The organism is Victivallis lenta (assembly GCF_009695545.1).
Lineage (GTDB): Bacteria > Verrucomicrobiota > Lentisphaeria > Victivallales > Victivallaceae > Victivallis > Victivallis lenta.
In genome coordinates, this window is the sequence record NZ_VUNS01000014.1 from 1 (window position 1) to 57671 (window position 57671).

Genomic DNA, 57671 nt, shown 5'->3' on the forward strand with positions numbered 1-57671 from the left:
GTAAATTTGACTATGGGAGAGTAGCACGGTGCCGGGAATTTTTTTACCCGCCTTGACGTTTCGCACACGTTAAGGCGGGTCTTTTTTTGGCGCGGAACAGGACGCTCGTCCCACTGGCGCACCATGGCTTCGGAAAGGGAAGGCGCGCCCCCCCTTCCGGGGCGCCGTCTTTCTGCGCATTCGCGCAGCAGACCCGGCGGGCTCACCAGCCGAATCTTCGAGTCGGTTTATGAGCCCGCCGGTACGCACGCTGCCTTGACGCGCGGACAGGCGGACTTCGCTGCTATTCGATGATGCGTTCGAGTTTGATTGTGCCGATGCCGCCGCGATTGTCTTCTCCGGTTATCAGATCGATCGGGGCGTGGATGTTGAACATGAAGCCGTCCGGACCGTATTTGTCATCGAGTCCGTGTGCAAATTTCTCCTCCGCCGCGGCATGGAGAACACGGCCGATCACAAGTGCGGTCTTCCCTGCTCCGGACAGGTCGAGCACCTTCTCCTTCCGGCACTCAAGCGTGAGAAATGCCTCCGCAATGCGCGGTGCGTTGACGGCGGCGGCCTTTTCTTCCGTGAAACCGCCGGTTCGGAATTCATCCGAATCGCATTCGTTGTGTCTGATGGTTCGTTCGAGCGCATCGTAATGGCGGGCCGCAAGGAAATTAACGCAGAACTCCCCCGAGCGCAGGATGTCGGCAAATGCGTGTGTATGCTGGTATAATCCGGCCAGAATTGCGAAGAAACCGTCGCCGTCTCCCTGAAAGCTGCTCCAGGAGTGAAAGTTCACATTCGGCAGGCCGTTCTCCTTGAAAGTGGTCACGGCAAACAGCACATGCGGAATGCCTGTCACATACTCGAAGTGGGAAAAGATTTCGTATTGGCCGGGCCAGTATTCGTTGAAATTTGCCGGGCGCTCTGTTCCGATTTCGATCTTCATAAGTTACCTCCTGCTGGTTGTGCCGGAGGTAAAATACTGGATGCTTCGGCGTTTGTCCAGCCTGCGCCGCGATCATTGCGCGATTTTGAGATCGGCAACCAGCGGCAGATGGTCTGAGTAGAGGACAGGGATCACTTCGAAGTGTTCGACTTCGATTTGCGGGGAGACCAGGATGTAGTCGAGCTGCTTCAGCGGCTTCCAGGCCGGATAGGTCGCCTGATGCGCGGTGTTGGCGTTGACGAGCCCCGTGTCGCGCATGAATTCCGCGAGCTCGGCGTTTTCGCCGCGGAAGGTGTTGAAGTCTCCGGCCAGCACGATCGGGCGTCCCTTCGGCAGCAGTTCGCGCAGATAGTCCAGCTGCCGCACCCGGACCCGGCGCGACAGCCCGAGGTGGACCAGAAAGACCGTGATTCCGTCGCTCTCGCGTTCGAGAATCAGTTTCTTGGTTCCGCATGGAAAATAGTGTTTCTTCTCCTCCGAATCGCTTCGGGCCAGCAGGGCGTTGGTCTGGCTTTTGAGGTACGGCATCCGGCTCAGAAATGAAGTCGGGCCGTATTTCGAATCCGGTTTCGGCACGGTCAGGACCTCTTCGCTCAGCAATTGCGCCAGCTTTTCCGGATGACTGAGCCCGGAGGTCCGCCAGCTTCCGGAATCCGCTTCGACCAGCCCGATCACATCCGGCTGCAGATCGTAGACCAGCCCGACGATCTGGCTGAAGTGAAAGGCGCTGGTGCGCAGATAGCGGTGGACGGTTAGCAGCCGTTTGGCCTCTCCCCCCGGACAGCCGGTGCCGTAGGCGATGTTGTAGACGAGCAGCCGCATGATTTCGACCCGGCCTCCTTATTTGAGGACGCGCAGTGCGAGGTCGACGTTTCCGAACGGTGCGCTGACCTGAATTCCCTGCACACGATCGCGGATTGCGGCGATGCTTTCGCGCGCGATTTCAAGCCCCGCTTCGCGCTGCTCCTCCTTCGTGCCGGCGGCGGCCATGCGCTTCATGACCGCATCCGGGACCACGACGCCGGGGACTTCGGTCTTCATGAACTCCGCATTGCGGTAACTCACGAGCGGCCAGATTCCGGCGATGAGCGGTGTTTTCAAATGGGCGATCCGGTCGAGGAACGCAAAAAGCGTTTCTATCGCGAAAACCGGCTGGGTGATGATGAATTCGGCTCCGGCTTCGACTTTTTCGCAGGTCCGGCGGTATTCGCGTTCAAGGTCGATTGCGCTCGGATCGGCGCCGACGCCGATGACTGCGCGGGTCGGTGCGCTGATCGATTTTCCGCCGAGGTCGATGCCGCGGTTCATGCGCGACTGGATCTTGACCAGCCCGATCGAATCGACGTCGAAAACGCCGGAACTGAACGGATAGTCGCCGAGTTTCGGCGGGTCGCCCGTGATGAACAGAATGTTGTTGATCCCCATGCCGGCGCAGCCGAGCAGGTCGGCCTGAAGCCCGATCACGCTCTTGTCGCGGCAGCAGCAGTGCAGTACGGTTTCGATGCCGACCTGCTGCTGAATCGCGACGGCGGCGGCGAACGGACTGATGCGGGCGCTGGCGCGCGGACCGTCCGGCAGATTGACCGCGTCGATTCCCGCCTCTTTGCATTTGCGGGCGCCGGCGACGGTGGAGGCAAGGTCGAAGCCGCGCGGCGGTGTGATTTCGACCGACGTGACGAATTTTCCGGCGGCGAGCTTTGCACCGAGGCTGGATTTCTCCGCGAGCGGGACGGGTTCCTTGAGGTCGCATTCCACGATTTCGACCTTCGGCAGTTCCTGTTTTTCTGCCCGCATGAGCGGTTTGATCGTGCGGGCCAGTTCGCGGATATGGGCCGGAGTGATGCCGCAGCAGCCGCCGATGGCGGCCGCGCCGAGCATGGCGTAGCGCTTGGCGTAGGTGCTGAAATATTCGGCGCTGGTCATATAGATCATACGGCCGTCGACGCCGCGCGGCTGCCCCGCGTTCGGCTGGACGATGACCGGCAGTTTAGTCCGTTTGACGAGAATCTCGAGTTCCCCGAGCGTCGACTCGGGGCCTCCGCCGCAGTTCAGGCCGATCGCGGTCGGACGCTGCCCGGGGAAGGTGGAGATGAGACGGCCGAATTCGGAAATCCCGTCGCCGCTGTGATTTTCGGCGTGGCGGTCGACCGCGAAACTCAGGACGTAGACGAGCTCCGGAAACGCTTTTACGGCTTCGAGCGCGGCGGCGAGATCAATCGTCGTGCGCAGCGACTCGAAAATGATGAAGTCCACGACGGGGGCGAGCGCTTCGAGCTGTTCGACGAGAATCGAATCCCGGCTGCGGGTGTCGGCCGCCGACTCCGGCTCCCCGATCGGACCGACCGAACCGGCCACGAGCACACTGCCTTCGAGCCCGGCCTCCCGGACCGCCTGTCGGGCGAGTTCGGCTGAGGCGCGGTTGATCGTTGCGGTCTGGTCGGCCAGGCCGAATTTGCCGAGGCGGCGCGCATTCGCGTTGAAGGTGTTCGTGGTCAGCACCTCGGCCCCCGCGTCAAGGTACTGGCGGTGAATATCGAGAATCACATCCGGATTCGTGACCGAGAGCTGTTCGAACGAGGCGTTGACGAAAAAATTGCGGCGGTATATCTCGGTTCCGATCGCGCCGTCGAAAATCACCAGCGACTCCGCCAGCTTGCGTTGCAGACAATTCATGGTATCGTTCCAATTGGGTTGCTTTTTAGTAATCAGGTATATAAAATACAGCATCCGCTCCGGTTATTCAATGAAAAAGCCGCTTTTTTTACGGAAATGGCTTGACTTTGACAATGAAAATGGGTATAATATATTCAAATCAGAAAATAATAAATTCATATTTGAACAACTTGGCTTCTGAATGGCGGAAAACACAATACCTGCGGTGGAAAAGGCTGTGGCGGTCCTGACCCGGCTCGGGGAGTCGGAGGGGGGGCTGACTCAGGCGGAGCTGGCTGCAGCGCTCGACATTGCGCCGAGCAGCTGTTACCGGATTTTGCAGACTCTGCTCGAAGCGGACTGGGTCTGCAAGATCGGAGGAACACGGTACGACCTTTCTTTCGGAATACTCGGCGCGGTCCGGAAGCTGACCGACCGGAATGCGCGTTACGAGGCGATGCTGCCGGTTCTCGAAGAGCTGGCGGCGCAAACCGGGCTTTGCTGCAAGCTCTCCGTGCGGCGCGGAGAGTTCCAGCTGCCGATTCTGCGGGCCGAGTCGCCGCGCCCGATGGCGGTATCAGGACGGGTCGGCGTACGGTTTCCTGTGGCCGAAGGGTCGGTCGGCGCCGCGCTGCTGGCGGCGGCTCCTGCTGCCGAGGTCGAGCGCCTCGGGCAGAGCTGCGCGGAGTCAACCGGAGTGGCGGAAGCGCCGGAGCTGGTGCGGGACGGGATCGCGGCCATCCGCCGCCGGGGGTTCTGCTTCAACCGCGGCCGCAACCGCTGGCGGGTCGATGCGATGTCGTCCCCTGTGCTCGATGCGGAGGGGGGCGTCATTGCCGCCTTGACGCTGCTCGGCTGCGATGAGGATTTCCGCGACGACAAGCTGCCGGAACTTGCCGGAAAGCTGCTCGACGGGGTGAAGAAGTGCGAACGCATTTACAATAAGGAACAGGAGCTGCGGTAATATGGCAAAGATCGATCCATCCACCCTCAAAATCACCGATATGCGCTTTGCGGACATCGACGGGGCGCCGAAGCGCTGCACGCTGATCAAGCTTTATACGAACCAGGGGCTGATCGGCTACGGCGAAGTCCGCGATGCGTCGAGCCGCACCTATGCGGCGATGTTGAAAAGCCGCATTCTCGGGGAAAATCCGTGCAATGTCGACAAAATCTTCCGCCGCATCAAGCAGTTCGGCGGCCACTCGCGGCAGGCCGGCGGCGTCTGCGGCATCGAAGTCGCGCTCTGGGACCTCGCCGGAAAAGCCTGGGGCGTCCCGGTCTGGCAGCTGCTCGGCGGGAAATTCCGCGACCGGGTCCGCATCTATTGCGATACCGATTCGGAGGGCGGCGGCCGCGACATGGGCAAGGCGCTGCGGGAGCGCATGGCGCAGGGATACACCTTTTTGAAAATGGATCTCGGCATCGAGCTCCTGATGGGGAAGGAGGGGTGTCTCTCCGCGCCGCTCGGATTCCTTGAAAAGATGCGCGAATACAGGAAAACCGTCTTTACGACGCCGCACGGCTCGATCGATCCGCGTGCGATGCGCGGAGAGGCGTACGACCTCTTCAATACCGCACACGGTTTTACCGGCATTCATCTGACCGAAAAGGGGTTGGACTGTCTCGAGCAGTATATGGCCGATGTCCGCGCCGAAGTCGGTTACGAGATCCCGATCGCGATCGACCACCTCGGCCACATTCCGCTTGAGGACTGCATCAAGCTTGCGAAGCGGCTTGAGAAGTACAACCTCGCCTGGATGGAGGACCCGGTGCCCTGGCAGTTGACCGACCAGTACCGGCGGCTCGCCGAAGCGACGACGGTTCCGATCGGAACGGGTGAGGACATTTATCTGAAGGAAAACTTTCTGCCGCTCCTGAAATCGGGCGGTCTTGCGGTGGTTCACCCCGACGTGCTGACTGCCGGCGGCATCCTCGAGACGCACAAGATCGGCGACATGGCCGAAGATTACGGCGTCCAGATGTCGATCCACATGGCCGAGAGTCCCGTCGCCTGCATGGCGGCGGTTCACGTTGCGGCGGCGACGCGGAACTTCATGTCGCTTGAGGTTCATTCGGTCGATGTCCCGTGGTGGGAGGATCTGGCGGCCGGTCTGCCGAAGCCGCTGATCCGCAACGGATATATCGATGTGCCGGATGCGCCGGGGCTCGGCATCGAGGCGTTGAACGAGGAGCTGATCCGGAAAAAGCTCCATGCGGATTTTCCGGAGGCCTGGGCGCCAACGGATGAGTGGGATAAAGAGTGGGCCAACGACCGGCAGTGGAGCTGAAAGGAGCATCGTCATGTTTGTCAAGGGAATCAGTTTCGGGTTTATGGCCCGCAACGGCTATTACCGCAGCCCGGAAGGACGGCGGGAGATCGAAAATATCTGCGCGCTCGGCGTGAACTGGGTCGCCCTGATCGCGACCGTCATGCAGGACACCTGGTATTCGACGAAGATGTACCACGACTTCGCGTTCTCTCCCTCCGACGAGGAGCTCGCCGAGACCGTGAAAACCTTCAAGGCACATGGCATCAAGGTGATGCTGAAGCCGATGATCGAGTGCCACGACAGCATCTGGCGCGGAAACATCAGTTTCCCCGAAAAGCAGATGATGATTCAGGGCATCGAAACCGACTACTGGGGCGAATGGTTCCGCAACTATTCGGACTGCATGGCGCACTACGCCCGCTTTGCCGAAGATCACGGCATCGAGCTCTTCTGCGCCGGATGCGAGCTTATGGGCTGCGAGCCGCGCGAGGAACACTGGCCCGGCGTCATCGAGCGGATCCGTTCGATCTATCACGGCCCGGTGACTTACAATGCGAACCAGTATTTCCCCGGCAGCCCGTTCGTGCGCAAGTGGTTCAGCCTGCTCGATCTGCTCGGCGTGAGCTTCTACACCGGCACGCCGCGGCCGAATCCGACGCCGGACGAGATTGCCGCCGACCTCCGGCCGAACGTCGACGCACTCGCGGAAGTGGCCCGGGAGACCGGTGTGCCGCTCTTCTTCGCCGAATGCGGAGCGCGCTCGGTCGAAAAGGGGACCGAGCAGCCGTGGATGTACTCGAATTCCGGCGCTTACGACGGGATGGCCCAGGCGAACTATCTCGAGGGCGTGGTCAAAGCTTTTACGCCGCGCCCCTGGTGGCACGGACTCATGTGGTGGAAGTGGGACGAGCAGCAGAAGCGCCCACACTACGTGCAGCCGGGCGGCGACACCGGTTTCACGATCCACGGCAAGCCTGCCGCCGAAGTCATGCGCCGCTGGTGCGCGGAGGGAGGCGACCGGTGAAGCTCGGGATGATGCTGCCGGTCAAACCGGATATCAAATGGACGCTCGCCCGTCAGATCGGCATCGAATATGCGGTCACCAAAGCCGCGCCGGAACTCTCCGGGCAGCTGCCGCCGTGGGATTTCGACTCCCTGCGGCAGACCGTCCGGCGTTTCGAAGAGCATGGTTTCCGGCTCTATGCGCTCGAGGGTGACGAGTTCGATATGGGCCGGATCAAGCTCGGACTGCCCGGGCGCGACGAGGATATCGAGCATTATCGCATGATGTTGAAGAATATGGGGCGTCTCGGGCTCCGGCTGCTGTGCTACAATTTCATGGCCGGAGTCGGCTGGTTCCGCACCCGTTTCGACCGTCCGGAGCGGGGAGGGGCGCTGACCAGCGAGTTCAACCGGGCCGACCTGCCGCCGGAACCGGAAGCGGTCATCACGCAGGAAGAGCTCTGGCGGAACTATGAATATTTCATCCGCGCCGTCGTTCCGGCCGCCGAGGAAGCGGGCGTGCTGCTCGGGCTGCATCCGGACGATCCGCCGATTCCGCAACTGCGCGGATACGGCCGCATTTTCATCTCGGCCGACGCTTACCGCCGCGCTCTGTCGATCGTCGACAGCCCGAATCACGGCGTGACCTTCTGCCAGGCGACATTCCGCGCGATGGGGGAGGACGTCTTTGCGCTTGCCGCCGAATTCTGCCGGAAAAAGAAGCTCTTCTTCTTCCATTTCCGTGACATCGAGGGGAATGCGGAGTGCTTCCGCGAAACCTTCCACGATAACGGGCCGACCGATATGGCATCTCTTCTGAAACTGCTGAAGGACAACGGATTTGATGGACTTCTCCGCCCGGATCACACGCCGACCCTCGCGGGCGAGAGCAACGACAATCCCGGTTACGAAATGCAGGGCAATTTGTTTGCCGCCGGTTATATCCGCGGCATTCTCGACGCATTGAACCTCTCATAACGATAAGGAGATGGTATGTCAATACCATACGAAATATTAACACTGCCTTTCTCGGAGGTGTGAGTACGGCGGAGCCGCACGGAATACCGGAGACGAGCACGACACTGCGTGTCGGGCATGGTCTTTTGAGACGAGCACGACACTGCGTGTCGGGCATGGTCTTTTGAGACGAGCACGACACTGCGTGTCGGGCATGGTCTTTTGAGACGAGCACGACACTGCGTGTCGGGCATGGTCTCTTCAGAGAGCGGGGCCCTCGAAAAGTATCATCCGTCGCGCAAGCGCTGTGGATGACAAGCCCGACTTGTCCTCCGCAGCCTCGGCGAAGGAGGAAGGGTGGCAACTTTTTGGAAAAATATCAACAATGCCTTTCTCGAAGGTGTGAGTACGGCGGGGCCGCACGGAACACCGGAGAGCGGGGCCCCCGAAAAGTACCCGAAGCTTTTGGGCTGTAAGCCCAAAAGACCCGAGGCCCGTGGCCGAAGGGTGGCAACTTTTTGGGGAACAATAGGAGGATACAGGATGACGGAATACAAGGCTCCGCAGCTTTCGCAGGCGGAAATCGACGAGGCGTTCTCCGACGCCTACCGGGCGTTGTGGAACGACGACGAGCAGCGGCGGATCGACGCCGACATCGAAAAGCATCGCAAGGCCGACGGGCTGTTTCAGTTGCCCGCTTCCGCCGCCGGACGCGAAGTCAGGGTCGAGCAGTTGTCGCACGATTTCGTTTTCGGCGCACACATTTTCAACTTCGACCAGCTCGGCTCCGACGAGCGCAACGCGCGCTATAAAGAGCTTTACGGCACGCTCTTCAACTCCGCGACGATCGCGTTCTACTGGAAGCAGCTTGAACTGGAGGAGGGGCGTCCGCGCTTCCGCGCGGAATACCGCGATACGGCGGAGTTCTGGAATCGCTGCGGCGACCCGCAGCGCCAGCCGCACTGGCGCCGCCCCGCGGTCGATCCGGTCGTGGAGTTCTGCCTGTCGAAGGGAATCCGGCTGCACGGGCACACGCTCGTGTGGGGCAGCAACCGCTGGCAGATTCCGGACTGGCTCATCAACAAAATCCCGTTCGATTACCTGAAAAAAGCGAACCTCGAGCACAATCCGAAGGATAATACGCTGCTCAGCGAAGCGACCGGGTGCGCATTCGAAGGGATGAGCGCGAAGGAGATGGAGAAGGCGCTTCCCGAATACACGACGCTCATCAACACGCTGACGGCGAAACGCATCATCGAAATCGCGATGCGGTACGGCGATAAAATCGACAGCTGGGACGTCGTCAATGAGAGCGCCGGGGACTTCGGCAGAGGCGGCATGGTTCCCGGCTCGAAGCTCTGCAAAAGCTGGTACGGCCCGATGCCGGGCGACTACACCTTCCGCGGCTTCAAGATCGCCGAAGGGGTCTTCCCGCCGGAGGCGAAGCTCAACATCAACGATTACAACCTCGGCGAGGATTATGTGCGGCAGGTGCGCAGCTTGCGTGCCCGCGGCTGTAAAATCGATATCATGGGGGCTCAGATGCACCTGTTCGATCCGCAGATCTGCCGGGATATCGCCGACGGGAAAAGCCTGGTGCAGTCGCCGCGCGAGGTCCGCGAGACGATCGGGCGCATCGGCCGGGCCGGGCTGCCGATTCATCTTTCGGAGATCACGATCACTTCCCCCGGCGGCGACCGGCGCGGCCAGGTCGTGCAGGCGGAGATCGCCCGCAACCTCTACCGGCTCTGGTTCAGCCTCGAGCCGATGATGGGAATCACGTGGTGGAATGTCGTGGACGGCTGCGGCGCGCCGGGCGAACCGGCGGTTTCCGGCCTCTTCACGCGCGACATGGAGCCGAAGCTTTCGTATTTCGCGCTCGACGGCCTCATCAACCGGGAATGGCGCACGAACACGGTCTGCACGGCCGATGCAGATGCGCTTGCGGCCTTCCGGGGATTCCGGGGCCGTTACCGCCTGAGCTGGGCCGGTGCGGACGGCTGTGAGGAGTCGCTGATCTGCCATCTCAAATGAGGACTGTCTTCAACGGATTCCATAACCATAACGAAGGAGAAATGAAAATGCCGTCACTGCAGGACATGAGACAGAAAGCGAAAGAGGCCGGGCTGATGAAGCTCGACCGGCTGATCGCGACCCGCCAGCACATCCCGGCCAATGAATTCCCGGTGCCGCTTACGGAACTCTGCGAGCGTTACGAAAAGCTTTATACCGGCTGCATCAACGACGTCATGCGCGAACTGTGCCTGCTGAATCAGAATCTGCCGTCGGAGATCATGCCGCTGCGCGACGAGATGACCGTCTGCGGCGAGGCGTTCACCGTGAAGAGCGCCCCGAACGTGATGATCGAGGGCGAGATGACCTTCCGCGCCCAGATGCTCGACGAAATGAAGCCGGGCGGTCTGGTCGTCTGGGACACTTCCGAGGACACCGAGGCTTCGCTGTGGGGAGGCGTGATGACCGCTACCGCCATTTCGAAAGGCATCCGCGGCGCGGTCATCTCCGGCGGAATCCGCGACACGAAGCAGATTCTCGAGCAGAAGTTTCCGATTTTTTACAAGTACCGCACCAGCAACGGTTCGCTCGGACGCTGCATGATCACGCACTATCAGGTTCCGGTGCGGATCGGCAAGGTGACCGTCCGTCCCGGCGACATCATCTTCGGCGACATCGACGGCGTCTTGTGCATCCCGCGCGAAATCGCCTATGACGTGCTGCTGCGCGCTGAAGGGATCGAACGCAACGAAATCGATATTTTCTCCTGGGTCCATCAGGGGGATTCCATCGCCGAGATCATTGAAAAGGGCGGCTACTTCTGAGGCGGGCAACGGCATGAACAACTTTATCTCATCGATGTTCGACCTCTCCGGCCGGACCGCGCTGGTGACCGGTTCGAGCCGCGGCATCGGCCGTGCGATTGCGGAAACGTTTTCGCGGGCCGGCGCGAGGGTGCTGGTGCACGGCTGCCGGGAGAGCGATGTGCTGCGCGAGGCCGCCTGCGCATGCGGCGGCATTCCGGTCACCGGCGACCTGACGGACTCGGCCGGCGTCGAAGCCCTGATCGAACAGGTCCGCAACGCCGTTCCGGCGCTCGACATCCTCGTGCTGAATGCTTCCGTGCAGCGCTATGTGACGCTCGACGAATTCGACGAAGCCGAGTTTCTGCGCGAGTTTCAGGCCAATGTCGGCGCCGCTTTCCGGCTCGTCCAGGCTTTCGCGCCCGCGATGTGCGAACGGAAGCACGGGCGGATCATCATCGTCGGCAGCGTGAATCAGTTCCGTCCGTCGCCGCGGCTGACCGTCTATTCGGCGACCAAGGCCGCGCTGGTCAGCCTGACCGTCAACGCCGCAAAAAGCTATGCGCCGCACGGGGTAACGGTGAACAACCTCGTGCCGGGAGTCATCCTGACCGACCGCAACGCGGAGGCGCTGAAGAGCGACTCCTACCGCGGCATGATCCTCGGGCAGATTCCGGCCGGCGTGTTCGGGGAGCCCGGCGACTGCGCCGGAGCCGCGCTTCTGCTGGCGTCGGAGGCCGGGCGCTACATCACCGGCATCGAGCTGCCTGTGACCGGAGGCATGCATTTGTAGGCATGCCCGATTTCGGCGGAAAAACTGAAATCTGTCCGGTCGGCGGGCAGATTTTGCGGTTTCGGGTTTGATTCCTGACGGTTTCGTGCTACATTGTATACCATGGTATTCAACTACATGTAATGTTCAGGAATCAACATGAAACCGCATGCCGTATTTTTTTGCCGGAACGAAGAAAGTGTCAAGTATGTCTATACGCCGGAACAAATTGCGGAGATCGGCCGTCTGACCGATCTCCGTCCCGGCGTCTTCCATGAAGAGGCGCTGGAGAAAGGGGAGCTCGGGGATGTCGAGCTCTTTTTCTCGACCTGGGGAATGCCCGCCCTCACGCCGGAGCAGCTGGCCCGTCTGCCGAAGCTGAAGGCCGTTTTTTATGCGGCCGGGGCGACCGACGGTTTCGCCCGTCCGCTTTTCGCACGCAACATCAAGGTATTGAGCGCCTGGCAGGCCAACGCGATTCCGGTCGCGGAGTTCTGCACGGCGCAGATCATGCTCGGACTCAAGGGATATTTCCGCAACACGCGCAGCATCAAATGCCGGGACGACTGGGCGAAGGCGCATGCGATGGCCGGCCCCGGCTGTTACGGGGAGACCGTCGCGCTGATCGGCGCCGGGGCGATCGCCACGCTGACGAAGAAGATGCTCGAACAGAACAACGTCAACGTCATCATCATCCCGTCCCGCGCCGAGCGGCGCACCGTTTCGCTCGAGGAGGCGTTTTCGAAGGCGTTCGTAGTCAGCAACCACCTGCCGAACCGCAGCGACAACATCGGCGTCCTGAACGGAAAGCTTTTTGCGTCGATGCGCGAGGGGGCCGTTTTCATCAATACCGGGCGCGGCGCGCAGGTCAACGAAGCGGAGCTGATCGAGGTGCTTGAGAAGCGGCCGGACCTGACGGCGCTGCTTGACGTCATGCACCCGGAACCCCCCGAGGACGGCTCGAAGCTTTATACGCTGCCGAACGTCAGGCTCTCGACCCATATCGCCGGTTCGATCAATGACGAGGTTCACCGCATGGCCGACTATATGATCGAAGAGCTCAGGCGCTATCTGGCCGGTGAACCGCTGGTTTACGAAGTCAGCGAGTCGATGCTGCTGACGAGCTAGAAGAGATTGCAAGGTTCCGGGAGGGAAGGAATCCGGTCATGAAGAAATTTCTGGTTTTTCTGTTTGCCGTTTTTGCGATGCTGGCCGCATATGCGGCCGAGCTGGACGGGCTGATCGATGCGCGCGCCGAGCTCTGGAAGATGTCCGGCCAGACCGTGATGAAGAATTATCCGGATTTGTTCGTCTGGATGGATCAGGGCAGGACGCGTCTGCGTTATAACGTGAGGGAAAATCGGGCGCCGCTGACGCTGTTCGGGCGACGTGTGCTGGAAGTCATTATCGACGTGAAGGATGAGAAGATCTGCGAACTGAACGTCTCCGTCTACAATCGGGGAGATGCCGGGGAGATTCCGAAGAAAACGTTCGATGCGCTGCTGGACGCTGCCGAAAATCGGCTGGCCGGTCTCGCCGGCCGGGAAAATGTTCCTCAGACGCAGAACGTTTCGGTCGAAGGCTCGCGGATTCGTTCCAAGGTGTGGCGCACGGATGCGTATGATGTGGTCATGCGCTGGAGTTATACCCGGAGCGTACCGGAGTTTCTGGCCATCGACTTCTTTCCGGCCGGCGGCGCGCCGAAATCGCTCCGTGAGGGGCTGAAGACCACGGTCGCAACTTCGGAGCTCGACAAGAGACTGATCAACGATGAGGACGGTTCGCGCTACATGACCGTTCCGATGGTGGACCAGGGGGCGAAGGGGTATTGCGTCGCGGCGACGGTCGAACGGATTCTGCGCTATTACGGTTCGAACATCGACCAGCACATGATCGCCAAGCTGGCCGAATCCGACGCGCAGCGCGGCACGAACATCAACAAGATCGTCGAGGTGCTCGAGGGCAACCAGGTCAAGCTCGGAATCCGTTACAGGAAACTCTATCAGTACAGCGATCTCGACACCTACAGCGATTTCAAGGGCATGATCAACAGCTACAATACGATCGCCCGCCGGATGAAGCTTAAGAAGATCGATTTCAACGACTATGTCTATATCGTCGACCGGACGAAATACCTGTCTTACGGCGCTTTGATGAAGTCGCTCGATTTCAAGGTGTTCCGGGAGCTCCGCAAAAAAGACAAAGGCGACAACAGGGATTTCCTCGAGGCGGTGAAGGAGAACATCGACGAGGGGATTCCGCTCTGCTGGTCGACCTTCATCTTTCCGGGCGTCGGCGGCAGCGGCGGTTCGGAGTTCGGCATGCATATGCGGATCATCACCGGCTACAACACGAAAACCGGGGAGATCATCTACTCCGACAGCTGGGGCGCCGAGCATGAGAAGAAGGTCATGAAGCCCGAAGACGCCTGGGGCATCACAGTCAACCTGATCGCACTTGAGCCGCGCCGCCGGAACGCGAAATAGAGGGGGAATTCCATGAAGCGCGTCTTCCTGCTGTTGCTTCTGGCATTGGGTTTTTCCGCGGCGGGGGCGGAACCGCTCGAACGCAATGGCCGCTGGCCGAGCCCGACGCTGATGAAACGTCACGGCGCGCAGGAGGACCCTTTCGTTTATCTTCAAAAAATCGGAGTCAGAAAGCGTCCGGCCAAACTGGTCTATGCCGGAAGCATGCTGCATTATTGGGACACTGCGGAAAATGTCGATAAGATTCAGAAAAAGATCGAAGATCGGCTGAGATCCCTTTCCAAATCTTTGGCTGACAGTGATTTCTCCGGTTTCAAGAAGGAACTGGAGGCCGGATCGCCGTCGACGGGCCTTTATTACGGTCCCGGGCGGCGCGGCCGGAACGGGCGGAGCTGAGACGATGGAGGCCCGCGGCCGGGGGCCGGTAAAAGGAGATGGTATGTCAATACCATCGAAATATTAACAATGCCTTTCTCGAAGGCGTGAGTACGGCGGAGCCGCACGGAGCACCGTAGAGCGGGGCCCCCGAAAAGTATCATCCGCAGCCTCGGCGAAGGAGGAAGGGTGGCAGCTTTTCGGGGAACATGGGAGAATCTATGCTTGATTTTATCAAGGCGGTTGCGCGTGAGGCGGGCCGCACGGCGATGCAGTACTTCGACGGCGTCCGTCCGAACGACGTTCACGCCAAGGCGTCGCCGAAGGATATGGTTTCGGCGGCGGATGTCGCGGTCGAAGAACTGATCGTCAGCCGTATCCGGGAACGGTTTCCGGGGCACGGCGTTTTCGGCGAGGAGTCCGGCCGAAGCGGAATGCATGCGGAACACACCTGGGTGATCGACCCGATCGACGGTACGCAGTCCTTCATCAAACATCATCCGTATTTCTCGATTTCGATCGCGTATTGCGAAGGCGGCCGCACGACGGCGGGCGTGGTTTACGCTCCGGCGCTCGGGTTGTTGTTTGCGGCGGAGCGCGGCGGCGGAGCGCGGCTGAATGACGAGCCGATCCATACCGCACGCTGTTCGGCGCTCGATGAGGCGGCCTGCGTGACCGGCTTCGGCTGCGTCCGGCTCGGACGCAGGGTGAACAACATCGAATATTTCGCCCGGATCGTTCCGCATCTGCGCGACATCAAGCGCTGCGGTTCGGCCGCGCTCGATCTGGCCATGACCGGCGCGGGCGTCTATGACGCCTATTGGGAAATGGCGCTTCAGCCCTACGATGTGGCGGCGGGCGCGCTGATCGCCGAAGAAGCGGGCGCGCTGGTCCGCGACCTGCACGGCGGTTTCCGCTACCCGGAGGAGGGAGTGATCGCGGCCAATCCGGCGCTGCTGGCGAAACTCCTGCCGTTTTTTCACGACCTGCCGGAGAACCCATGCTGACGCGCGAGCTTCTGCGGTTTCAGCGGCGGAGCGGTTTCCGCCCCGCCTTCGTCGATCCGGCCGAGCCGAAGCTCGTCGAGTTCGCCTCCGAGCTTCTGGCCGCCTACGAGGGCGCGGTCGGGTCGCGGATGCGCCGGGCCGAGCAGGAAGAGCTGGTCGATGTTCTGCTGAAGGGCGCGCGCGACCCGAAACTGGCAGCCGGACTCAACAAGCTGATTCTCGACCGCTGTTCGTTCGACCCTGTGCGTTCCGTCGATTATCCGGCTGAGCGCCGGAGACTGTTCGAAGCGGCCGCCGCGGCGCTTCCGGGCGCCGGCGGCAGCATCGAAGCCTACCGCGAAGCGCTGCTGGCCCGGGAAGGGGCCGGAGAGTTCATGGCCTCCGACATCTACGGGGATTTGCCGGACAACGAGCGGCTGACCGGCTGGCGGCCGCTCTATCCGGCCGAACTTCTGCACCGCTACAATATCGCCCTGGTGCAGGGGCTGCTTGTCTATGCGGACGATCTCGAGGTGACGGCGGCGGATTCGAATCCGGCCGAACTGCGGCGGCTCTTCAAATATCTGCGCTTTTTCCGGCTGCTGGCCGAGATCCGCCGTCTGAAGCCGAAAGGGAAGGGGAAGGTTGCGGTCGGCATGAAGATATCGGGGCCGTTTTCGATCTTTGCGAACACCCGCAAATATGCGCTTCAGCTCGCCGCGTTTTTTCCGGCCCTGGTCAATCTGGAGAGCTGGAGCCTTTCGGCGGAGATCAGGCTCGACGGGCGCGCCGGGGCGCTGAAGCTCGACCAGGGCTGCGGCCTCGTTTCGCACTACCGGAACTTCTCAAGCTATGTGCCGGAGGAGATCCGGATGTTTCACAAGCTCTTCAGAGAGCAGGTGTCCGACTGGAAGATCGTCGGCGAATCGCCGTTCCTCGACGGCGGCGGGCAGGAGATCGTCTTTCCGGATCTGTCGTTCCGGCGCGAGGCCGACGGGCGCACGATTCACCTGGAGCTGTTCCACCGCTGGCACCGCGGCCAGCTCGACCGGCGGCTTGCGCTTCTGGAGCAGAAGCCCGACATGCAGCTGCTGGTCGGCGTCGACCGCGCTCTGGCCGACGATGCGGCGTGGAAGGTTCTGGAAACGGACCATCCGGCACTGGCCGGACGGCTGTTCCGCTTCCGGGACTTTCCCGGCGTCGACCGGGTCCGGCGCGTGCTCGACGCGTTTGCAGAAACCAATTCCGGGGAGAAAAAGAGATGCAGAAAAAGTATGCGAACCTGACGGAACTCCACAAGGATCGGGATCATGTGATCCTGACCGCGCACCGCGGCGCTTCGGCCGATTGCCCGGATAACACGCTGCCGGCCTTCGAACGGGCGGTTGCGGCCGGGTGCGACCTCATCGAATTCGACCTGCGCGCGAGCAGCGAGGGGATTCCGATCGTTCTGCACGATGCGACGCTCGACCGCACTACGAACGGGAAGGGCGAACCAGAGAAGCTGACGCTGGCCGAAATCAAGCGCCTCAATGCTTCTTATGCGGTCGGGGCGGAGCGCTTCGACGAGCCGCGGATGGAAGGCGTAACCGTTCCGACTTTCGAGGAGGTGCTGGCGGCATTTTCACGCCGGACGCTGATGAATATCCAGATCTATGCGAAATCCGACGATGTCCTGCGCGAGATCTGCCGGCTCTATCGCGCTTACGGGATGTACGACCGCGGCTATCTGTCAATCAACAACCGCGAGCAGTTCGACCGGGTGCGCGAACTCGATGCCGGAATCGAAATCTGTTTCCTGCCGGGCTGGGAGAACCGTTCGACCCCCGAGGCGCTGCGGCTCTGCCGCGAACTCGGCTGCCGCTTCGTGCAGCCGGTCAGGGAGACGGTGACCGCCGGAACGGTCGCGCTCTGCCGCGAGCTCGGACTGCGTGAGAACCTGTTTTTCTGCGACGATCCGGCCGAAGCGGTCCGGCTCGCCCGGGAAGGCGTGCGCGGATTTCTGACCAACCGGATCACGGCGATGGCGCCGATTCGATATTAAATGATCGAAGTGAGCTTGCAAAAGGTGCAATTCCGTGATATTTTAATAAGAACACGCTCTAAACAATTTCAGGAGGGTTCATCAACATGAAGATCTATAACTTTGCGGCCGGTCCGGCGATGCTGCCGAAGGCGGTCATGGAAAAGGCCCAGGCCGAATTCACCAACTATCAGAACAGCGGCAGCGGACTTATGGAACTCTCCCACCGCGGCAAGCTTTTCGAGCCGGTTCTGGCCCGTGCCGAGGCGAATGTCCGCGAACTTCTGAACGTCTCCGACGATTATGCTGTGCTGTTCATTCAGGGCGGCGCGAGCATGCAGTTCGCGATGCTGGCGATGAACTTCCTGAACGGCGGCGTCGCCGATTACGTCGACACCGGCGTCTGGAGCTCGAAGGCGCTGAAGGAAGCGAAGATGTTCGGTTCGGTCAACGTCGTCGCGTCGAGCAAGGAGACGAAGTACGATCATATTCCGGCCGAGTCCGAGTGGAAGCGCACGGCCGACGCGGCTTATCTGCACATCACGAGCAACAATACGATCGCCGGCACCCGCTTCACGAAGCTGCCGAAGCCGACGCCGGGTGTGCCGATGCTTTCGGACATGTCGAGCGACATCATGTCCCGTCCGTTCGATATCAATGACTTCGGCATGGTTTACGCCGGCGCCCAGAAGAACCTCGGGCCCTCCGGCATGGCGCTGGTGATTCTCCGCAAGGATCTTGCGGCCCGCACCGACGACAGCAAGGTTCCGACCATGCTGCGTTACAGCACCTACATCGAGAACGATTCGATGTTCAATACGCCGCCGACCTTCGCAATCTACATGCTCGCGCTGGTGACTGACTGGGTCAGGGAGCAGGGCGGCCTCGCGGCGATGGAGAAGATCAACGAGGAGAAGGCGGCCTATCTGTACGATTTCCTCGACAACTCCTCCTTCTACAAGAGCCCGGTGGCGAAGGCGGATCGTTCGATCATGAACGTCGTTTTCCGCACGCCGAGCGAAGAGCTCGACGCCGCTTTCGTGAAGGAAGCGAAGGAGAACGGTCTGACCGAGCTGAAAGGCCACCGTCTCGTCGGCGGCTGCCGCGCGAGCATCTACAATGCGATGCCGATCGAAGGCGTCAAGGCGCTGGTCGAATTCATGAAGAAGTTCGAGCTGGCCAACAAGTAATCTTCGGCATGGCTGCAAAAGCCCGGCTGTTTCAGGCAGCCGGGCTTTTGTGTGTCGCCTTGCGGGATTGCCCCGGCGGACGGGGCAAGTGTGAAAGACGTTGCGATCACCAGGTTTCGGCATGAAGCCGGGCAGAGAATGGAATATCCTGCTGTTGAATGATTCTGGCGTCCGGGGCCGAGTACCCTGCGGCAAGGTAGCACGGCATCCGGTAGCCCTCCGGCGCATGGATCGTTTTCAAGACGTAAGCCTCCTCATTCATGATCGGAATGCGCAATGCACAGCTCAGGCCTTCGGCGGTCGCGGCCAGCAGGATATTCTGAATCAGGCACCAGATCGATGCGAATGAATTCAGGGAACTGATGTCTCGCGGCGCCATCAGATCGGTTCCGCCCCGAAAGAGCGGCAGAATCAGGCACCGGCTTTGCGAAAGCATCTTCACCTGCTTCGGAAGTGCATCGTAATACATGGACTTCTGGCATTCCGTCGCCGTCTCCCAGTGATTGATGATGTCTGTCTGGACTTCCGCGCCGCTGTTGACGTGTTTCAGCACTTCGGCGATGCGCTTCGGGTCGCGGAGGACAACGAAGTGCCAGTCGCGCGCATGATCATGCGATGGAGCTTTCACTCCGGCTTCCAGAATGCGGTTCAGTACATCATCCGGTACGCGTTTGGTCGAGAAGTCGCGAACGGTACGGCGTTTCTGAATGGCTTCATAGAGTTCCACGGTGAAATCCTTTCCTGGTTTATGATTGTGTCCGGTTCAGCTTGTTTCCGCAACTCTCCGGTACGCGGTGCTGCTGATATCTGTTTCGATATGGTTTGTTTCTGTATAATAAATTACTATATAGAAGTATATTTGTCAAGTGTTTTCGGAAAGATTTGTTGAAACAGCCGCGATCGGAACGGCCGGTTGAAAAAATCCTGCCGCAATGCTAAATTACCTTCGGGCCGAAACTTGCGGCGGTGCGGGGAAAGTGCCTCCTGGGCAACATTCAGAGGAGCTGTGCAAATATGAAACTGGGAGCGATCGTGATGGACTGCGGGAATGCCGAGGCGCTGGCCGATTTTTATGCGGAATTTCTCGGATGGGATAAGAGTGTTCAGGAGACCGCCGAAGACCGCTGGGTGATCGTCAATGATCCGGCCATGAAGAATACGCCGCTGGTGTTTCAGGAGGTTTCCGGATATCAATCTCCGGTATGGCCGGCGGAGACCGGACGACAGCAGCAGATGACCCATCTGGATTTTTATGTGGGCTCGCCGGAGGAATTGGAGGAAAAAAGCCGTCTCGCCGAGCGTTGCGGTGCGAAGTTGGCTCCGGTGCAATTTTCCGGGGACTGGCGGGTGTTCCTCGATCCGGCCGGTCATCCATTCTGCCTGATTCCGATTCCGGCGGAAATGATGAAACTGTGATTGGGCGAAGGGCTCGCTTCGCATTGCGGTACCGTTCCTTCCGGAAAGCGTATCATTGCTTCTGATTGTTTTTCCGTTCCGGTCTGTCGGTATTCTTCGCATTTCTTCTGCATTTCCTTCTCTGTGTCTATCGTGTGAAATGCTTTTCAGGCATGTCATGTTATTGAAAATAAGTATTTGCTATTTTCGTATCCTGTTGTAAATTGAATCTCAGGGAAAGCGAAAGGAGGTGGTACGCTTGAAAGGAGTTCCGGCAGAGGAGCTTCCGCATCACCTCCGAAGCTTTTGGACGACGGGTCCTGAATACCGGGGCCGAAGAAACGGCAAGTTTGGAACATAGGAATCTGGATATGCAAAAGAAAACGATTGCTCTTCTGGCCGGCATGCTGCTGTCTGCCGCTGTTCTTCACGCAGAAAATCAAAGGACGAAAATCATGAACAATGCCATTACTCCCCGAAAACTCGAACTCACGCAGGAGTGGGACAAAACCTTTCCGAAAAGCGATCGGGTGAACCATCGCAAGGTCACGTTCGTCAACCGTTACGGCATCACGCTGGCGGCGGATCTGTATGAGCCGAAAAACGCGGACGGCAAATTCGCCGCCGTCGCCGTGAGCGGTCCGTTCGGAGCGGTCAAGGAACAGTGCAGCGGACTCTATGCCCAGACTCTGGCGGAACGCGGTTTCCTTACGATCGCCTTCGATCCGTCGTTCACGGGCGAGAGCGGCGGCATCCCGCGCCGGATGGCTTCGCCGGATATCAATACCGAGGATTTTCAGGCTGCGGTTGATTTTCTCTCCACCCGGCCGAACGTCGATCCCGAACGGATCGGCATTCTCGGCATCTGCGGCTGGGGCGGTCTCGCGTTGAATGCGGCGGCGCTGGATACACGGATCAAGGCCGTGGTCGCCTCCACGATGTACGACATGAGCCGTGTGAGCGCAAACGGGTATTTCGACGCCGCCGATAACGAAAAATCCCGCCATGAAATGCGGCGGAAACTGAATGCGCAGCGCACAAAGGAATATGCGCAGGGATTTTACGAACAGGGCGGCGGAGTGGTCGAACCGCTCCCCGCGGATGCGCCGGAATTCGTGAAGGATTATTACGACTATTACAAGACGCCGCGCGGTTACCACGAGCGGTCGGGAAATTCCAATGACGGCTGGACGGTGACGGGCACGATGTCGTTCCTGAATCAGCCGATTCTCGCGTACTCCAGGGAGATCCGGGCGGCGGTGCTGCTGATTCACGGCGAGAAGGCGCATTCGCGCTATTTCAGCGAGGACGCCTACCGGGACATGTCCTCCTACACGGACTATCGCGACAACAAGGAGCTGCTGATCGTCCCCGGAGCGTCCCATACCGATCTTTATGACGGCGGCGGCAGAAACGCGATTCCGTTCGACAGGCTCGAACGGTTTTTCGGCGAGCACCTGAAAAAGTAAACCGGCCTGAGAGCTTATTCAGGGATAGGCTCTAAGACCGGGGAGTTTCCCCGGCCAGGTAACGCGCGACGGTGCGGCGGTCGAGCCCGAGCTGCCCGGCGGCTTTGAGACGGCTGCCGGAGCGGCGGACCGCGACTTTCACATAGAGGCGCATGAGCTCCTCGGCCGTCAGGCCGCAGCGTCCGAGAGCGTTTTCCAGCTCGGTGCCGCCGCTCTGCTGTGCATCTCCCGGCGTGTAGCAGCCCCGGATTACGAGATTGCGGACGCACTGCTCGAGTTCGCGTACATTGCCGGGCCACGGGTAAGCGCTGCCGAGATTGCGGACGATCCACTCCATCGCTTCAGGCACGAAGCGTTTCGCTTCCTCCTCGCCGAGCAGCCGTGCCGCGGTGATGTCGACGAATTTTTCGAGTTCGCCCGGTTCCCCGCCGGTCAGGTCGCGCAACGGAACCGTGCGGATCACGTCGCTGCACAGCCGGTAATAAAGGTCGTGACGGAACACGCCCTCGCGGCACGCCCCGGCGAGGTCGCGGTTGGTCGCGGCGATGATTTTGCCGGCGAATTCGCGCTCGGCATTGTCTCCGAGCCGCTGGAAACGGCGGGTCTGGAGCACGCGCAGCAGCTTGACCTGCACTTCGGCGTTGATTTCGCCGATTTCATCGAGCAGGACCGCGTCGGAGGGATCGCACGCTTCGAGGTAGCCGATCCGGTCCGCCAGCGCTCCGGTGTAGGCTCCTTTGCGATGGCCGAAGAGTTCCGACTCCAGCATGGTCTGCGGCAGGGCGGAAAGGTGGACCGGCCGGAAGCAGTCCGGGTAGGCGGTACGGAATTTCCGGCTTTTCGCATCGAACGGAATATACTGCGAAAGCGCGATCGCCCGGGCGACCAGCTCCTTGCCGGTGCCGGATTCGCCGGTGATCAGCGTGTTGATCTCCTGCATGCGGTCGTAGAGCGCGCGGTGGTAGCGGTAGATATCCACTGTGAAGAGCGACTGCCAGATTCCGGCGCGCAGCTTGCCGGCTTCGAGCGTGCCGCCGATGATGAAATCGAAGATGTGGTGGAAGGCGCGGTGGATCTGGAAGTAGATCGCAAATGTCCGCTCCGGGTCGTAGCTGCACCGGAGTCTCCGGCCGGGCCGGGAGAGGAAATGGTCGAAGTCGGCAGCGAACTTTTCGTAGCAGTCGAAACGGGTCTCCTCCGGATTCCGCAGCATCTGCCCGGTCATCTCCGCGCGGTATTTTTCGAACAGGTGGTAGATGACCACCGGTTCGGCGATGTCCCGGGCGCGGGCGTCGAGTTCGACACCGGGCGCATCGGCGCGCCGGCGCAGCTCAAGCGCCCAGTGTTCGACGAGCCGGCCGAGCTCGGCGACGTCTTCGCGGGTGCCGCGCAATCCGTCGTGCATGTTCCAGACCCGGCGTTCCGGGGCAGGGGGACGGCCGAGGATGATCTCCTCGAGCTCGAGTCGTTCCGGGGTGAACGGATTCGTATAATTGAGCTTCCCGATCGCCCGCAGCAGCGGCGCTTCGGCTTCGGTGTACAGTTTCATATTCCTCTCCGTGTTTCCGGAATACGATAGCATCTGTACATGAAATGTCAAGCGTTGTGCATAAAATGTTTTTCTCCGGATCGATGGCAGGAGAGACGATTCTTTGCCGATTCTTTTGGATTCCAGATGGTTATGTGCTTGTCACCATATTTGGCACGCCGTTTGCTGTTCTGTTGACAAGTTCCCGAAAAACAACAGAAAGGGTTGAACGATGAAACAGAAATGCAGATGCTTCGGAATGCTCTCGGCGCTGGTCATGACCTGCTCGTCCGCAATGGCGGCAGGAACGCTGACTCCGGCCGGGTCGGGACAGAAGCCCGCCGAGATCCTGAGCCACGACGTCCGGGTCGTGATCAACAACGGTTTTGCGATGACCGAGGTGACCCAGCGTTTCCGGAATCCGAACGCGGAGACGGTAGAGGCGGTTTACGCGTTCCCGGTGCCGAGCTCCGCCAGCCTCTCCGAGGTTTCCGTGCAGATCGGCGAGCGCACCATCAATGGTGAAGTTCTGGCGAAGGAGGAGGCGAAGCAAGTCTACGACGAAGAGAAGGAGAGGGGAAACAGCGCGGCGCTGGCCGGGAAGCAGGCGTTTTACGACTTCCGCTTTTCGGTTGCGAACCTGAAGCCGCAGGAAGAGGCGCTGGTCCGCTTCGTCTACTATCAGCCGCTTGCGGCCGATACCGGCGTGGTCCGCTATGTCTATCCGCTCGAGGAGGGGAACACGCGGGATGCGGCGGCGGCTGATTTCTGGAGCGGCAGCAGCCGGGTCGAAACGAAGGCCACGCTCCGGATGACCGTCAAATCGGCCTGGCCGCTGACTTCGGTACGGACGCCGAACCTGCGCCCGCTCTCCGAGAAACTCGCGCTTGCGGACGGCGCCGCCGAGCTCGAATATGAACTCGGCAGCGAACTCGGCCGGGACTTCGTTTTTTATTATCAGCTCGCCGAGCTGCCGGGGCGGCTTGAAGTCGTGCCGTACCGCGCTGCCGGAAAACCCGGCACTTTCATGATGGTCCTGACTCCCGGAACCGACCTGCGGCGGCTCGATTGCGGCGCCGACTACATTTTCGTGCTCGACGTGTCGGGCAGCATGCACGGCGACAAGCTCCGGACGCTCTGCGACGGCGTGGCGCAGAGCATCGGCTCGATGCGCGGGAACGACCGGTTCCGCATCGTGACCTTCAACCAGCAGTCGCGGGAAGTGACCCGCGGCTGGGTCGCCGCTTCGCCGGACGGCATCCGGGAGTGGACGCGCCGCGTCTCCGAGCTCAAGGCGAACGGTTCGACCAATCTCGAGGCCGGTATCCGCACCGCCCTCGGCGGCATCGACGCGGACCGCGTGACCAGCCTCATACTCGTGACCGACGCAGTGACCAATACCGGCGAAGTCCGGCCGGAAGAATTCGCGAAGCTGATGCGGCAAAAGGACATCCGCGTCTTCGGGTTCCTGATGGGCAACAGCGCGAACTGGCCGCTGATGCGGACCATCTGCGATGCCTCCGGCGGTTTCTATGCGGGCGTGTCGAACTCCGACGACATCATCGGGCAGATTGCGCTGGCGAAGGAGAAGGTCATCTACGAGGCGCTGCACGATGTGAAGCTTTCGCTTTCCGGCGTCAAGACCTTCGACGTGAACCATGCCGGGGCGAAAAAGCTCTATCGCGGCCGGCAGCTTGTGGCGTTCGGGCGCTATGCGGCGGGCGGCGAGGCGGAGTTCACCATGACCGCGAAGATTTCGGGCCGCGAGGAGACCTACCGCTGCCGGGTCCGGCTGCCGGACGTTGATGAGGACAATCCCGAGCTTGAACGGCTCTGGGCGCTCGATCGCATCGAACTCTTCGAGGATCTGAAGAATTCCGGCGTGCTTCCGGCCGACGAGGCGAAGCCGGTCATCCGCCAGCTCGGGATCGATTATCAGCTGGTGACCGGCGAAACCTCGATGGCGGTCCTCTCCGACGAGGCGTTCCGGGCGTACGGCATCGAGCGCCGCAACGCCGTGCGCACTGCCGCCGAACACCGGGCGCAGAGCCGCCGCTCTCAGGAGCCGGTGAAGAATTACCGCGTCGATATTCCGGCCGCGGGGAACCCGCCGCTCGACTGCCGGTCGAACGGCGGGGAAAACAACCTCTTCAAGCTCTCCGCGCCGAGACTCGGCGGCGGGGCGATCGCGCCGGTTCCTGCCCTGTTCGTCATCGTGCTCGGGGTTGCCGGCTGTATCGCTCTTTGCAGCAGGCGGTAAGCGGGTGGAAGGAAACGGAGGATTCTTATGAAAAAGTCGATTGTCGAGCTCTTCACTTACGCCGCTGCGGCTTCGTTTTTCGCCTTGCCGCCTTACGGACTGGCGGCACACTGGTACGGGGTCGTACTGCTGGCGGTCTCCGTGCTCCCCGCGGTCGGCATGTCGCTGCTGCTGACGAAGTTCTGCCGCTCCGGAATCCCGGCGGCAGTGCGTTTTGCCCCGGTCGCGGCCGGCTGGTTCGCGCTCGCTTTCGCAAACCGGCATCTGGCCGGCAGCGGAACCGCCTCCGGAGCGTTCGGGCTGACGGTTGCGCCGCTTGCCGTGGCGGTCACCGTCATGCCGGCGGCCTGCTATGCGCTCTACTGGCTGGAACGGAACGAGGCGCTGGCGAACCGGATCGTCAATGCGGCGCGCCTGCCGCTCGCGGCGGTTGCGCTGATGGCGCTCGTCATGGCGTTTCCGTCGATCGGCACGGCCATGATGTTCCGTCCGGGGGCCGCGCTGTTCCCCGGGGGATGGCGGATGCTCGGCTGTCACTTCGTTCACTTCGGCTGGGACCATTTCGCCTGGGACGGCGCGGTGGTGCTGGCGGTCGGGACGATGCTCGCCGTCCGGCGCGGCGAACTTTTCTTCTGCCGGCTTTTTCTCGCTTCGCTGCTCTGGTGCGGCGCCGGAGTCGCCGTCTTCGGGCGCGGCTACGACCTCTATTGCGGCTCCTCCGGAATCGGCTGCGCGCTGGCGGCCGCACTCGCGGCTGACTTCATCCGCTCCGGCGGAGGAACGCTGCGTCGGGCATCGGCCGCTGTCCTGGCCGGAATCGCCGGGAAGGCGGTTTTCGAGCTGGCGTCCGGCGAGACGCTGTTTGTTCCGGGGACGGAATTCGAGCCGGCCGCCGCCGCTCACCTGGCCGGTATGCTCGCCGGAGTCTGGCATGCGCTGCCGCGCCGCAAACTGCGGATCGTCCGCAGATATCTGGCCGCGCGCCTCCGGGGCTTGAAAAAGGGGGATTCCGGTGATATACTTCATGAATTGAACAAGATATGGAGTTTGTGATCATGCTGAAACGTTCCGAAATCAACCGAAGCATCGAAATCGCCCGCCGGGTATTCGCCGCCAACGGGCTGCACTTGCCGGAGTTCGCCTTCCGCAGCGTGGCGGAGTGGGACCGCGCCGGGCACGAGTGCGACGAGATCCGCGACTGCATGCTGGGGTGGGATGTGACCGACTTCGGCTCCGGCGATTTCCGGAAGACCGGCCGCACGCTTTTCACGCTGCGGAACGGCCGCCGCAACGATCCGCGTTACCCGAAAAGCTATGCCGAGAAGTTCATTCTCGACCCCGATTTTCAGTGCGCGCCGGCCCACTTCCACCGCAGCAAGCGCGAGGATATCATCAATCGCGGGAAAGGGTTCATCGTCCTTGAGCTGACCGCCTCCGATCCGGACGGCAATCCGGCGGGCGGCAGCCTGACGGTCGCAGTGGACGGTATTTCGCGCACGATCCCGTCCGGTTCGCGCGTCCGGCTCAAGCCCGGCGAGAGCATCTGCCTCGTGCCCGGCACGATCCACCAGTTCTGGGGGGAGGGGCCGGACGGAATCCTGATCGACGGTGAGCGCTACGGCGTCTCCGGCGAGGTCTCCAGCGTCTGCGACGATATTTCGGACAATGTCTTCATCCACGGCGGCAACCGCTTCCCCGGCATCGACGAGGACGAAGAGAAAATCTGCTATCTCTGCAACGAATATCCGGCCGCCTCCGCGGATTGAAATATCCCGGAAAAGTCCGGCCGGGCAATTGAAAACTCCGGAATTCATGATATATTAAATCCGATAACCATTATCGTTTTTTTTGAGAGAGGCGGATTTCTTCATGGATTTCAAGAACGGCGCATGGACTGCCGAAGTCAATGTCAGAGATTTTATTCAGAACAACTACACTCCGTACGACGGCGACCGGGATTTCCTTGCGCCGCCGACGGAGCGGACGCTCGAACTGTGGCGTATTCTGTCGGAGCGCATGAAGCTGGAACGCGAGCGCAACGGCGTTTACGACATCGACGAGAAGACCATTTCGACCATCACCTCGCACGAGGCCGGCTACATCGACCGGGAGCTTGAGACGATCGTCGGGCTTCAGACCGATGCTCCGCTGAAGCGGGCGATCATGCCGTTCGGCGGCTTCCGGCTCATCCACACCGAGCTCGAAGCTTACGGGCGGAAGATGGATCCGGCCGTCGAACATGTTTTCGAATACCGCAAGACCCACAACGACGGCGTGTTCGACGTCTACACCGACGAGATGAAGAAGGTGCGCCACGCCGGCGTCATCACCGGGCTGCCGGACAACTACGGGCGCGGCCGGATCATCGGCGACTACCGCCGCGTGCCGCTCTACGGCGTCGATTTCCTGATCGAAGCGAAGAAGCAGGCGAAGCGCGAGGCGGTCGCCGACGTGATGGATTCGGATATGATCCGCAAGCGCGAGGAGATCGCCGAGCAGATCAAGGCGCTCGGCGAGCTCAAGGCGATGGCCGCCAAATACGGCTTCGATATCTCGCGCCCGGCGCAGGATACGAAAGAGGCGATCCAGTGGCTCTACTTCGGCTATCTGGCCGCGGTCAAGGAGCAGAACGGCGCGGCGATGTCGATCGGCCGCATCTCGACTTTTCTCGACTGTTACGCCGAGCGCGACCTGGCGGGCGGGAAATATACGGAAGAGGAGATTCAGGAGTTCGTCGACCACTTCATCATGAAGCTGCGGATCGTCCGTTTCCTGCGGACTCCGGCTTATGACGAGCTGTTCAGCGGCGACCCGACCTGGGTGACCGAGTCGGTCGGCGGCATGTCGCTCGACGGGCGGCACATGGTCACGAAGATGAGCTACCGCTTCCTGCACACGCTCGTGAACCTCGGTCCCGCGCCGGAACCGAACCTGACCGTGCTGTGGAGCGTGAAACTGCCGGAGAATTTCAAGAAGTTCTGCGCCGACATTTCGATCGGGACTTCGTCGATCCAGTACGAGAACGACGACCTGATGCGGGTCAAGTTCGGCGACGACTACGGCATCGCCTGCTGCGTCTCGGCCATGCGGATCGGCAAGCAGATGCAGTTCTTCGGCGCGCGCTGCAACCTTGCGAAGGCGCTGCTTTACGCGATCAACGGCGGCCGTGACGTGAAGTGTAACAACGAGCAGATCGGCCCGGCGATTCCGTTCCTCGGCGGCGGCGAGTATATCGACTACGACGAGGTCATGCGGAATTTCGAGGAGATCACCGACTGGCTTGCAAAGCTCTATATCGATACGCTGAACATCATCCACTACATGCACGACAAGTACTGCTATGAGCGGATTGAAATGGCGCTGCACGACGAAGATATCGTCCGTACGATGGCCGGCGGCATCGCCGGGCTCTCGGTGCTGGCGGACAGCTTTTCGGCGATCCGGTACGCGAAGGTCAGGCCGGTGCTGAACGATGCCGGCCTGGTCTGCGACTTCATCACCGAGGGGGATTTCCCGAAGTTCGGCAACGACGACGAGCGGGTCGACCGGATCGCGGTGGATATCGTCAAGTCGTTCGAACAGAAGCTGGCGCGGCACAAGGCGTACCGCAATGCGAAGCCGACCATGTCGATCCTGACCATCACCAGCAACGTCATGTACGGCAAGAAGACCGCTTCGACGCCGGACGGGCGCAAAGCCGGCGAGCCGTTCGCGCCGGGCGCGAATCCGATGCACGGCCGCGACGTGAACGGCGCGGTCGCCTCCCTGAAGTCGGTCGCCAAGCTGCCGTACGACTATGCGGAGGACGGAATCAGCTACACTTTCTCGATCGTGCCGGATTCGCTCGGCCGGACGCCGGAGGAGAAGCGGTCGAACCTGATCTCTCTGCTCGACGGCTACTTCTCGGAGCATGGCCATCACCTGAACGTGAACGTGCTGCAGCGCGAGATGCTGCTTGATGCGATGGAGCACCCCGAAAAGTATCCGCAGCTTACGATCCGGGTTTCCGGCTACGCCGTGAACTTCATCCGCCTGACCCGCGAGCAGCAGCTCGACGTGGTCAACCGGACGTTCCACAGCCGGTTCTGAGCGATGGCGGAGGTCTCCGGCAGGATTCACTCGGTGGAGAGTTTCGGGACGCTGGACGGCCCCGGCGTCCGCTACGTCGTTTTCCTGCAGGGGTGTCCGCTGCGCTGCCTCTACTGCCACAACCCGGATACCTGGGCGACCGGCGGCGGAACGGAGACGACGGTGCCGGAGCTGATGCGCCGGATCGAATCGTGCCGGAATTTCATCCGTTCGGGGGGCGTGACGCTTTCGGGCGGCGAACCTCTGATGCAGCCGGATTTTTCCCGCGCGCTTCTGGAGAGCTGCCGCGAGGCGGGGTTCCACACGGCGCTCGATACGGCGGGCTCCTTTCCGCTTGCCCGCTCCCGCGCGGTGATCGATGCGGCGGATCTGGTGCTGCTCGACATCAAGGCGCTCGACCCGGAGCTCTGCGTGAGGCTGACCGGCAGAGACGGCGGCAATACGCTTGCGACGCTGGATTGGTGCGAGGAGAGCGGCAAGCCGGTCTGGATTCGGCATGTGCTGGTGCCGGGCCTGACGCTGGACCGTGCGAGACTCGAAGCGCTCGCCGCTTATCTGGAGCCGTACCGCTGCATCGGGAAGGTGGAGCTTCTGCCGTTTCACAAGATGGCGGATTTCAAGTGGAAGGCGCTCGGCCTGGAAAACCGCCTGGCCGACACGCCGGAGCCGGAGGCGGCGGCGCTGCGGGAAGCCGAATCCCTGTTTTCCGGCAGAAGCCGGGACTGCCGACAGCCGTAAGCGGTGCCCCATTGCTGTTCCGGCAACCGCCGGTTGACCGGTCATAACGGATCACTCGCTCAGGCCGTCACACTTCGGAAGGAATCCGCCGTTTCCGCTCCGCCTCGTGCCGGTACGGTACGGAAGATCCGGGAGGAGTGCGGGACGAGATGGACCTCGCCGCAGAGCTCCCGGATTTCGCCGTTGCGGAGGTCGCGGCCGTACCGGCAGTCGTCGAGACGGCAGGTGCGGTGCTCGCAGCTCCGGTTGAAAACGCCGACCGCTTCCGAACCGTCCGCCAGCGGCTTGCGGTAGACGAGAATGCCGTTGCCCCGGTTTTCGACGGAGGGCGGAGCCGCCAGCGGGTCCTGATTGATTGCGATCAGGCCGTCGTTGGTCAGCAGCCGGAAAGTCGCTTCGTCCATTCCGGCGATGTCGCAGCTCAGCAGCAGCGGCGCGGAGAGGAGACACCAGAGAGCGAATTGCGTGCTCTGCTCCTCGCGGGTCAGCCGGGAAGGCGTATAGGACGGATTCGGGCTGTTCGGAATCCCGATCGATCCGATCTGCAGCATGTCGGGGTCCGGGAAACGGCCGGGACCCGTCGCCCGGCGCCATGCGGCGGGGTGGTCGAAACCGATGGCGGCAACGCTCTCCCACTCGTCCCGGATGTCGCCCGTGACGCGGCAGAGCTGGGCGCAGCCGAGCAGCTCCGCCGCGTCGGCCGCCGGAGCGTTGTTCGAGAGACTCAGCACGATGTCCCGTCCGCAGCGGCGCAGCTCATCGGCCATGCGGCGCGCGGTCGGGAGGTCGTTCGGGTGCCAGTCGACCTTCACGAAGTCGACCCCCCATTCGGCCCACTGGCGCACATCGTCGCCGAACCGCCATTCCGGGCCGGGCCGGTCGGCGCCGAGGCTGTGGAGTCCCGGGTAGCGGCCGAATACCTGATTCGGCTGAAGCCGTTCCGGCTCCGGCAGGAACAGCCGTTCTTCGCGTCCCCGGTCGGTGCTGCCGCCGCGGAATCCGGCATAGGTGCCGATCCACGGCGTCGAATAGAGGCCGAACCGCAGCCCGAGGCTGTGGATGTAGTCGGCCAGCGCTTTCATGTCGGGGAAGCGTTCGTTTCCCTGGAGCGCGCCGTATTTTCCGCCGCGCACGCCCTGCCAGCAGTCGTCGATGTTCACGAAATTCCAGCCGTGGGCGGCGAGTCCGCGTTCGACGAGTGCGCGTGCCGTTTTCCGGATTCCTGCATCGCTGACGCCCTCCGAGAAGCAGTACCAGCTGTTCCACCCCATCGGCGGGGTCAGCTGGATTCCTTCCCCGGCGATCAGCCTGATCGTGCAGCGGGAACGCCCGGCGGGATTTTCGGCCTCGAATTCGACCGGATAAATTCCGGGGCGCCCGATCCGGCCGGAGAGTACGCCGGCCGCGGCGTCGAACCCGGTTCCCGGCGGCGGATTCGTGCAGTCCAAACTCAGTCGTTCCCCTTCGACGGGGAGGGCCAGAAAGAAATCGCTGCCGGGCCGTACGCCGAAAACGGCCGGAGCATGAAAGCGGGGCGGATGAAACATTCTGCTCATACTGTCACTTTGCCATCAGGGTGACCTGCGGGCTGTTCTTCCGTTCGCCGCCGATTCCGGTTTTGGCGAAATGGTACATCCAGCCCTTGCGGGTCGGTTCCCCGTCGTTATCGTTGATGCAGAAGGAGAAGGAAAAATTCATTCCGGCCCGGAACACTTCGCCCGGTTCCGGGAAAATTTCGAGATCGTAAACGGTCCGGGCACCGTTTCTGGCGATATCCAGCTTCATCTGCTTTCGGCCGGTCTCCCCGTCATGGCAGTAGAGAATACTCTTTCCGCCGATCAGCGCGAGGTCGTAAAGCCGGCCGTCGAACCAGAACTGAACGGAGTCTCCGCTCCAGGCGAATGCGGGCTCGCTGTTGCTGACATGCCGGTCGTCGGCGACGTCCCAGCGCATTTGGATCGCTTCCGGCGACCAGCCCCAGGAGAAGCGGCAGCTCAGGTCATCCGGACCCAGCCAGGTTTCCAGAATGTTATGATCCGGCACGTAATTTCCGCGTTCCTTCAGCTCGGCTTCCAGCGGCAGTCCCTCCCGGGCGCTGCCGGGGGCGATTTCCGGAATCCCGATCCAGTTCAAACGGTATTCGGTATGCGACGATGCTCCGAGTGCGGAAACGGCGACATCGATGAAATAGAATTGGTTTTTCCGAACTTTCACTTTATCGTTGAACAGAACCGTGAAACTTTCCGTGCTTTCCGGGGCGAGCGTGACGTTTCGCCGGCTGTCGCTGTTCCAGCTTGCCGGAAGCCGGAGCACTGTTTCTGTTGCCAGCGGAACCTTCAGCAGGTTCCGCAAATCGACGCGGATTCCCGGCCGACCGCCCTGAAAGAATGCCCGGACCGAACTTGCGACCGGGGACCTGACTGTTCCGGAGCAGCTTTGGAATGCAACCGTTTTTCCCTCCGCCTCCAGCACCGCATCGCAGCGGAACGGCGTCTCTGAAGAGAGCAGGTCCGGCCGGAGTTCCAATTCCAGTTGCCGCCGCTCCTTCGGGCGCAATATAAGCTCCTGCCGCGCCTCCGGGATTTCCCACTGGCGCGAACCCGTAAGCTTCAGCACCGCACGCAGTTCCCGCCTTCCCGGGTTGCAGACCGTCAGGGCAATCCGGTTCGATGTACCCGCAACCGGAGAAACTTCCCCGGCGAACTCCAGCATGGCGGGGAGAAGTTCGAATTTCTTCGGGAGCGTCAAGTAGGAGACGCCGCCGGAGGGAACGCCGACACACCCGTCAACCGGAGTCAGGACGGTCTCCCGGCCGAATCCGTCCGTATGGGTCAGCTGTTTCGAGTCCGTCCGGAAAGTGACGCCTTTTTCACTCCGGTAGATCACCCGGTTCGGGGCGATCCGGTACATTTCGCCGGGTTCGAACGGCAGCGCCCTGACCGGTTCGTTCCCATCCAGCAGCCTCGAAAGCGTGAGGAACATCGGCATGACGGGATTCGGCTGAAACGCGGAAGTCATCATGCCGGTCTCCGCGAATTGCGGAACTTTGGACTGAAATTCGAAATAGAAGCTCTTTTCCACTCCGGCGGCAAAATCCCGGACGGTCTGCAGAATCCGTTCGTCGGCGCTTCCCCAGCCGGATTCCGTATTCCAGAGCGGCTTGCTTCCGAGTCCCGCCTCTTCCAGAATCCGGCGGTGAAGCGGTGCGCTCTTCCCTTGTCCGTAGTGGAAGCTGTAAATATCGAACCAGCTGCCGACGCCGTATCTCATCAACTCTTCTGAGAAGGGGCGCCAGAGCTTCTCTTCTCCGGTCAACCCGGCATGGGAAATTTTTGCCTGCGGCGCATAGCGGCGGATCACCTTGGCGGTGCGCTCCATGTGCGCCGCATAAGCCTGGGCGCCGCCTGACCAGTGGTAAGGAGTATCCGGCTCGTTCCAGATTTCATAGACCGCAATCTGTCTGCCGTGACGTTCGATCAGCTGCCGGTAAAAGCGTTCCCATTCGGCCGGTTCCGGGTTGCCCCCGTATTGATGATAAGGCTGTCGGGCAGCCCATTTGGGAATGTATTGCGTGGTGACGAGCAGCGACATTCCGTTTTGTTCCGCAGCGCGGAACGAACGGTCGGTTCCCTCCCATTTGAACTCTCCCTGCTTCGGTTCGATCCACGACCAGCCCGCATCGGTTCTCAGCCAGCGGATTCCCATTTTGCGCAGCGTGGAGTAGGCCCGCTCCGGATTGTCGTTCCAGAATCCCATCCCGAGACGGGCCTGTTCCGGCGGAGGCTGCGGAACCGGGACGAAATGTCCGCCGGCCGCTTCCGATTCGAAGAGGATTCCACCATCGCGGAGCAGCCGGTAGCGGATTCGGTAAAAGCCCTTTACTTCTCCGGGCAGCGGTATGGAGCGCTCGAACGCGGTGTCGCAGTCGACCTGCCGGAGCAGCCGGGCAAGCAGGTTGCCGTCAGGATCGAGGAACGCGATCTCCTCCCCGCAGGTTCCGAATTTCCTGCTTCCGGGCTGGAAGCGGAATCGGAGCAGCTGTCTCTCGCTGGCCCAGGAAAGTGTGCCGGAACCGGAGCCGGAGATTGTCAGCACCGGTTTGCGGTTCGTTCCAGCCTCCGGTTTGCGGAAAGGCGGCGGTACGTTCCGGGTTGCCACTTCCGCACCGTCGACGCTGAGTCCGGCCAGAAACAACTCTCCCTGCGGACGGGTCCGGTTGACGGGATCGAGCCAGAAGGCAACCAGCCTGACCGGGAATTCCAGAGAAGGGTTCTCTTTTGAGTTGCCGCCCCAGATATCGCAGCGATCGACGGCGGGAGAGAAGCCGTACTCCTTCCAGCCGTTGTGCCGCAGCGACCGGAAGTCATTCTCCGTATAGCAGAAGAGTGCGGTTTTCCCTCCGGCGTCGCGGCACATGAAATAAAAACGGTGGGCGGAGGCGGTGTCGTAAATCCAGAGCGACAGGCGCGAATCCCTGTTCAGCACGATCGGCTCTTTCGGCTTGATGATCAGGCTGAGGTCGCGTCCTTCCCGGATTTTGAAATCATAAAGGAGACGCAGGGAGTTTCTGCCGTGCGCGGCGGCATTTTCAAGCCGGGAGTAGTCGCTCGATTTTCCCTCAAGCGTCCACTGTGAGGCATCCTCGCAGAGATTGGCCGCCGCAAGGCGGCAGCCGAAGCAGATTAACGTAAACAGAAAGATTGGATATTTCGTGATTTTCATTATGTTCGTTGCCTTTTTCGGTGTTTCGTTCCGGCCGGTCAGAGAATCCACGGCCACGGAATGACGACGCCGGAATTCGTGACCGCTCCATCGGAGATCAGGACATCAAACTTCCATTCGTTAATCAGTTTCGTTGCATTCACCTCTTCCGCGTGTCCGTCGGCGAAGGCGAGCCGTCCGGAACCGTGGCTGATGGAGAGGCCGCCGTCTTCGATCGCTTTGCGCGGATGATACGTCCAGATGCCCTGTGCCGGCAGGTCCGCAGTGTCGCCGGCTCGCCGGGTCTCGCCGAAGAGGTGGATCCGGGCCGGACGCTTCATTCGTTGAAAGACGACTACCGCCTGTCCGCCGGTTCCTTTCTGGTAAAAGTTCCCCAGTGTTGGAACAGCTGAATTGATGTTGTTCTGATAATACCACGCCGAATCCACGACGTTCATCATGCCGTACGAGGAGAACCAGTGCCAGGCTTCCTCCGGCTTCAACAGCGGAGCGTCGGAGCAGAACAGAACCGATTGCGACAGGTATTTCCCCCGGGTCAGGTTATAGACCCAGAATTCGCTGTCCCACAGGTACATCAGCATTCCCTTGTTGTCGTTGGAATACAGGATGCCGGAAAGCATGACCTGCCGCAGATTGGAGCTGCAGCGGCTCGCTTTTCCTCTGTCCCGGGCCCGTGAGAGCGCCGGCAGCAGCATCGAGGCGAGGATTGCGATGATCGCAATCACCACGAGCAATTCAATGAGCGTGAAACGGAAGCGGCTGCGGAGCGGACGGTGACGATGGGAACGGATTGAGGAAAACATGGTCGGTTACTCCCTTGCTGTTGTCGATTTGTTTGTTCCTGTCTGGCTATATTATACTTGATTTTTATGTTTTCAGGAATATATTGATATGGTAATATCATATATAATTTCTGAACAGGAAGTCCCGGTGAAAAATATTCTCTGTGCGTTTGCGGAGCCGGAACCCGGCATTCTGGAAGAGCTTTTCGTCTACGGCCGGGAGCATGGCTGGCAGCTTGAACTGTGCGGCAGGCGGCTGCCGCCGGGCTGGACCGGGGATGGCGTATTGACCGATTATCTGAGCAGCGGAGAGCTGCGCGGAATCCGGAATTTCGACCGGACGCCGGTCGTCTCCCGCGAGCTGCATCCGGAGAATAATGTCAGGACGGTCGCCGGGGATACCGGAGCGATCGCCTCCATGATCGCGGAATATTTTATCGGCAAAGGATTTACCCGGTTTGCTGCGGTCGATGCGCGGGAATGGCCGGGCGGCAGCAGCGGATTCCTGCCGGATCCGGTCAAAGCGCTCGGCATTGTCCTCGCCGGGCATGGCCTGTCGTTCGATGTCTGCTACTGGAAGCCGGATCTCGAGTCGGATGAACTGGCCGATTACGGCATGGTGATGCGGAAACTGCGCGCATTTTTCCGGCGGCTGCCGAAGCCGATCGCGCTTCTGGTTCCGAACAGCCGTTATCTCGCCGTCACCTACCGCGTGCTCGCTTCGCTGCGCATCAAGGTGCCGGAAGAGGTGGCGATTCTCTGCAATACGGATAACTCCTTCATCACGGAGAATGCGTCGGTTCCCACCACACGGATCAACGGAGAACTGCATGAAGTCGGCCGGAAAATGGCCGAGCTGCTCGACCGGATGCTGCGCGGGGAGGCCGTGCCGCCGGAACCGGTATACGTTGCTCCGGCCGCAATCGTGCCGCGGCGCAGCACCGACGTACTGGCGGTCCCGGATGTGAAACTGGCGACCGCCGTGAGCTTCCTGCTGAGCAGCTACATGAATTTCATCAGCGTTGCGGACGCCGCCCGCGCCGCCGGGATTTCCGGCAGCATGCTGAACCGGAAATTCCGGCAGCATCTCGGCAGGCCGCCGCTGCGTTTCCTGCTGGAACTCAGGATGAACCGCATCCGCGACCTGCTTGACGGAACGGATCTTCCGCTTCCGGAGATCGCCATGCAGACCGGATACGGTTCTGGCATGGCGTTGTCGCTCGCTTTCAAGCGCGAAACCGGCATGACCCCCGGCGCCTACCGCCTTTCCCGCCGCATGAACCGGCCCGATGCCGGAACATAGTTCCCGCACTGACGCTCCGCCGGGCGGCAGTGAGAACGCTTCACTCCCCCGGATAAAGCTCGGGGGCGATGTAAATCCGGCGGCTTGCACTGCCCGGACAGGTGATCCGCCGCAAGCACTCCTCCGCCGCCGCGACTCCGGCCAGCCGCAGGTTGATCGCCAGGGTCGGCAAATTCCGGTGCGGACGGTCGACGAACAGCGGATGCCCGTCGAAACAGAGCACCGGATAATCCCTCCCGAGCTCTCGGCCGGTTTCGGCGTGATAAGCTTCGGCCGCGGCGAGGGCGGCGGCGCCGCAGGTGAAGTAGATTCCGCGCTCCGGACGGTATTCGCCGGGCGTGTCGTCCGGCGGAAAAAGAAGGGTCCCGACGCTTTGCCACGCGTCACGGAACAGCTGCTCTCGCAGCCTGTGGGCCGGCCGGGCATGTCCAGCGACCGCGACTTCGCGGACTCCTCTTTCCCGGAAGAAGCCGACGGCCAGCTCCGTCGCCCGGAACGGGTCGAGCTCGATCAGCGAGAAAAGTCCGCCGCAGGAGTCGTGCATCGAAAGTCCGACTGCCGCGCAGACCGGGCGCGGTGACGACAGAATCCCGTCGTAACCGCCGAGCAGGATGACGCCGTCGAAGCCGCCCGACAGCGCTTCGAGCCGCGCATCGCTCATCTCTTCGAAGCGCATCGGAATCGTCGTCAGTTCGATGCCGAGCTCGTCCGCCGCATCGAGAATGCCGTTGACCGCGATTCCTGTGCAGGTGTTCATGGCGTTGACGCCGAAAGTGGCGGCGACGGCGGCGATCCGGAAGCGCCGGTCGGCCGGGCTGCGTTTCTCGGCCACAAAGGTGCCGGAACCATGCAGGAAAGTCAGCATTCCCTTGTCGGCCAGCGCCTTGACGCTGCGGCGCGCCGTGCTCACCGAGACGCCGTAACGTTCGGAAAGTTTCCGCAGCGACGGAATTTTCCGTCCCGGACCGTAAGTGCCGCAGGCGATCTTCGAGGCGAGATCGCGGATTACCGGTGCCGCTTTTTCTTTTCTGCCGGGCGGTTGTTCCGTCATCGTGAGGCCTCCCTCAGAAGCGCAGCTCCTGCCACGCCGGTTCGAGTTTTTTCAGCGGGCCGCGCACGGCCGGAGTCACTTCCGGCGCGAAAACCGCGAGACGGCACTCCTCGGTCAGCAGCCAGAATGCTTCAAGTTCGGGCTTTTCCGTGATTTCGCTCACGCTCTCCGCCGCGATGTAGAAGCGGTCGAGGTATGCTTCGATCGTTTCGAGTTTCGCCTCGTCCCGGGCCGGACCGGAGGAGATCCGTTCCGCCCGCAGCTTTGCGCCGCGCAGGTAGCGGCTGTAGGAATCGAACACGGCCGGACTCCGGAGAAAATGGCTGCGGAACAGGAATCCAAGCTGCCGTTTCAAGTCGGCGCAGCTGATTCCGGCGCGCGGCTTGACCTTGTTCATCAGCTCTTTGACTTGCCGGTAGGCCGGGTAGAGCGCTTCGAGCTGCTTCTGCAGCTTGTCGAGTTCCTCGCCCGCATATTGCCGGGCGTGCTCGGCCGCGATGCCGAAGGCGAGCTCGTCGCGGATGTTCCACGGTTCGTCGTTGAAGGCGGCGAGCACCGCCCGGTCGAGCAGGTCGTCGGCATAGTCACGGTAATTCAGAAACCACGACAGCTCGACCTCGCGTGAAACCCGGATGGTCCGCTTCAGGAATTTCAGCTGGCCGGCCTGTTCGAATTTGAAGAGCCGCAGCAGCCCGCGGGCATGGTGGAGCCGCGCTTCGGATTCCTTCAGATAGAGTGCCTGACCGACTTTGTCCCCTTCGTCGCAGAGCGCCGGGAACGCGGTTTTTCCGCTTGCGTTCGGAAGGGCGACTTCGGGCGGCATGCGTTCGATGCCGGGCCAGGTCGTTCCGCCGGAGACCGTGAACTGCTTTGCTCCGGCGACGGCACGGCTCAGCCGCGAACCCTGCCGGAAGCTCTCCGGAATCTCGCTGTGCAGCCTGACCGTCCTGCCGCCGGCGTCGACTTCGGCGAGCTTCATCTTCAGGTGACCGGGCAGCCGGGAGTCGTCGAAGTCGCCGGGGGCGACGTTTTCGCCGGTCGTTTCGCACAGGAATTCGGCCAGCGCGTCGGTGAGCGGCTGTTCGCGGAAGATCCTTCCCGTCTCGAGCGCTTCGCGGAAGCGTTCGACCGTCTCCGCGACCGGGCTCGCCTTCTGGCGGACGGCCTTCGGCAGCGAACGGATCAGCAGTTCGACCTTGTCGCCGAGCCAGCCCGGAACGAGGTAGTCGAGCGCCCAGCCCGGCAGCAGGTTCATGCGGTCGGAGGGGACGATCAATGTCATGCCGTCATCCGGCTCGCCGGGGTCGAACTTGTAGTCGAGCCTGAACTTCTGCCCGGAGAAAGTCAGGCTGTCCGGGTAGTCGCCGGCGTTCCACTTCACGAACTGCTCCTGCATCGCATCGGCGCGCGGAATCGAATAATCCTGCGGATCGCGTTTTACCGCCTCTTTCAGGCTCCGCGTCGAATTGATGTCGGCCGGGAGCAGCAGCAGATAGTGCTCCGCCACCGCGCCGGGATCGAGCACCGTCCCGGGACGGCGCAGCTTCTCCTCCAGCTTCGCAAGAGAGCGGAGCACCTCGACATGTTTTTCAACCCAGGTTCCGGGGAGGTTCAGTTCGCCGGTCGCCAGCGCTTCGCGGATGAAGATTTCGCGCGCCTCGACCGGATGGCTCTTCGCATAGTGAACGCGCCGCCCGTTGTGGATCAGCAGCCCGCCGAACGTCAGCCGTTCGCGGGCGTAGACGAAACCCGATTCCGGGTCCCACTTCGGCAGGTCGTAGATTTTCGAGCAGAGATGCGGCGCGGCGATTTCGAGGTATTCCGGCTTGATCTCGGCGTTCTGCCGCGCGAAGAGGCGGCTGGTTTCGACCAGCGCGAACGACAGCAGCCAGGCCGGAACCGGCTTCTTCTTCGCCAGCCCGGACCCCGGGAAGATCAGGAATTTCTTCCCGCCGGTGCCGAGAAAGTACTGCTCCTCCGGCACATAGTGCGCGATATGGCGCGGAATTCCGGCCAGAATCGACTGATGAAGCTGATCATAGGGCGTGTTTTCGATGACCTTCGGAACTGCGGCATTGCTCCACTTGAGTTCCGCCGCATTGCCGGCGAGGTCTTCGACGAGGTTACGCCATTCAAGCATCCGGTTGAAATGATAGAAGTTCTTTTTGCAGAACTGCCGGAGCAGGCGGTTGCTGGTGCATTCGGCGGCGGCCGCGTTCCAGAGATTCAGGATCGACAGGAAATCCGACTTCGGGTCGCGGAATCTCCGGTGCGCTTCGTCGGCCGCCTGCTGCTTTTCGAGCGGCCGCTCCTGCGGGTCCTGAATCGACAGATAAGCCGTGATGACCAGGAGCTCGGGCAGCACGCGCCGCGTTTCCGCGAACGACAGCATCCGGCCGAGGTGCGGGTCGATCGGCAGCGCGGCGAGTTTCCACCCCTCCCGCGTCAGGTGTCCGGCCGGGTCGAGGGCGCGCAGGTCCTCGAGCGTCCGCAGCCCCTCGCGCACGGCGGCCGGGGGAGGCGGGTTGATGAACGGAAAACGGTCGATGCGCGGCAGCCGCAGAGACGCCATCTGCAGAATCACTCCGGCAAGTCCGGTCCGCTTGATCTCCGGGTCGGTGTAGGCGCTCGCCCGCGCGAGGTCGTCCTCGCTGTAAAGGTGGACACAGACGCCGTCGGCGATTCGTCCGCAGCGGCCGCGCCGCTGGCGCGCGCTGGCCTGGCTGATCGTTTCGATCTGAAGCTCTTCGATCTGGCTGCGCGGATTGAACCGCTTGATCCGCGCCAGCCCCGAATCGATCACAAAGCGGATGCGCGGAATCGTCACGCTGGTCTCGGCCACGTTCGTGGCGAGAATGATGCGCCGCTCGCGTCCGGGGCTGAACACCTTCTGCTGGTCGGCGGCCGAAAGCCGTCCGTAGAGCGGCAGCACTTCGGTGTTGCGGTAGCCGCGGCCGGTCAGCAGATCGGTCGCGTCGCGGATTTCGCGTTCGCCCGGCAGGAATACGAGGATGTCGCCGCGCGGATCGAGCTCGGTCACGAACTCCGCCGCGCGGCCGATCGCGCTCGAAAGGTCCTCGTCGGCTTCGGGCGGCATATAGACGTCCTCGACCGGGTAGGTGCGCCCTTCGATCGACAGCACCGGGGCGTGGAAGAATTCCGCGAAGCTCTCCATGTCGAGCGTCGCCGACGAGATGGCCACCTTCAGGTCAGGCCGGTGCGGCAGCAGGTTTTTCAGGTAGCCGAGGATGAAGTCGATGTTCAGCGACCGTTCGTGCGCCTCGTCGATGATCAGCGCCTCGTACCGGCGCAGGCTCCGGTCGTTGCGGGTCTCGGCCAGCAGGATGCCGTCGGTCATGAACTTCAGCACGGTCGAACTTTTCGTGCGGTCGTCGAAACGGACCTGATAGCCGACTTCGTTCCCCAGGTCGCAGCCGAGCTCCTGTGCCGCGCGCCTCGCCATGGCAGATGCCGCGAGCCGGCGCGGCTGGGTGCAGCCGATGCGCCCGGTCCGGCCGTACCCGAGCGCGAGCGCGATCTTCGGCAGCTGGGTGGTTTTGCCGCTGCCGGTATCGCCGGCGACGATGATGACCTGATTGTTCCGCCACGCCTCTTTGATCTCATCGATGTGGCGGGTGATCGGCAGCTCTTCCGGGAACGCGATCCGGAGCTTTTCGCAGCTCGAGACGAGTTCGGGGCGCGGTACGGGGTTCTTCATGCCGACGGGAGCCTCTTCGAACGGTGCAGCCACGCGTCGAGCAGAAGCAGGAGCCCGAGCCCGCCGTAGCAGAACGGAACGAGATAGAACGAGTCGCGCAGCCCCCAGCTGTCCCCGACAACGCCCATCATGCATGCAAAGAATCCGCATCCCGGCACGCCGGCGCAGGAGAGCAGAATGTAGATCATCGTCGAATCCGAGTCCTTCAGCCGGTCGACGCAGTAGCTCTGGATGCTCGGCCAGAACGGCCCGGTCACGATCCCGAGGAAGAAGAGCAGCACGAAGAGAATCCAGACGCTCGACAGGAACGGCGGAAAGAGCCCGAGCACGGTGCCGATCACCGAGCAGAGCAGGATCAGTTGAAGCAGCCGGCTCTGCCGCACGAGCATGCCGGAACCCATGCGCCCGACGATCATGCCGCCCGCGAAGAACGCCGTGCCGAGCCCGCCCATCCACGCATCGGCGCCGTAGTCGAGCTGAATGAAGCTCGCCACCCAGAAGGTCAGGCAGAATTCGCCGCCGCCCGCCAGGAACATCGCCGCGAAGAAGAGCCAGAAGCGCTTGAGCCCCATTACATCGACCGCATGGCCGAAGACGGTTCCGAACGAAAGCTTCTGATGCCGCTCCGCACCGTACTTTTTCGACGGCAGCAGGTACATGAATGCCGGAACCAGCGCAAACAGCGAGCAGCCGGTGAGAATCCAGCGCCAGCTGACGCCGGCCGACAGCAGCGCCCCGGCGGCGAGCACGGTTCCTACCACGCCGACCGACCAGAAGGAGTGGGTGAAGTTGATGTAGCGCCCGGGCTCGTCCTGGTGCAGGTCCTGGATGACCGGCGTGGCGAGCCCTTCGACCACGCCTTCGCCGAGCCCGGCGACGGCGATGGCGGCGAAGAGCGGCAGATAGCCGGGCGACCAGGCCGCGCAGAGAATGCCGATGCTCATGAAGAGCATGGCCGCCCCGAGCGAGCGAAGCTTGCCGAAGCGGCCTGCCGCGAACCCGCAGAACAGCATCGCGACGACCATCGGAATGCTGCGGCCGAGCTGCAGCGCGCCGCCCGCTCCTTTTCCGCCTTCGGCCAGCGGAAAATTCAGATCCTGCGCGAGAGAGACGAGCACGACCGGAACCGCGACGGAACAGGCCGCATAGGAGCCGAAGCAGAAAAAGTTCGCGAAATCATAACGGCCGAAAACCATTTTATGTGCGTGCATCGGGAACCTCTTTTTCAGAGCGAGCCTTTGGTGGAGAGGACGCCTTTGACCCGCGGATCATGCGTGACCGCCTGATCGAGCGCCTTGGCGAACGCCTTGAAAACCGCCTCCGCGACGTGGTGGACCTCTTCGCCGGCCATTTTCCTGACGTGCAGGTTCATGCCGGCCCTGTTCACGAGCGCCTGGAAGAATTCGCAGAAGAGCCGGGTGTCGAGGTCGCGGATCATCGGGGCCGGGAAATCGACGTTCCAGACCAGGCAGGGGCGGCCGGAGAGATCCAGCGCGACGAGCGCGAGCGTCTCATCCATCGGCAGGATGCAGCTGCCGTAGCGGCGGATTCCGGCCTTGTCCCCGAGCGCCTGCGCGAGAACGTCGCCGAGGACGAGCCCGAGATCCTCCATCGTATGATGATAATCGACCTCGATATCGCCTTTCGCTCTGACCGTCAGATCGAAGAAGCCATGTTTTGCGAAGAGTTCGAGCATGTGGTTCATGAACGGTATGCCGGTGTCGATCGAGCTTCTGCCTTCGCCGTCGAGGTCGAGGGCGATGAAGATATCGGTTTCCCGGGTCTTGCGGGCGACTTCGCTTTTTCGCATGATGAATCCTTAAACGTGCATTTTGATTGTAAATGCCTATAATATAATGCGGAAAGCGGAGCAATGCAATACGTCCCGCACCCTTATTTCACGGAAACCGGCGCCTGTTTTCTCCATGTGGACGCGGGGCTGGGCCGACGCACTACATCAGCCCCGGTCCCGTATGGCGCGCGACACCATGCAGACTGTCTTGGTGTTATTTGATAAATAATGTGGTTTTTTTGTATATATTGTATAGACAAATATAGTCGATATTATTTTGTACTGCTCGACGTATTTATACTTTGAGAATAGGATTGTTTTTTGTTTTTTTTCTTGTAAAAAATACTTTATCCATGGATTCGCTATTGACATTTATAATTGAAATGAATATAGTATATATAGACAAAATAAACTTATTCAGATATACAAAAGGATTCGACATCAGCTGTATGGGGGAGCCGGGAGCTGAGATTTATCGGGACGGAGTGCCGGGCGTATTCGCATCACCGTATCATTGCGGTTATGTTTTTTAACGGAAATGTGCATTTTTATGGAGGTGGTATGTCGTTTTGCCGGAGTTTGGGGATTGTGATCGGTGCGGCGGTGCTCTGCTGCGGTTTTCAGCTCAGCTGCCCCGCGGCCGAGTGGAAGCTCAATACTGTTTTACCCGCTGATATTCTGCAGGGGTGGGGGGCGGCCGAGGTGAATCGCTCGGTAGCGGGTAATCCGCTGCGGGTTGGCGGTACGGCGTTCGCGGAGGGGATCGGTACTCACGCGAACGGGGAGATCCGGCTGTTACTCGACGGCACCGCAAAGCGGATCATCGGCGCGGTCGGAGTGGACGACGGTTGCGGCGGCGGCGGTTCCGTCCGCTTTCTGCTGCTCAACGGGGATTCCGGCAAAACGTTGTGGGATTCCGGTGTACGGCGTTTCGGCGACCCGGCCCGGTGGTTCGAGGTTCGGCTCGATGGTGTGCGGAAGCTGCTGCTCCAGTGCCACGACGGCGGGGACGGCATCAACTTCGACCATGCCGACTGGCTTGATGTGAAAATCGAATATGCCGGCGAAGCCCCGGCGGTGCAGGGCAGCCCGATGTCGGTGATCACAGCCAATGCCCGCTGGGATTTTTTCGGCATGAAAGGGGAGCGTCTGCTTCAATCCGGCCTGCAGCCGAAGTCCGGCGCGCCGCAGCCGAAGGTGGACGCAGTGCGGCCGTATCCGCTCGCTTTCCGGAATTTTACCCTTCCGCCAACGTTGCGGGTCGTGCAGTCCGACGGCTCGCACAATCTTGATTTGCGGCTGGCCGGCTTCTCCGTGCAAAAGAAGGACGGCGGCGGCGTGGTCCGCAATATCTATCAGTTGACCGATCCGATTTATCCGGTCGAGGCGCAGTTGACCGTCACCGGTTATGTCGGCTGCGATGTGTTCACTTCGCAGCTGTCGGTGAAGAACTGTGGCGAAAAGCCGGTCGAACTGCTGGTCCGCGACGCGGCATTTGCGGCGCTTCCGGCGGGGACGCCCTTTGCGACGACCTTCTCCGGCGGCTGGGAGGAGGAACTCAAGCATTGCCGCGAATTCGAGCTGCCGCCCGGCACGTTTTCGAATGAAAACAGCGGAATCGCCCACACCGCCGTTCCGAAATTTCCCGGCGTATATCTGAGTGTCGGCGGCCCGGCTCAGGAGGAGTCAGGGACGGTGTTCGCCGCGATGGTCGGCTGGAGCGGCAGCTGGCATTACCGGTTGCACCGTACGGAGGACGACCGCAATTTCTTCTTCGGCGGCGCCTATCCGGACCCGGTTCGGCTTGCGGCCGGGGCGGTTTACGACTCCCCCGAAATCGTGATGACCGTCACGGACGGCGGTAAGGGGCAGGCCGCCCGCAATCTGCACCGCTGGGCGCACCGGTACGGCATTGCGAACGGGAAGCGGGAACGCCCGGTGGTCCTGAACAGCTGGGAGGGCGTCTACTTCACTTTCGATGAAAGCAAGCTGATCAGCATGATGGACGGCGCGGCCGCACTCGGCGCGGAGATGTTCGTGCTCGACGACGGCTGGTTCGGGAATAAGTATCCGCGCAACGATGACCGGGCCGGACTTGGCGACTGGCAGTGCAATGAAAAGAAGCTTCCCGGCGGCATCGAAAAACTGATCGCCGAGGCCGGAAAGCGCGGTCTGGCTTTCGGCATCTGGGTCGAGCCGGAAATGGTCAACCCCGTCAGTGAGCTTTTCGAGCGGCATCCCGACTGGGTGATGGCTGCTCCGAACCGGGAGCTGATTTTGCAACGCAACCAGTATGTTCTCGACTTGAGCCGCCCGGAGGTGGAGGAGTTCGTATACAACACGGTCGCCGGGCTGTTGAAAAAACATTCCGGCATCCGTTACGTGAAGTGGGATCACAATGCGTTCGGCCGCAATGCCGGATCTGCGGCATTGGCTGGTGACCAGGGCGCGCTTTCCGACCGGTACAACGCAGCTTATTACCGGATTCTCGCCCGGCTGCGCCGGGAATTTCCGGCTGTGATGTTCCAGCTTTGCGCTTCCGGCGGAGGTCGGGTGGATTACGGTGCGATGCGGTATCATGAGGAGTTCTGGCCCAGCGACAAGACCAACGGCATCGCCCGGATTCCGATACAGTGGGGATACAGTCATTTTTTTCCGGCCAACGCCATGGCGTCGCACATCGGGCGTCACGGGGAGGGAGACTTCAAGCTGCGGGTCGACATCGCGATGACCGGCAGACTCGGCGTGGAGTTGTCGCCTGACGCGGTTTCGGCCGCCGACCGCGAGGTGATCAAGCGCGGTATCGCCGCTTACAAGGAGCTGCGGCCGATCCTGCATTGTAGCGAGCTGTATCGCGGGCGCTCCCCGCATGAGTCGCGGACGACCGAACTCACCTTCGTTTTGCCGGATAAGCGCAACGCGGTGTTCTTCGGTTTCCGTCGTGAAGGGAAAGCGGCGAAGGAACTTCTGAAGCTTTCCGGGCTCGATCCGGCGTTGCGTTACCGGGTCGAGGAGAGGAATCCTGATGATACACCCCGGCTGCAGCCGGCGGTCCGCACTGGAGCGGAGCTGATGGAACGGGGGCTTGAAATCGACTTCCCGCCCCGGCCGTCGAGTGTTGTTGCAAAGCTCACGGCCGAAGAGTGAGCTGTTGCCGGCGGTATTGGGCTGTTCTTCCGGATTCAAATCGGTTTGTCCGAGTACGGTGCGGCAGCTCTCGCAGGAGAAGCCGCCGCCGATATGGTGCTTTTTTCGTTTTTTCCGTGCCGTCTCCTTTTCGGATTCGGAAGGTGTGCCGTGAAAACGATTGCGGGAGAACTTCAAAAGGTACGCACTGAAGCGCAGGAGTATGCGGAAAAACTGAAGCGTTCGACCCGGATGTGGGACCTGGTCATCAACGCGCTGCCGGTTCACATCTTTGCCAAGGACCCGGCCGATGATTACCGGTTTGTCTTTTCGAACAGAGGAATGCAGGACTTCACCCGCCTGGGCGATGAGGAGATCCGCGGAAAAAACGATTTCGATATCTACCCGGAGGAGATTGCGGCGGTCATGCGCGGGGATGATGAAAAGAACATGCTGGATTTGGAGCATGGCACCGAAAACGTCCTTCCTCTGCCGGACGCGGAAGGAAAGGTTCATTCCATGCGCGTGATCACCTGGCCGTTCGTGGAGGCCGACGGATCCTGCCTCCTGATCGGGGCGGCGTTTGACGTCACCGAACTGGAGCAGGCCAGGCACAGCGCGGAGGAAAGCGCCGAGTGGTTCCGGCTGACCTTGAACAGCATCGGCGACGGCGTCATCACGACCGACCGGGCAGGCAGAGTCACGATGATGAATCCGGTGGCGGAACGGATGCTGGGCGTTACCGGCAAAGAGGCGATGGGGCTGCCGCACGATCAGATTTTCCGGATTTACAATTATGACAACGACCAGCCGAGCCCCTCGCCGGTGATGCGGACGCTGCGGACCGGCGTGATTGTCGAACTCGCCAATCATACCGATCTGATTGCCCGCGACGGAACCCGGTATCACATTGCCGACAGCGCCGCGCCGATCTTCGGGCCGGACGGCAAAATACTCGGCGCGATTCTGGTGTTCCGCGATGTGACCGAGGAGTACGCGCAGCGCAACCGCCTGCGTTATGCCCATGCCCAGCTGGAAGCCGGGACGAAGATTTCCAGATCCGCGACTTTCGTGTTCAATCCCGCCACCGGGGAAATTGCCGGTTCGAGCATGCTGTCGGAACTGCTTCCCGTGACCGATGGCCGCATCGGCGCGATCGACGGCTGGGTTTACGGGGAAGACCGCCCCGCGATGCTGGCGAAGTGGGAAAGGCTCGCCCGGGGGGAAATCTCTTCTGAGACCTTCGATTACCGCACAAAAGACGAGCACGGGTTTCATTACTTCCGCTTGAATTCCTCCGTCGACCGGAGCGATCCGAAGCAGGTGATGTTCACCGGCGTGGTTCAGGACGTCACCGACATCCGCCGGGTGTTCGACCGGCTTCAGGAACAGCGGAATCTGTGGGAAAAAGTGATCAACTCCATTCCGCTGTGCTTTTTCGCCAAGGATGCCGACGACGACTTCCGGTATGTGCTCTGCAACCGGACATTCGCCGCTTTTGTCGGGCGGACGCCGGAAGAGGTCGTCGGCAGGAGTGACGCCGAATTGTTCTGCCGGCCGGAAGACGCTGAAATGTTCCGCTCCCGGGACGAAAGGATCATGAAAGAGCCTGAGGGGGAAGGATTTGAGGAAGCCGTTATGGATTTCCGGGAAAATCTCCATTATCTGCAGACGGTCAAGAAACCGTTTGCCGGCGCGGACGGGCGCCGCCTCCTGCTGGGCGCGTCTTCGGATATTACCGACCTGAGACAGCTGCTCTCCTGCGAGAAACTCAACAGTGAAGTGCTGTCCGCCATGGCGGCGAACGACGACCCGGATGCGATGTTCGAAAACATGGCCGGGATTCTGATGAAACGCATGGAGTGCGACCGGATCATGCTCGCCTGCTGCGACCGGAAGGGACTGCTCCGTCTCCGGAACGAATGGCTCTCGCCCGGAACGGTCTCCATCCGGGAAACCGGGCTCGAAAAACACTATGAGCTCTGGGACCGGAATATTCAGGCCTTCCACGAAAACCGGATTCTGAAAACCTCCGACGTCACGCAGGCGGAGTTCTGTCCCGGCCTGAATCGGGACGACAAGTACCGGACCATATCGCTGATCGTGGTGCCGGTATTCGTCGATGAACAGCTGTGGGGCGCGCTGTTCGTCTCTTATTCGCGCGTCCGGCGGGAGTTCAATGACGTCGACGAGCGGATCATGCGCGGCTGCGCCAGCGTCATATCGGCGGCGCTGGTTGCGGAACGTCAGCGGCATGCGATCCGGCAGGCCAACCATGAACGGCAGCTGGTGCTTGACAATATTCATATCCCGATCTGGCTCCACGACAATCGCGGGGAGCTGATCCGCGCCAATACCGCGGTCGGCGATCTTTTCGGCATTCCCGCGGCGGAATTGACCACGGAAAAGAACCGTGAACTGCTGGCTCCGGCGTTTCCGCCCGGCACGGTGCAGCCCATCGAGGAATCCCTGAAGACCGGCCGGGCGGTTCACCGGGAAATGCGGCTGCCGGGGCGCGACTACATCATCTCCGCCGAGCCGGTGTTCGATTCGTTCGGACACCTGACCTATATCGTCAAATCCGCCATCGACATGACGGAATTCAATGAGCTGCTCTCCAGCCGGACGGCTTTGAACACCTGTCTGGAAACCCTGATCGGAGAACCCGAACTGGAAAAGGCGCTCGAGAAGGTGCTGCAGACGCTCTGCGCACACCTCGGAGCCTCCCGTGCCTGTATTTTCCGGTTCGATGAGGACGCGCATACCATGTCCGCCAGGTGGAATATGTTGAGAACAGGGGGGATACGATCTTCGGAGGCGCCGGCGGACAGCCCTGTTCCGCGTTTCCGGACTGGCCGGACCGCTTCAGGACGGAACAGACGATTGTCATCGATGACGCTTCCCGGGCGGAGGCGGAGGAGTGCGGCTGGCTGCGGGACCGGAAAATCGGCCTGGCGGACATGGGTTCGATTTGCGCGGCCCGCCTGATCGTCCATAAGCATATCTGGGGCTGCCTCGGATTGATCTATGAACGCCGGCCCCGCCTGCCGGAGGAGGAAGCCCTTCAGCTCCTGCAGTCGTCCGCCCATTTTATCGAGATCATGCTGCAGCGCCGGCAGTCGCAGGATCAGCTGGTGGACGCCATGCGGAAGGCGCAGGCGGCCGATAAGGCCAAGAGTTTTTTCATCGCCGGCGTCAGCCATGAAATCCGCACGCCGCTGAATGCGGTCATCGGCTTTTCCGACCTGCTGCGGGACGGCGGCATACCGGAAGCCGAAGCCCGGGAGTATCTCGATTCGATTTCCTATTCCGGCAATGCGCTGCTGCAGCTGATCAACGATGTGCTGGACCTCTCCAAGCTGGAGGCGGATCAGATGAAGATCGAACCGGCTCCCATCGATTTCCGGGAGCTCGGCGAAGAGGTCATGAAGGTATTCCAATATCGCGCCGGAGAGCAGCAGATCGAGCTTCGCGTCGAGATGCCGCCCCTGCCGGAAATGGAACTGGACAAGCTGCGGGTGCGGCAGGTTCTGTTCAACCTGATCGGAAATGCGGTGAAGTTCACCTGCGAAGGCTCGGTGACCCTGAAGGCGGAGTATCAGCCGGATCATGACGGAACCTGCGAGTTTACCTTTCTGGTAATCGACACGGGGCCCGGCATTGCGCCGGAAGATCAGGCCAGGCTGATGGAACCGTTCGTTCAGCTTTCCCGCATCCGGGGGGCTGCCGCCGGCAACAGCGGAACCGGCCTGGGGCTGACCATCTCCAGGCGGCTGATCGAAAAAATGGGTGGCACGCTCTGGCTGAAGAGCGAACCGGGCAGGGGGAGCGTTTTCGGGGCGACGCTGCGCCATATCCGCATATCGAAGGAGAGGAAGCCGGCTGAGCCGTCGGAAGACAAGGCTCCTGCCTGCGGCCGGGCTTCCGCGCTTTCCATTCTGATCGTCGACGACGTGGCGATGAATCTGAAGGTTATGAAGGCGCTCTGCCGCAAGGCGGGAATCGAAAAAATCGAAACCGCCCTGTCCGGAAAAGAAGCCCTGGCCCTGCTTGAAGCGCACTCTTTCGATCTGGTGCTCACGGATATGTGGATGCCGGAAATGAACGGTGCGGCTCTGGCCGGAAAGATCCGTGCCGACAGGCGTTTTCAGGAGATGCCGATTCTGGCCGTTACGGCGGACGTGGAGGCCAGGGACAATTTCCCCCTTGAATTCTTCAATGGAGTCCTTTTGAAGCCCGTAACCCTCGAAAAGATCCGTAAAATGCTGGGGAGTGTTCAGGGGATGGGGGGGTAGGCATTTGATCGCCGTGCGAACGGCGGGGGAGGGGAGGAGGCCGGCCGGGGCGTCTGCCCGGCGCAGGACGAATACCGGCGGTATTTTCGCTTTCGGCAGGTTGAAAAACAGGCGAACCGGTGGTATTTTTCCGTTTTACAACGAAAAATGTGAGTGACGATTTATGGAAATACGGAGACGTTCCGGCGGCAGGCTGTCGCCGGAAGAGGCGGAACGGCTGGAGATTTGCGAAACCGCCATCGATTCGGGGTTGAAAACCTTCTGGGAGGTCGGCATCGCGCTTGCCGAAGTCCGGGATAAACGGCTGTGGTACGGTTCGTACGCAAGCTTTACCGAATATCTGGACAAAAGGTGGCACCTGCGCCGTTCGTACGCGGGCAGCCTGATACTGGCCGCGGACATCCGCATGGAACTGGCCGACCGGGTCGAGGAGCGCAGGGAGAAGCTGCGTGCCGCCCGTTCTGTCGAAGCCTCCGTGACGGCCGGAGAGGACGACCCTCCGCCGTTTGACCTGCCGGATTCGGTTGAGAGCGCCTGCGCGCTCGGCAAACTGAATACCGACGACAGGGTTCGGGTGCTGGAAGAGCTGAAATCCCGGGAGCTGCCCGCCAGCAAAGCCAACATCCGGCAGGTCGCGGACCAGATTCTGCCCTCGCCGCCGAAGGTCCGGAAGCTCTCCTACGGCATGATCCGCAGCGGCATCGATGCGATCGTGCGGCAGGCGGAATTCTTCGACGCGCTCAGCCCGGACCGGATCGGAGAGTTGTTCCAGTCGCCCGGCCAGCGGGAGCTGGCCGTTGAAGCATTGAAAAAAATGGCCGATATTCTGGAAAAGCATCCCGCTTGCGGAGAGGGCGCATAGGCGGAAAGTCTCTGACGGAAGTGACGGAGACGGCCGGTCGCGGCATGGCGCGGCTCCCCCGGCGGTTCCGCGCCGGGGGAGTTTCGTGCTGGACAGGAGATTATTTTACGATGATGTTCCGCTTGAAGTATTTGCGCAATACTTTCTGCCGTGGAGTCGTTTTTGCCGGCCTCATATTGCCGATCCGGTCGCCCTCCATTTCGACATTCCAGACCGGGGATTCGCGAAAGGAGTGGTAAGTCCAGTCCCAGCCCAGCTCTTCGAATGTTTCGATGCAGTCCTCGAGATACTTTTCCGCGCCCGGTGCCCAGGCGATGGCCGAGAATTCCCCGACATAGATTTTACAGTCGTGCCGCTTCTGGAAATCGATCACCGGTTCCAGTTCCCTGCGAATCCGTGCCCTGTTCCACTGTGCGTCCTCGATTATTCCCGGGTAGGCTGCAGCAGTCCCGGAGCCGGAAAGCCGCTGGTGGGTGTAGCTGAGCGGCATGTACATATGCACCTTGTAGATGATGTTGTGCATCCGGAGCGGGGAAAGGTAAGCGAAGGTCTCCGGCCGGTCGGAACGGTTTGACTCCACCATGATCGGCGTATCGGGATCGATTTCCCGGATCGCTTCAGCCGCCCGCCGCTGCAGATTCCAATAATCATAATCCGGCAGTGCCGGCAGCGACTGCACCGGTTCATTGATCAGGTTGTAGGCGTAGAGCTGGCTGTGCCCCTTGAATCGCGTGGAAATCCGTTTCCATACCTCGATGAAATGGTCGCCGTACTTTTTTTCGTTGAACATGCGCATATTGTCGGGGGTATTGCGGCCGCCCGGAGGACAATGAAGGTCGATCACAAACCGGATGCCGAACTCTCTGCCCCAATCCATCGCCTGTTCGAGGTTGTCTAGCTTGCCGGCCAGCCATCCGTCCCACTCTTCAAGGTCGAGTTCCGTGCCGACGGCACCCCAGTTGCGGCTCATCTGGGCCCGGACCAGATTGACGTTCCACTCATGCAGCGTTTTCAAATCCTCATAGGTGATTTTGTGCGGCGACATGACGCCGCGCAGGCGCGGGAGGGAAGCGATTTTTTCCGGATACTTCACTTTCCACTCCCGGTTGATCCGGTCGTCCGGTGAAAAAAGCGTACCGATCCGCAGGGAGGCAAGGTCGAATTCCACCTTGCCGTAACTGTGTTGAAGCCCCATCGACAAGGTTCCGGCCGTCACCGTCTCCGGGAATTTCACCGTAAATCCGGTCCAACGCCAGCCGTCGCTGTCTCCGTACATGCCGTTTCCGCCCGGCCAATAGGTTGTTCCGTTCGGAACAGCCTGGTATCTGAGCATGAATTTGATTCCGTTCCAGGGCTCCGGCGGTTTCGAGACACCGGTCCAGCGGCATTTGACCGCAAAGCTGACCTCCTTGCCCCGGAACGGAGCCAGATCCAGCTCCCGTTCCAGCCAATTCTGCTCCATCTCTGCCCCGCTGGGGACTTCAACGGCAGCGAGATCGCCTTTCAGCCGGCAAAACTCTCCTTTCCGGAGCCAGCCGTCATCGGCCGGTACTGCATGAAGAAGCGCGCAGAAGAGGAGAAGAAAGGTGAAAAACAGTTTTCGCATATTGAAGAGTTCCTGTATTACATGACCGGATTCAAGCTGCCCCAGAATCGGGTGATCTGAATATCTCCGCCTCCCGGAATCGCGGCGCCCCGCATGAAAACGACATGACCGTCGGCGAATCCCACGTTGGCGCCGCTGCCGTGGCGGAAGACGTCTGAAGGCAGGGGAAAATCGTTATTCCCCTTCCGGCCGACGAATTCTCCCCGCATTTCGATCATCGGGCTTTCATTGATCGCGTTTTCACCCCGATTCATATCCGCCACTGCGAAAAGTTGACTGGGTGTCTGGATTTTCGATACGTTTTTCCGCTGAGAATAACCGATTCGCTTGACGGGGTCATAGGTTGCGTTGATTCCGTAATGCTGCCCGCCTCCGGCCCCGGACTCCCCGTGTTTCAGGCTGGGCGCAGCCGGGCAGGCGAATGGTGCATAAGGCTTCCCCGGTACATTTTTCGCCGACTGCCAGGCTCCCCACGGTTCGGCGGTCGTACCGGAACCGCCGGCATAGAGCAGATCCTGCCAGAAGATCTTGCCGCCGGCATGGGCGGGCGGTATCGCGCCGTTGTGACTGTCGGTGTACATCGTCATGGAGAGCATGATCTGTTTGATATTGTTGCCGCAACTGCTTGTACGGGCCTTTTCCCGCGCCTGATTGAGCGCGGGCAGCAGCATTCCGGCCAGGATCGCGATGATCGCAATCACTACCAGCAATTCAATCAATGTGAAACAGCGGACTGCCGCCGATGTGCAGTTCACCCGGTTTCTTCCGGCCGGGCGCGGCATGGCGCGGTTCCCGGACAAACCGGAATCGACGGCGGCCTGATCGGCGTAGGGGCATTGCTTTTTTCTCATGATAATCCTCCTTTTGACATTTCGGGAAATTGGTTAACTAGTTTAGATTGTCGGGTCGACAAATGAAAATCTCTTTGTTGCCGTATTCATGCCGGTGTGGATTGAGCGGGAACGGTTTTCCCCTGCAGTTCAAGAGAAGCGGGGGGCTGTTTTTTCTTCAGCCATTCGAGGAGCAGCCGGACCGAAGTCCGCCCCTGATCGGCCGGCAGGTATTCGAACGAGGTAATGGGCGGAGTGAAGTCCGCTGCCGTGGCAGAGCCGTTGATGCCTGCAACCGCAAAATCATCCGGTATGCGGAATCCGTTTCGCAACAACATTTTCGATGCACAGACCGCCAGATAGTCGCTGACACAGACCAGTGCGGAACCGGGTCGCAGTTTGCCGGTGTCGAGCAGTTTCTGAGTGATTTCCGCAGCGTGGGTTCCCCCGTAGGTGGTGCGGTAGACTCGATCTTCCGGGAATTGGAGTCCGGCCTCGGCCATTGCTGTGCGCATTCCGCGTTCGCGCTCTTCGCCGGGGAATCCGCTCCTGTTGACGAGGAAGAAGTGGAACTCCCTGAAACCATGACGGATAAGGTTTTCGGTTATCGTATGACCCGCGGTGAAGTTGTTGGCGTTGACCACCGGAATTCCCAGCCGGGGGGAGACTCCTATGCCGATGACCGGCCAATTTTCGGAGATGATGCGTTCCAGGCTGGCGGCAGGCAGCTCCAGGCCGTAATAAATGACGCCGTCCACCTCGTGGGTGAGCAGCCAGTCGAAGATGATTGACTCCGACTGGTCCGGCCGGAAAACTTTGATGGTGGTCCGGAATCCCGCCTGATCCGCGTCATCGACGAGCCCGCCGAGAAGCTGGGCCGTCGCGCCGTCTTCAACCCGCTCGAGCAGGATTCCGATGTTCTTCGCCAGGCGGCTGTTGAGCCGCTGCGCGTGAATGTTCGGGCGGTAATCGACCTTCCGGCAGAATTTCAGGATTCGTTTCTCCTGCTCTTCGCTGATGCCCACCTGGCGCGCCTTGCCGGAGAGCGTCAGCGACACTGTCGTTTTGCTGACCCCGAGTTCCTGTGAAATTTTTGCCAGAGAATAGTGCGGATGCATTGGTTTTCCTTATCTAAACTAGTTATATTATACCATATCCGACCGTCAATGTCAAGAGGGCAGACAAGGGAAAAACGTTTTTTGTTTTCTGGGCCGGCTTGAATGTCCGGACAGATTTCATGGCCGGCCGATACGCCGGGGATATGCCGACCGGGAGCACAAGGGGGATTCCGGTTCGGAACATCCGCTGCGAATCGGCGGCTGCGGCTGTCGATGCGGGGCGGATGAGCGGCCGGCGCGAGTCCGGCGAGGCTTTCACGGGAGTCGGTGATTGTGGGGACATGCGGCGGGCCGCCCGGAGTTGCGGTCGATTCAGCAGAGCCGGGCCGGAACGTATCCGGGCGGCTCTGCGTCCGTGATCAGGCTGGAGAGCGCCGACAGCGGCCCGATGTCGAAGAGGCCGGATTTGCCGAACTTGTCCGCCGTCAGCAGCAGGTAGGAGTCGTCCGCGATTTCGAGCACGCGGCGCAGAAAGTACGAGTGGTTTTCATGGCGTGAGAAGAAGCCGGCCGGCGCCGCGCCGAGCGCCGACAGGAACGCTTTGCCTATCTTCAGCCGGTCGAGGTCCGCGAGCGTCGCCGCCCCGAGAAACGCATTCAGCTGCACGTCGTAGTTGCCGCCGAGCGCGACGAGGAAGTAGCCGGTCGGGAACAGCGGGAACTCCCGGATCACCAGCAGCGAGTTCGTGATGACGGTCAGGTTCGAAAAGCTCGCCGCCTGCAGCTCCTTCGCCAGATAATAGACCGTGGTCGAGGAGTCGAGAAAGATGATGTCCCCGTCCTCGATGCGCCCGACCGCTTTTTTTGCCACGGCGATTTTCGCCTCCCGGTTCCGGTCGATCCGGTCCTGATAGCGCGAATAGACTGCGTGTTCGGCGTTCTGCGCCTCCGCTTCCGGGAGCGCGGTCACGCCGCCGCGCACACGCCGAAGCTTGCCCTCGCCGACCAGCGATGCGATGTCGCGGTGGATCGTCGCGTGCGAGACCTTGAACGCCTCTTTCAGCTCCGCGATGGTACAGCTGCCGCGCTCTCTGATATAATTTGAGAGCTGTATGGAACGTAGATTCGTCATGATGCGGTTACTATACCGCTGCCTTTCTGAAAAAGCAAATGATATTTGTATCAAATCGTATCATATTGTTTCAAAAATATATCAATATTTATCATTTCAACTCTTGACAAAGGAGACGCGGCTGGCTATATTGAACATTGAAATTCCAGTAAACACGGGAGGATGAACCGCCATGAACACCCCTGAATTTGTCGCGCTGGGCTATTGCAGCAACGACCATCTGTGCCGGATTCCGGAGATTCCGGGCGACGGCAAAATCGAGATGACCGAATACCGGATTCAGGGCGGAGGTCCGGCCGGGGATGCCGCGGTCGGCGCGGCGCGGCTCGGGCTCTCCGCCGCCTTCGTCACGAGCGTCGGCGACGATATGGACGGACGGCTGATTCTCGCGGATTTCGCGGCAGAAAAGGTAGACACCTCCGCCATCCGGGTCCGCAGGGGCGGCCGCAGCCCGGTCGCCTGCTGCTGGATCACGCCGGACGGCAGACGCAGCGTCGCCTGGACCAAAAACAACCTTGAGCTCCTGAAAAGCGATGAGATTCCGCTTGAGATGATCCGCCGTGCGAAAATACTGCACCTCGATGGACACCACCCGGACGCGGCCGTCGAGGCGGCGCGCGCGGCGAAAGCGGCGGGCGTGCTCGTGAATCTCGACGCCGGGACCTTCACGCCGCGCATCGGCGAGCTGCTGGAGCTGGCCGACATCCTGATCGCCTCCGAATTCTTTGCGCGCAAATGGAGCGGCGAAAGCGAACTGGAAAAAGCGCTCGCCGGACTGAAAACGCTCGGGGCGAGGGTGACCGGCGTGACGGCCGGCAGCGCGGGTTCGATGCTGATCGCGGAGGACGGAACGATCCTCCGCTGTCCCGCCTTCCGCGATTTGCCGGTGGTCGATTCGACCGGGGCGGGGGATGCATACCACTGCGGCTTCGGGGTCCGGTATCTCGAAACCGGCGACCTGCGCGAATGCATGCGTTTCGCGTCGGCGTTCGCCGGGCTGAAATGCGGAAAGCTCGGTGCGCGGGCCGGACTCCCGACCCGCAAAGAGGTTGATGAGTTTCTCAGGAATCATTGAGTTTCGGAAAAGGCAGGAAAACAGAAAATGGCAAAACAGTTCAAGATCGGCTATCTCCCCCTGACCAAGGCAAACTGGACCAACGAAACGCTCGAGGCGGCCCGCCGGGAGGCGAGGGCGTATCTGCAGAGTCTCCCCGGCGTCGAAGTCGTCGGCGGGGACCGCATGATTGACTTTGAGGAAAAAGCGGTCCGGGAGCTCGGCTTTTTCGAGCAGGAGCGGCCCGACCTCATCGTGGCGCACTTCATGACCTTTTCGCTCGGCGTGATCGTGCCGATGTTCGCGCAGCGGCTGAAGGTTCCGGTCGTCCTCTGGTCGATGAAGGAGCCGGACCCGAAGGGCGGCCGGTTGCAGAACAACTCATTTTGCGCGGCG

General features: G+C 61.1%; 44 protein-coding genes (1 of these 44 running past the window's edge). 28 read left to right on the forward strand and 16 right to left on the reverse strand.

Annotated elements, in window-relative coordinates; translation table 11 throughout:
• Positions 1 to 283: 283 nt before the first annotated feature.
• From FYJ85_RS12910 to FYJ85_RS12920, 3 genes are all read right to left on the reverse strand, one after another.
• Positions 284 to 934 (reverse strand): flavin reductase family protein, encoded by a 651-nt coding sequence (locus tag FYJ85_RS12910; RefSeq protein ID WP_154419038.1) that lies wholly within the window; start codon positions 932 to 934, stop codon positions 284 to 286.
• Between the two features lie 72 nt (positions 935 to 1006).
• Complete coding sequence (locus tag FYJ85_RS12915) at positions 1007 to 1756, reverse strand: endonuclease/exonuclease/phosphatase family protein (RefSeq protein WP_154419040.1); 750 nt, start codon at positions 1754 to 1756, stop codon at positions 1007 to 1009.
• Positions 1757 to 1774: 18 nt separating this feature from the next.
• Complete coding sequence (locus FYJ85_RS12920) at positions 1775 to 3607, reverse strand: bifunctional homocysteine S-methyltransferase/methylenetetrahydrofolate reductase (RefSeq protein ID WP_158704375.1); 1833 nt, start codon at positions 3605 to 3607, stop codon at positions 1775 to 1777.
• Positions 3608 to 3812: 205 nt separating this feature from the next.
• Here FYJ85_RS12920 and FYJ85_RS12925 point away from each other — a divergent pair, with 205 nt between their 5' ends.
• The 14 genes from FYJ85_RS12925 to serC all read left to right on the forward strand — a co-directional run bounded on the left by FYJ85_RS12925 (position 3813) and on the right by serC (position 18466).
• Entirely contained in the window at positions 3813 to 4550 is a 738-nt protein-coding gene (locus FYJ85_RS12925) for an IclR family transcriptional regulator (protein WP_206213164.1), read from the forward strand.
• Between the two features lies 1 nt (position 4551).
• Positions 4552 to 5877 carry a mandelate racemase/muconate lactonizing enzyme family protein gene (locus tag FYJ85_RS12930; protein ID WP_154419044.1) on the forward strand — a complete coding sequence of 442 codons (1326 nt, stop codon included), beginning with the start codon at positions 4552 to 4554 and terminating at the stop codon, positions 5875 to 5877.
• A gap of 13 nt (positions 5878 to 5890) precedes the next feature.
• Entirely contained in the window at positions 5891 to 6883 is a 993-nt protein-coding gene (locus tag FYJ85_RS12935) for a glycoside hydrolase family 113 (protein ID WP_154419046.1), read from the forward strand.
• A complete protein-coding gene (locus FYJ85_RS12940; protein WP_206213165.1) occupies positions 6880 to 7839 on the forward strand; it encodes a mannonate dehydratase in 960 nt (319 codons plus the stop codon). Before FYJ85_RS12935 ends, FYJ85_RS12940 begins: the two co-directional genes overlap by 4 nt.
• Positions 7840 to 8361: 522 nt before the next feature.
• Positions 8362 to 9852, forward strand: coding sequence for an endo-1,4-beta-xylanase (locus FYJ85_RS12945; RefSeq protein ID WP_154419048.1), 1491 nt, complete (start codon positions 8362 to 8364; stop codon positions 9850 to 9852).
• Between the two features lie 47 nt (positions 9853 to 9899).
• On the forward strand, positions 9900 to 10655 hold the full coding sequence (locus FYJ85_RS12950) for an RraA family protein (protein ID WP_206213166.1): 756 nt from the start codon (positions 9900 to 9902) through the stop codon (positions 10653 to 10655).
• 13 nt (positions 10656 to 10668) lie between these two features.
• The gene (locus FYJ85_RS12955) at positions 10669 to 11427 is read left to right on the forward strand and encodes an SDR family NAD(P)-dependent oxidoreductase (RefSeq protein ID WP_154419050.1); all 759 of its coding nucleotides are present in this window, start codon (positions 10669 to 10671) and stop codon (positions 11425 to 11427) included.
• A 138-nt stretch (positions 11428 to 11565) separates the two neighbouring features.
• Positions 11566 to 12534, forward strand: coding sequence for a hydroxyacid dehydrogenase (locus FYJ85_RS12960; protein WP_106055568.1), 969 nt, complete (start codon positions 11566 to 11568; stop codon positions 12532 to 12534).
• Between the two features lie 38 nt (positions 12535 to 12572).
• The gene (locus tag FYJ85_RS12965) at positions 12573 to 13892 is read left to right on the forward strand and encodes a cysteine peptidase family C39 domain-containing protein (protein ID WP_154419052.1); all 1320 of its coding nucleotides are present in this window, start codon (positions 12573 to 12575) and stop codon (positions 13890 to 13892) included.
• Positions 13893 to 13904: 12 nt separating this feature from the next.
• Positions 13905 to 14288 (forward strand): hypothetical protein, encoded by a 384-nt coding sequence (locus FYJ85_RS12970; protein WP_154419054.1) that lies wholly within the window; start codon positions 13905 to 13907, stop codon positions 14286 to 14288.
• A gap of 200 nt (positions 14289 to 14488) precedes the next feature.
• Complete coding sequence (locus FYJ85_RS12975) at positions 14489 to 15274, forward strand: inositol monophosphatase family protein (protein WP_158704377.1); 786 nt, start codon at positions 14489 to 14491, stop codon at positions 15272 to 15274.
• Positions 15268 to 16539, forward strand: a complete 1272-nt coding sequence (locus FYJ85_RS12980; protein WP_106055572.1) for a DUF790 family protein — start codon at positions 15268 to 15270, stop codon at positions 16537 to 16539. Before FYJ85_RS12975 ends, FYJ85_RS12980 begins: the two co-directional genes overlap by 7 nt.
• Positions 16515 to 17297 (forward strand): glycerophosphodiester phosphodiesterase, encoded by a 783-nt coding sequence (locus FYJ85_RS12985; RefSeq protein WP_106055573.1) that lies wholly within the window; start codon positions 16515 to 16517, stop codon positions 17295 to 17297. Before FYJ85_RS12980 ends, FYJ85_RS12985 begins: the two co-directional genes overlap by 25 nt.
• 86 nt (positions 17298 to 17383) lie before the next feature.
• Positions 17384 to 18466, forward strand: coding sequence for a 3-phosphoserine/phosphohydroxythreonine transaminase (gene serC / locus FYJ85_RS12990; protein WP_106055574.1), 1083 nt, complete (start codon positions 17384 to 17386; stop codon positions 18464 to 18466).
• Positions 18467 to 18572: 106 nt separating this feature from the next.
• Here the strand turns inward: serC and FYJ85_RS12995 are convergent, their stop codons facing one another.
• Positions 18573 to 19193 (reverse strand): nitroreductase family protein, encoded by a 621-nt coding sequence (locus FYJ85_RS12995; RefSeq protein WP_206213167.1) that lies wholly within the window; start codon positions 19191 to 19193, stop codon positions 18573 to 18575.
• A gap of 287 nt (positions 19194 to 19480) precedes the next feature.
• Between FYJ85_RS12995 and FYJ85_RS13000 the strand changes: the two genes are divergently transcribed.
• Complete coding sequence (locus tag FYJ85_RS13000) at positions 19481 to 19882, forward strand: VOC family protein (protein ID WP_154419056.1); 402 nt, start codon at positions 19481 to 19483, stop codon at positions 19880 to 19882.
• Between the two features lie 434 nt (positions 19883 to 20316).
• Positions 20317 to 21330, forward strand: a complete 1014-nt coding sequence (locus FYJ85_RS13005) for an alpha/beta hydrolase (protein WP_206213168.1) — start codon at positions 20317 to 20319, stop codon at positions 21328 to 21330.
• A 31-nt stretch (positions 21331 to 21361) separates the two neighbouring features.
• Here the strand turns inward: FYJ85_RS13005 and FYJ85_RS13010 are convergent, their stop codons facing one another.
• On the reverse strand, positions 21362 to 22879 hold the full coding sequence (locus tag FYJ85_RS13010) for a sigma-54-dependent transcriptional regulator (RefSeq protein WP_177995417.1): 1518 nt from the start codon (positions 22877 to 22879) through the stop codon (positions 21362 to 21364).
• 211 nt (positions 22880 to 23090) lie between these two features.
• Between FYJ85_RS13010 and FYJ85_RS13015 the strand changes: the two genes are divergently transcribed.
• From FYJ85_RS13015 to pflA, 5 genes are all read left to right on the forward strand, one after another.
• Positions 23091 to 25118: a VIT domain-containing protein gene (locus FYJ85_RS13015; RefSeq protein WP_106055579.1), complete on the forward strand. Its 2028-nt coding sequence runs from the start codon at positions 23091 to 23093 to the stop codon at positions 25116 to 25118.
• A 27-nt stretch (positions 25119 to 25145) separates the two neighbouring features.
• Positions 25146 to 26171, forward strand: coding sequence for a rhomboid family intramembrane serine protease (locus FYJ85_RS13020; protein ID WP_154419060.1), 1026 nt, complete (start codon positions 25146 to 25148; stop codon positions 26169 to 26171).
• Positions 26172 to 26173: 2 nt separating this feature from the next.
• Positions 26174 to 26884, forward strand: coding sequence for a D-lyxose/D-mannose family sugar isomerase (locus FYJ85_RS13025; protein WP_177995414.1), 711 nt, complete (start codon positions 26174 to 26176; stop codon positions 26882 to 26884).
• 103 nt (positions 26885 to 26987) lie between these two features.
• The gene (pflB, locus tag FYJ85_RS13030) at positions 26988 to 29207 is read left to right on the forward strand and encodes a formate C-acetyltransferase (RefSeq protein ID WP_106055582.1); all 2220 of its coding nucleotides are present in this window, start codon (positions 26988 to 26990) and stop codon (positions 29205 to 29207) included.
• A 3-nt stretch (positions 29208 to 29210) separates the two neighbouring features.
• A complete protein-coding gene (gene pflA, locus FYJ85_RS13035) occupies positions 29211 to 29945 on the forward strand; it encodes a pyruvate formate-lyase-activating protein (RefSeq protein ID WP_154419062.1) in 735 nt (244 codons plus the stop codon).
• Between the two features lie 59 nt (positions 29946 to 30004).
• On the opposite strand, the gene FYJ85_RS13040 is transcribed toward pflA, so the two are convergent.
• The 3 genes from FYJ85_RS13040 to FYJ85_RS13050 are packed head-to-tail and all read right to left on the reverse strand — an operon-like array spanning position 30005 to position 35470.
• Complete coding sequence (locus FYJ85_RS13040; RefSeq protein WP_154419064.1) at positions 30005 to 31501, reverse strand: glycoside hydrolase family 27 protein; 1497 nt, start codon at positions 31499 to 31501, stop codon at positions 30005 to 30007.
• A 4-nt stretch (positions 31502 to 31505) separates the two neighbouring features.
• The gene (locus FYJ85_RS13045) at positions 31506 to 34667 is read right to left on the reverse strand and encodes a beta-galactosidase (RefSeq protein ID WP_154419066.1); all 3162 of its coding nucleotides are present in this window, start codon (positions 34665 to 34667) and stop codon (positions 31506 to 31508) included.
• A gap of 38 nt (positions 34668 to 34705) precedes the next feature.
• Positions 34706 to 35470 (reverse strand): type II secretion system protein, encoded by a 765-nt coding sequence (locus FYJ85_RS13050; protein WP_154419068.1) that lies wholly within the window; start codon positions 35468 to 35470, stop codon positions 34706 to 34708.
• 127 nt (positions 35471 to 35597) lie between these two features.
• Between FYJ85_RS13050 and FYJ85_RS13055 the strand changes: the two genes are divergently transcribed.
• The gene (locus FYJ85_RS13055; RefSeq protein WP_206213169.1) at positions 35598 to 36752 is read left to right on the forward strand and encodes a helix-turn-helix domain-containing protein; all 1155 of its coding nucleotides are present in this window, start codon (positions 35598 to 35600) and stop codon (positions 36750 to 36752) included.
• Between the two features lie 40 nt (positions 36753 to 36792).
• Here FYJ85_RS13055 and FYJ85_RS13060 read toward each other — a convergent pair whose 3' ends face one another.
• Genes FYJ85_RS13060 through hisB form a run of 4 tightly spaced genes read right to left on the reverse strand, consistent with a single transcriptional unit; the run spans position 36793 to position 43334 of the window.
• On the reverse strand, positions 36793 to 37803 hold the full coding sequence (locus FYJ85_RS13060; protein ID WP_154419072.1) for a GntR family transcriptional regulator: 1011 nt from the start codon (positions 37801 to 37803) through the stop codon (positions 36793 to 36795).
• A 13-nt stretch (positions 37804 to 37816) separates the two neighbouring features.
• Positions 37817 to 41521 (reverse strand): ATP-dependent RNA helicase HrpA, encoded by a 3705-nt coding sequence (hrpA, locus tag FYJ85_RS13065; protein WP_206213170.1) that lies wholly within the window; start codon positions 41519 to 41521, stop codon positions 37817 to 37819.
• Positions 41518 to 42732 carry an MFS transporter gene (locus FYJ85_RS13070; RefSeq protein ID WP_106055590.1) on the reverse strand — a complete coding sequence of 405 codons (1215 nt, stop codon included), beginning with the start codon at positions 42730 to 42732 and terminating at the stop codon, positions 41518 to 41520. Before FYJ85_RS13070 ends, hrpA begins: the two co-directional genes overlap by 4 nt.
• A gap of 14 nt (positions 42733 to 42746) precedes the next feature.
• Complete coding sequence (gene hisB, locus FYJ85_RS13075) at positions 42747 to 43334, reverse strand: imidazoleglycerol-phosphate dehydratase HisB (protein ID WP_106055591.1); 588 nt, start codon at positions 43332 to 43334, stop codon at positions 42747 to 42749.
• Positions 43335 to 43874: 540 nt separating this feature from the next.
• On the opposite strand from hisB, the gene FYJ85_RS13080 reads away from it, so the two are divergent.
• The 4 genes from FYJ85_RS13080 (at position 43875) to FYJ85_RS13095 (ending at position 51596) form a co-directional block, all read left to right on the forward strand.
• Positions 43875 to 46460 carry an alpha-galactosidase gene (locus FYJ85_RS13080; protein WP_158704382.1) on the forward strand — a complete coding sequence of 862 codons (2586 nt, stop codon included), beginning with the start codon at positions 43875 to 43877 and terminating at the stop codon, positions 46458 to 46460.
• Between the two features lie 150 nt (positions 46461 to 46610).
• Positions 46611 to 49427 (forward strand): PAS domain-containing protein, encoded by a 2817-nt coding sequence (locus FYJ85_RS13085; RefSeq protein WP_206213171.1) that lies wholly within the window; start codon positions 46611 to 46613, stop codon positions 49425 to 49427.
• Positions 49328 to 50734 (forward strand): ATP-binding protein, encoded by a 1407-nt coding sequence (locus FYJ85_RS13090; protein ID WP_338116707.1) that lies wholly within the window; start codon positions 49328 to 49330, stop codon positions 50732 to 50734. Before FYJ85_RS13085 ends, FYJ85_RS13090 begins: the two co-directional genes overlap by 100 nt.
• 163 nt (positions 50735 to 50897) lie before the next feature.
• A complete protein-coding gene (locus tag FYJ85_RS13095) occupies positions 50898 to 51596 on the forward strand; it encodes a hypothetical protein (RefSeq protein ID WP_154419082.1) in 699 nt (232 codons plus the stop codon).
• Between the two features lie 100 nt (positions 51597 to 51696).
• Here the strand turns inward: FYJ85_RS13095 and FYJ85_RS13100 are convergent, their stop codons facing one another.
• From FYJ85_RS13100 to FYJ85_RS13115, 4 genes are all read right to left on the reverse strand, one after another.
• Positions 51697 to 53202, reverse strand: a complete 1506-nt coding sequence (locus FYJ85_RS13100) for a glycoside hydrolase family 5 protein (protein WP_154419084.1) — start codon at positions 53200 to 53202, stop codon at positions 51697 to 51699.
• 17 nt (positions 53203 to 53219) lie between these two features.
• Complete coding sequence (locus FYJ85_RS13105) at positions 53220 to 54053, reverse strand: prepilin-type N-terminal cleavage/methylation domain-containing protein (protein WP_154419086.1); 834 nt, start codon at positions 54051 to 54053, stop codon at positions 53220 to 53222.
• 86 nt (positions 54054 to 54139) lie between these two features.
• Positions 54140 to 55150: a LacI family DNA-binding transcriptional regulator gene (locus tag FYJ85_RS13110; protein ID WP_154419088.1), complete on the reverse strand. Its 1011-nt coding sequence runs from the start codon at positions 55148 to 55150 to the stop codon at positions 54140 to 54142.
• Positions 55151 to 55462: 312 nt separating this feature from the next.
• A complete protein-coding gene (locus FYJ85_RS13115) occupies positions 55463 to 56221 on the reverse strand; it encodes a DeoR/GlpR family DNA-binding transcription regulator (RefSeq protein WP_106055595.1) in 759 nt (252 codons plus the stop codon).
• Positions 56222 to 56393: 172 nt separating this feature from the next.
• Here FYJ85_RS13115 and FYJ85_RS13120 point away from each other — a divergent pair, with 172 nt between their 5' ends.
• Together FYJ85_RS13120 and FYJ85_RS13125 are read left to right on the forward strand one after the other, a co-directional pair.
• On the forward strand, positions 56394 to 57296 hold the full coding sequence (locus FYJ85_RS13120; protein WP_154419090.1) for a carbohydrate kinase family protein: 903 nt from the start codon (positions 56394 to 56396) through the stop codon (positions 57294 to 57296).
• A 27-nt stretch (positions 57297 to 57323) separates the two neighbouring features.
• Positions 57324 to 57671: the start of an L-fucose/L-arabinose isomerase family protein gene (locus tag FYJ85_RS13125; protein WP_154419092.1), read on the forward strand. It continues 1026 nt past the right edge of the window; the window shows 348 of its 1374 coding nt (coding positions 1-348); its start codon is at positions 57324 to 57326; its stop codon lies beyond the right edge, outside the window.

Excerpts from the sequence above, each read along its gene's own strand:
- FYJ85_RS12910 (WP_154419038.1), bottom strand. The coding sequence starts at position 934 with ATGAAGATCGAAATCGGAACAGAGCGCCCGGCAAATTTCAACGAATAC.
- FYJ85_RS12915 (WP_154419040.1), bottom strand. The coding sequence starts at position 1,756 with ATGCGGCTGCTCGTCTACAACATCGCCTACGGCACCGGCTGTCCGGGG.
- FYJ85_RS12920 (WP_158704375.1), bottom strand. The coding sequence starts at position 3,607 with ATGAATTGTCTGCAACGCAAGCTGGCGGAGTCGCTGGTGATTTTCGAC.
- FYJ85_RS12930 (WP_154419044.1), top strand. The coding sequence starts at position 4,552 with ATGGCAAAGATCGATCCATCCACCCTCAAAATCACCGATATGCGCTTT.
- FYJ85_RS12935 (WP_154419046.1), top strand. The coding sequence starts at position 5,891 with ATGTTTGTCAAGGGAATCAGTTTCGGGTTTATGGCCCGCAACGGCTAT.
- FYJ85_RS12945 (WP_154419048.1), top strand. The coding sequence starts at position 8,362 with ATGACGGAATACAAGGCTCCGCAGCTTTCGCAGGCGGAAATCGACGAG.
- FYJ85_RS12950 (WP_206213166.1), top strand. The coding sequence starts at position 9,900 with ATGCCGTCACTGCAGGACATGAGACAGAAAGCGAAAGAGGCCGGGCTG.
- FYJ85_RS12955 (WP_154419050.1), top strand. The coding sequence starts at position 10,669 with ATGAACAACTTTATCTCATCGATGTTCGACCTCTCCGGCCGGACCGCG.
- FYJ85_RS12960 (WP_106055568.1), top strand. The coding sequence starts at position 11,566 with ATGAAACCGCATGCCGTATTTTTTTGCCGGAACGAAGAAAGTGTCAAG.
- FYJ85_RS12965 (WP_154419052.1), top strand. The coding sequence starts at position 12,573 with ATGAAGAAATTTCTGGTTTTTCTGTTTGCCGTTTTTGCGATGCTGGCC.
- FYJ85_RS12970 (WP_154419054.1), top strand. The coding sequence starts at position 13,905 with ATGAAGCGCGTCTTCCTGCTGTTGCTTCTGGCATTGGGTTTTTCCGCG.
- FYJ85_RS12975 (WP_158704377.1), top strand. The coding sequence starts at position 14,489 with ATGCTTGATTTTATCAAGGCGGTTGCGCGTGAGGCGGGCCGCACGGCG.
- FYJ85_RS12980 (WP_106055572.1), top strand. The coding sequence starts at position 15,268 with ATGCTGACGCGCGAGCTTCTGCGGTTTCAGCGGCGGAGCGGTTTCCGC.
- FYJ85_RS12985 (WP_106055573.1), top strand. The coding sequence starts at position 16,515 with ATGCAGAAAAAGTATGCGAACCTGACGGAACTCCACAAGGATCGGGAT.
- serC (WP_106055574.1), top strand. The coding sequence starts at position 17,384 with ATGAAGATCTATAACTTTGCGGCCGGTCCGGCGATGCTGCCGAAGGCG.
- FYJ85_RS13000 (WP_154419056.1), top strand. The coding sequence starts at position 19,481 with ATGAAACTGGGAGCGATCGTGATGGACTGCGGGAATGCCGAGGCGCTG.
- FYJ85_RS13005 (WP_206213168.1), top strand. The coding sequence starts at position 20,317 with ATGAACAATGCCATTACTCCCCGAAAACTCGAACTCACGCAGGAGTGG.
- FYJ85_RS13010 (WP_177995417.1), bottom strand. The coding sequence starts at position 22,879 with ATGAAACTGTACACCGAAGCCGAAGCGCCGCTGCTGCGGGCGATCGGG.
- FYJ85_RS13015 (WP_106055579.1), top strand. The coding sequence starts at position 23,091 with ATGAAACAGAAATGCAGATGCTTCGGAATGCTCTCGGCGCTGGTCATG.
- FYJ85_RS13020 (WP_154419060.1), top strand. The coding sequence starts at position 25,146 with ATGAAAAAGTCGATTGTCGAGCTCTTCACTTACGCCGCTGCGGCTTCG.
- FYJ85_RS13025 (WP_177995414.1), top strand. The coding sequence starts at position 26,174 with ATGCTGAAACGTTCCGAAATCAACCGAAGCATCGAAATCGCCCGCCGG.
- pflB (WP_106055582.1), top strand. The coding sequence starts at position 26,988 with ATGGATTTCAAGAACGGCGCATGGACTGCCGAAGTCAATGTCAGAGAT.
- pflA (WP_154419062.1), top strand. The coding sequence starts at position 29,211 with ATGGCGGAGGTCTCCGGCAGGATTCACTCGGTGGAGAGTTTCGGGACG.
- FYJ85_RS13040 (WP_154419064.1), bottom strand. The coding sequence starts at position 31,501 with ATGAGCAGAATGTTTCATCCGCCCCGCTTTCATGCTCCGGCCGTTTTC.
- FYJ85_RS13045 (WP_154419066.1), bottom strand. The coding sequence starts at position 34,667 with ATGAAAATCACGAAATATCCAATCTTTCTGTTTACGTTAATCTGCTTC.
- FYJ85_RS13050 (WP_154419068.1), bottom strand. The coding sequence starts at position 35,470 with ATGTTTTCCTCAATCCGTTCCCATCGTCACCGTCCGCTCCGCAGCCGC.
- FYJ85_RS13060 (WP_154419072.1), bottom strand. The coding sequence starts at position 37,803 with ATGACGGAACAACCGCCCGGCAGAAAAGAAAAAGCGGCACCGGTAATC.
- hrpA (WP_206213170.1), bottom strand. The coding sequence starts at position 41,521 with ATGAAGAACCCCGTACCGCGCCCCGAACTCGTCTCGAGCTGCGAAAAG.
- FYJ85_RS13070 (WP_106055590.1), bottom strand. The coding sequence starts at position 42,732 with ATGCACGCACATAAAATGGTTTTCGGCCGTTATGATTTCGCGAACTTT.
- FYJ85_RS13080 (WP_158704382.1), top strand. The coding sequence starts at position 43,875 with ATGTCGTTTTGCCGGAGTTTGGGGATTGTGATCGGTGCGGCGGTGCTC.
- FYJ85_RS13095 (WP_154419082.1), top strand. The coding sequence starts at position 50,898 with ATGGAAATACGGAGACGTTCCGGCGGCAGGCTGTCGCCGGAAGAGGCG.
- FYJ85_RS13100 (WP_154419084.1), bottom strand. The coding sequence starts at position 53,202 with ATGCGAAAACTGTTTTTCACCTTTCTTCTCCTCTTCTGCGCGCTTCTT.
- FYJ85_RS13105 (WP_154419086.1), bottom strand. The coding sequence starts at position 54,053 with ATGAGAAAAAAGCAATGCCCCTACGCCGATCAGGCCGCCGTCGATTCC.
- FYJ85_RS13110 (WP_154419088.1), bottom strand. The coding sequence starts at position 55,150 with ATGCATCCGCACTATTCTCTGGCAAAAATTTCACAGGAACTCGGGGTC.
- FYJ85_RS13115 (WP_106055595.1), bottom strand. The coding sequence starts at position 56,221 with ATGACGAATCTACGTTCCATACAGCTCTCAAATTATATCAGAGAGCGC.
- FYJ85_RS13120 (WP_154419090.1), top strand. The coding sequence starts at position 56,394 with ATGAACACCCCTGAATTTGTCGCGCTGGGCTATTGCAGCAACGACCAT.